Annotated in this window: 53 protein-coding genes; 24 read left to right on the forward strand and 29 right to left on the reverse strand. The window is 62.3% G+C overall.

Annotated elements, in window-relative coordinates; genetic code table 11:
* Positions 1–147 precede the first annotated feature (147 nt).
* Positions 148–462, reverse strand: coding sequence for a DUF4148 domain-containing protein (locus P0D80_RS32500; protein WP_408177750.1), 315 nt, complete (start codon positions 460–462; stop codon positions 148–150).
* A gap of 250 nt (positions 463–712) precedes the next feature.
* Positions 713–832, reverse strand: coding sequence for a LuxR C-terminal-related transcriptional regulator (locus P0D80_RS32505; protein ID WP_408177896.1), 120 nt, complete (start codon positions 830–832; stop codon positions 713–715).
* Between P0D80_RS32505 and P0D80_RS32510 the strand changes: the two genes are divergently transcribed.
* From P0D80_RS32510 to P0D80_RS32520, 3 genes are all read left to right on the forward strand, one after another.
* Positions 801–1073, forward strand: coding sequence for a hypothetical protein (locus tag P0D80_RS32510; RefSeq protein WP_408290155.1), 273 nt, complete (start codon positions 801–803; stop codon positions 1071–1073). The two genes, P0D80_RS32505 and P0D80_RS32510, sit on opposite strands and share 32 nt — an antisense overlap.
* 38 nt (positions 1074–1111) lie before the next feature.
* Positions 1112–1825 carry a hypothetical protein gene (locus P0D80_RS32515; protein ID WP_408177895.1) on the forward strand — a complete coding sequence of 238 codons (714 nt, stop codon included), beginning with the start codon at positions 1112–1114 and terminating at the stop codon, positions 1823–1825.
* A gap of 155 nt (positions 1826–1980) precedes the next feature.
* Entirely contained in the window at positions 1981–3879 is a 1899-nt protein-coding gene (locus P0D80_RS32520) for a sensor domain-containing diguanylate cyclase (RefSeq protein ID WP_408290053.1), read from the forward strand.
* A gap of 88 nt (positions 3880–3967) precedes the next feature.
* On the opposite strand, the gene P0D80_RS32525 is transcribed toward P0D80_RS32520, so the two are convergent.
* The 4 genes from P0D80_RS32525 to P0D80_RS32540 all read right to left on the reverse strand — a co-directional run bounded on the left by P0D80_RS32525 (position 3968) and on the right by P0D80_RS32540 (position 8760).
* Entirely contained in the window at positions 3968–5404 is a 1437-nt protein-coding gene (locus P0D80_RS32525) for an MEDS domain-containing protein (RefSeq protein ID WP_408290055.1), read from the reverse strand.
* A gap of 335 nt (positions 5405–5739) precedes the next feature.
* Positions 5740–6600 (reverse strand): class I SAM-dependent methyltransferase, encoded by an 861-nt coding sequence (locus tag P0D80_RS32530; protein ID WP_408177747.1) that lies wholly within the window; start codon positions 6598–6600, stop codon positions 5740–5742.
* Between the two features lie 305 nt (positions 6601–6905).
* Entirely contained in the window at positions 6906–7370 is a 465-nt protein-coding gene (locus tag P0D80_RS32535) for an ester cyclase (protein ID WP_342960057.1), read from the reverse strand.
* Positions 7371–7449: 79 nt separating this feature from the next.
* Entirely contained in the window at positions 7450–8760 is a 1311-nt protein-coding gene (locus P0D80_RS32540) for a LysR substrate-binding domain-containing protein (RefSeq protein ID WP_408290058.1), read from the reverse strand.
* A 459-nt stretch (positions 8761–9219) separates the two neighbouring features.
* On the opposite strand from P0D80_RS32540, the gene P0D80_RS32545 reads away from it, so the two are divergent.
* Together P0D80_RS32545 and P0D80_RS32550 are read left to right on the forward strand one after the other, a co-directional pair.
* Positions 9220–10275 (forward strand): Dyp-type peroxidase, encoded by a 1056-nt coding sequence (locus tag P0D80_RS32545; RefSeq protein WP_408290151.1) that lies wholly within the window; start codon positions 9220–9222, stop codon positions 10273–10275.
* Entirely contained in the window at positions 10268–11071 is an 804-nt protein-coding gene (locus tag P0D80_RS32550; protein WP_132381679.1) for a family 1 encapsulin nanocompartment shell protein, read from the forward strand. Before P0D80_RS32545 ends, P0D80_RS32550 begins: the two co-directional genes overlap by 8 nt.
* Positions 11072–11089: 18 nt before the next feature.
* Here P0D80_RS32550 and P0D80_RS32555 read toward each other — a convergent pair whose 3' ends face one another.
* Entirely contained in the window at positions 11090–12079 is a 990-nt protein-coding gene (locus P0D80_RS32555) for a LysR family transcriptional regulator (RefSeq protein ID WP_408290153.1), read from the reverse strand.
* 346 nt (positions 12080–12425) lie between these two features.
* On the opposite strand from P0D80_RS32555, the gene P0D80_RS32560 reads away from it, so the two are divergent.
* Entirely contained in the window at positions 12426–13853 is a 1428-nt protein-coding gene (locus P0D80_RS32560) for an aminotransferase-like domain-containing protein (protein ID WP_408290061.1), read from the forward strand.
* Positions 13854–13881: 28 nt separating this feature from the next.
* Here the strand turns inward: P0D80_RS32560 and cydB are convergent, their stop codons facing one another.
* From cydB to P0D80_RS32590, 6 genes are all read right to left on the reverse strand, one after another.
* On the reverse strand, positions 13882–14889 hold the full coding sequence (gene cydB, locus P0D80_RS32565) for a cytochrome d ubiquinol oxidase subunit II (RefSeq protein WP_408290063.1): 1008 nt from the start codon (positions 14887–14889) through the stop codon (positions 13882–13884).
* Positions 14890–14893: 4 nt separating this feature from the next.
* A complete protein-coding gene (locus tag P0D80_RS32570) occupies positions 14894–16282 on the reverse strand; it encodes a cytochrome ubiquinol oxidase subunit I (protein WP_408290065.1) in 1389 nt (462 codons plus the stop codon).
* Positions 16283–16387: 105 nt separating this feature from the next.
* Complete coding sequence (locus tag P0D80_RS32575) at positions 16388–18667, reverse strand: FdhF/YdeP family oxidoreductase (RefSeq protein WP_408177742.1); 2280 nt, start codon at positions 18665–18667, stop codon at positions 16388–16390.
* A 157-nt stretch (positions 18668–18824) separates the two neighbouring features.
* A complete protein-coding gene (locus tag P0D80_RS32580) occupies positions 18825–21599 on the reverse strand; it encodes an ATP-dependent Clp protease ATP-binding subunit (protein ID WP_408177741.1) in 2775 nt (924 codons plus the stop codon).
* Between the two features lie 392 nt (positions 21600–21991).
* A complete protein-coding gene (locus tag P0D80_RS32585) occupies positions 21992–22372 on the reverse strand; it encodes a TraR/DksA family transcriptional regulator (RefSeq protein ID WP_408290068.1) in 381 nt (126 codons plus the stop codon).
* Positions 22373–22420: 48 nt separating this feature from the next.
* The gene (locus tag P0D80_RS32590) at positions 22421–22618 is read right to left on the reverse strand and encodes a hypothetical protein (RefSeq protein ID WP_106313048.1); all 198 of its coding nucleotides are present in this window, start codon (positions 22616–22618) and stop codon (positions 22421–22423) included.
* Positions 22619–22695: 77 nt separating this feature from the next.
* On the opposite strand from P0D80_RS32590, the gene P0D80_RS32595 reads away from it, so the two are divergent.
* Positions 22696–23352: a DUF1345 domain-containing protein gene (locus P0D80_RS32595; protein ID WP_132381665.1), complete on the forward strand. Its 657-nt coding sequence runs from the start codon at positions 22696–22698 to the stop codon at positions 23350–23352.
* A 48-nt stretch (positions 23353–23400) separates the two neighbouring features.
* Here the strand turns inward: P0D80_RS32595 and P0D80_RS32600 are convergent, their stop codons facing one another.
* Positions 23401–23649, reverse strand: a complete 249-nt coding sequence (locus tag P0D80_RS32600; RefSeq protein ID WP_132381663.1) for a hypothetical protein — start codon at positions 23647–23649, stop codon at positions 23401–23403.
* 247 nt (positions 23650–23896) lie between these two features.
* Here P0D80_RS32600 and P0D80_RS32605 point away from each other — a divergent pair, with 247 nt between their 5' ends.
* Positions 23897–24214 (forward strand): DUF6566 family protein, encoded by a 318-nt coding sequence (locus tag P0D80_RS32605; RefSeq protein ID WP_132381662.1) that lies wholly within the window; start codon positions 23897–23899, stop codon positions 24212–24214.
* Between the two features lie 60 nt (positions 24215–24274).
* On the opposite strand, the gene P0D80_RS32610 is transcribed toward P0D80_RS32605, so the two are convergent.
* Positions 24275–24634, reverse strand: coding sequence for a host attachment protein (locus P0D80_RS32610; RefSeq protein ID WP_408290071.1), 360 nt, complete (start codon positions 24632–24634; stop codon positions 24275–24277).
* Positions 24635–24808: 174 nt separating this feature from the next.
* Positions 24809–25765: a LysR family transcriptional regulator gene (locus tag P0D80_RS32615; protein WP_408290073.1), complete on the reverse strand. Its 957-nt coding sequence runs from the start codon at positions 25763–25765 to the stop codon at positions 24809–24811.
* A gap of 92 nt (positions 25766–25857) precedes the next feature.
* On the opposite strand from P0D80_RS32615, the gene P0D80_RS32620 reads away from it, so the two are divergent.
* A complete protein-coding gene (locus P0D80_RS32620) occupies positions 25858–27084 on the forward strand; it encodes an MFS transporter (protein ID WP_408290075.1) in 1227 nt (408 codons plus the stop codon).
* 22 nt (positions 27085–27106) lie between these two features.
* Here the strand turns inward: P0D80_RS32620 and P0D80_RS32625 are convergent, their stop codons facing one another.
* Positions 27107–27625, reverse strand: coding sequence for a cupin domain-containing protein (locus tag P0D80_RS32625; RefSeq protein ID WP_408290077.1), 519 nt, complete (start codon positions 27623–27625; stop codon positions 27107–27109).
* Between the two features lie 101 nt (positions 27626–27726).
* Between P0D80_RS32625 and P0D80_RS32630 the strand changes: the two genes are divergently transcribed.
* The gene (locus P0D80_RS32630) at positions 27727–28596 is read left to right on the forward strand and encodes a LysR family transcriptional regulator (protein ID WP_408290079.1); all 870 of its coding nucleotides are present in this window, start codon (positions 27727–27729) and stop codon (positions 28594–28596) included.
* A gap of 54 nt (positions 28597–28650) precedes the next feature.
* Here the strand turns inward: P0D80_RS32630 and P0D80_RS32635 are convergent, their stop codons facing one another.
* Together P0D80_RS32635 and P0D80_RS32640 are read right to left on the reverse strand one after the other, a co-directional pair.
* Positions 28651–29637, reverse strand: a complete 987-nt coding sequence (locus P0D80_RS32635; protein WP_408290081.1) for a zinc-dependent alcohol dehydrogenase family protein — start codon at positions 29635–29637, stop codon at positions 28651–28653.
* A gap of 211 nt (positions 29638–29848) precedes the next feature.
* Complete coding sequence (locus P0D80_RS32640; RefSeq protein ID WP_408290083.1) at positions 29849–30784, reverse strand: LysR family transcriptional regulator; 936 nt, start codon at positions 30782–30784, stop codon at positions 29849–29851.
* Positions 30785–30915: 131 nt separating this feature from the next.
* Here P0D80_RS32640 and P0D80_RS32645 point away from each other — a divergent pair, with 131 nt between their 5' ends.
* Both P0D80_RS32645 and P0D80_RS32650 read left to right on the forward strand, forming a co-directional pair.
* A complete protein-coding gene (locus P0D80_RS32645; RefSeq protein WP_408290085.1) occupies positions 30916–32466 on the forward strand; it encodes an acetolactate synthase large subunit in 1551 nt (516 codons plus the stop codon).
* Positions 32467–32670: 204 nt separating this feature from the next.
* The gene (locus P0D80_RS32650; RefSeq protein WP_408290087.1) at positions 32671–33018 is read left to right on the forward strand and encodes a DUF4148 domain-containing protein; all 348 of its coding nucleotides are present in this window, start codon (positions 32671–32673) and stop codon (positions 33016–33018) included.
* A 153-nt stretch (positions 33019–33171) separates the two neighbouring features.
* Here P0D80_RS32650 and P0D80_RS32655 read toward each other — a convergent pair whose 3' ends face one another.
* A complete protein-coding gene (locus tag P0D80_RS32655) occupies positions 33172–33864 on the reverse strand; it encodes a GntR family transcriptional regulator (RefSeq protein ID WP_408290089.1) in 693 nt (230 codons plus the stop codon).
* Positions 33865–34082: 218 nt separating this feature from the next.
* On the opposite strand from P0D80_RS32655, the gene P0D80_RS32660 reads away from it, so the two are divergent.
* From P0D80_RS32660 to P0D80_RS32690, 7 genes are all read left to right on the forward strand, one after another.
* Complete coding sequence (locus tag P0D80_RS32660) at positions 34083–35498, forward strand: MFS transporter (RefSeq protein ID WP_408290091.1); 1416 nt, start codon at positions 34083–34085, stop codon at positions 35496–35498.
* On the forward strand, positions 35495–36850 hold the full coding sequence (locus P0D80_RS32665; protein ID WP_408290093.1) for an MmgE/PrpD family protein: 1356 nt from the start codon (positions 35495–35497) through the stop codon (positions 36848–36850). The genes P0D80_RS32660 and P0D80_RS32665 overlap by 4 nt, the downstream gene beginning before the upstream one ends.
* Positions 36843–37580: an MmgE/PrpD family protein gene (locus P0D80_RS32670; RefSeq protein ID WP_408290095.1), complete on the forward strand. Its 738-nt coding sequence runs from the start codon at positions 36843–36845 to the stop codon at positions 37578–37580. Before P0D80_RS32665 ends, P0D80_RS32670 begins: the two co-directional genes overlap by 8 nt.
* A gap of 99 nt (positions 37581–37679) precedes the next feature.
* On the forward strand, positions 37680–38225 hold the full coding sequence (locus P0D80_RS32675) for a GlcG/HbpS family heme-binding protein (RefSeq protein WP_408290097.1): 546 nt from the start codon (positions 37680–37682) through the stop codon (positions 38223–38225).
* A gap of 99 nt (positions 38226–38324) precedes the next feature.
* Positions 38325–39095, forward strand: coding sequence for a gluconate 2-dehydrogenase subunit 3 family protein (locus tag P0D80_RS32680; RefSeq protein ID WP_408290099.1), 771 nt, complete (start codon positions 38325–38327; stop codon positions 39093–39095).
* 64 nt (positions 39096–39159) lie between these two features.
* Positions 39160–40944 (forward strand): GMC family oxidoreductase, encoded by a 1785-nt coding sequence (locus P0D80_RS32685; RefSeq protein WP_408177725.1) that lies wholly within the window; start codon positions 39160–39162, stop codon positions 40942–40944.
* A 9-nt stretch (positions 40945–40953) separates the two neighbouring features.
* The gene (locus P0D80_RS32690; RefSeq protein WP_408290102.1) at positions 40954–42300 is read left to right on the forward strand and encodes a c-type cytochrome; all 1347 of its coding nucleotides are present in this window, start codon (positions 40954–40956) and stop codon (positions 42298–42300) included.
* Between the two features lie 106 nt (positions 42301–42406).
* Here P0D80_RS32690 and P0D80_RS32695 read toward each other — a convergent pair whose 3' ends face one another.
* The 5 genes from P0D80_RS32695 to P0D80_RS32715 form a co-directional block, all read right to left on the reverse strand.
* Complete coding sequence (locus tag P0D80_RS32695) at positions 42407–43576, reverse strand: porin (protein WP_408290104.1); 1170 nt, start codon at positions 43574–43576, stop codon at positions 42407–42409.
* A gap of 183 nt (positions 43577–43759) precedes the next feature.
* Positions 43760–44512 (reverse strand): SDR family NAD(P)-dependent oxidoreductase, encoded by a 753-nt coding sequence (locus P0D80_RS32700; RefSeq protein ID WP_408290106.1) that lies wholly within the window; start codon positions 44510–44512, stop codon positions 43760–43762.
* Positions 44509–45810 carry an MFS transporter gene (locus P0D80_RS32705; protein ID WP_408177722.1) on the reverse strand — a complete coding sequence of 434 codons (1302 nt, stop codon included), beginning with the start codon at positions 45808–45810 and terminating at the stop codon, positions 44509–44511. The genes P0D80_RS32700 and P0D80_RS32705 overlap by 4 nt, the downstream gene beginning before the upstream one ends.
* Positions 45811–45927: 117 nt before the next feature.
* The gene (locus P0D80_RS32710) at positions 45928–47211 is read right to left on the reverse strand and encodes an MFS transporter (RefSeq protein WP_408290109.1); all 1284 of its coding nucleotides are present in this window, start codon (positions 47209–47211) and stop codon (positions 45928–45930) included.
* A 131-nt stretch (positions 47212–47342) separates the two neighbouring features.
* Entirely contained in the window at positions 47343–48704 is a 1362-nt protein-coding gene (locus P0D80_RS32715) for an MmgE/PrpD family protein (RefSeq protein ID WP_408290111.1), read from the reverse strand.
* A 194-nt stretch (positions 48705–48898) separates the two neighbouring features.
* On the opposite strand from P0D80_RS32715, the gene P0D80_RS32720 reads away from it, so the two are divergent.
* Positions 48899–49648 carry an FCD domain-containing protein gene (locus tag P0D80_RS32720; protein ID WP_408177719.1) on the forward strand — a complete coding sequence of 250 codons (750 nt, stop codon included), beginning with the start codon at positions 48899–48901 and terminating at the stop codon, positions 49646–49648.
* Positions 49649–49732: 84 nt separating this feature from the next.
* Entirely contained in the window at positions 49733–51118 is a 1386-nt protein-coding gene (locus P0D80_RS32725) for an MmgE/PrpD family protein (protein ID WP_408177718.1), read from the forward strand.
* A 143-nt stretch (positions 51119–51261) separates the two neighbouring features.
* On the opposite strand, the gene P0D80_RS32730 is transcribed toward P0D80_RS32725, so the two are convergent.
* Positions 51262–52002 (reverse strand): GntR family transcriptional regulator, encoded by a 741-nt coding sequence (locus P0D80_RS32730; protein WP_408290114.1) that lies wholly within the window; start codon positions 52000–52002, stop codon positions 51262–51264.
* 333 nt (positions 52003–52335) lie between these two features.
* Between P0D80_RS32730 and P0D80_RS32735 the strand changes: the two genes are divergently transcribed.
* Both P0D80_RS32735 and P0D80_RS32740 read left to right on the forward strand, forming a co-directional pair.
* On the forward strand, positions 52336–52767 hold the full coding sequence (locus P0D80_RS32735) for a VOC family protein (protein ID WP_132381618.1): 432 nt from the start codon (positions 52336–52338) through the stop codon (positions 52765–52767).
* 144 nt (positions 52768–52911) lie between these two features.
* Entirely contained in the window at positions 52912–54225 is a 1314-nt protein-coding gene (locus P0D80_RS32740; RefSeq protein WP_408177716.1) for an MFS transporter, read from the forward strand.
* Between the two features lie 82 nt (positions 54226–54307).
* On the opposite strand, the gene P0D80_RS32745 is transcribed toward P0D80_RS32740, so the two are convergent.
* The 3 genes from P0D80_RS32745 to P0D80_RS32755 all read right to left on the reverse strand — a co-directional run bounded on the left by P0D80_RS32745 (position 54308) and on the right by P0D80_RS32755 (position 57224).
* Positions 54308–54646 (reverse strand): DUF190 domain-containing protein, encoded by a 339-nt coding sequence (locus P0D80_RS32745; protein ID WP_408290117.1) that lies wholly within the window; start codon positions 54644–54646, stop codon positions 54308–54310.
* 239 nt (positions 54647–54885) lie between these two features.
* The gene (locus tag P0D80_RS32750) at positions 54886–56097 is read right to left on the reverse strand and encodes a mechanosensitive ion channel family protein (RefSeq protein ID WP_408290119.1); all 1212 of its coding nucleotides are present in this window, start codon (positions 56095–56097) and stop codon (positions 54886–54888) included.
* Between the two features lie 167 nt (positions 56098–56264).
* Positions 56265–57224 (reverse strand): GlxA family transcriptional regulator, encoded by a 960-nt coding sequence (locus P0D80_RS32755; protein ID WP_132381610.1) that lies wholly within the window; start codon positions 57222–57224, stop codon positions 56265–56267.
* A gap of 110 nt (positions 57225–57334) precedes the next feature.
* Between P0D80_RS32755 and P0D80_RS32760 the strand changes: the two genes are divergently transcribed.
* Positions 57335–57640: a putative quinol monooxygenase gene (locus P0D80_RS32760; RefSeq protein ID WP_408177714.1), complete on the forward strand. Its 306-nt coding sequence runs from the start codon at positions 57335–57337 to the stop codon at positions 57638–57640.
* The last annotated feature ends 31 nt before the right edge of the window (positions 57641–57671 follow it).

The following is a 57671-nucleotide window of genomic DNA, read 5'->3' on the forward strand; positions in this document are numbered from 1 at the left end:
GGTGTTGATCTGGTCAGACATGGCTAATTCTCCTTATGTACGACAGCGCTGAGTTGAACGGTGCGCCCGCAGGACACACCGTATGCAGAGTCAAAACATCGCGAGGCGTGGCTGGCAAGAACCCGCGTCATCGAAGCTGACCTTCCGTTATGGCTTGGCGTAGATCGCGCCGAGACCGATCACGTCAGTGTCCGACGCACGCGAGCCCGATGCCGAGCTGCCAGCCGTCGCCGGGCCGTATGACGATGCCGACAGGCCATTTTGTGCGCTCACGCGAGCTTCGGCAGCCTGGATATTCCTGGGATACTGCGTTTCATCGCTCGCGGGGTTATAACCGGCCTTCTCCAACTGAGCGAGTTCCGCGCGGACCTCGGCCCGCGTAAGCGGCTGATTCGATTGCGCGAACGACAGGGCCGGCAGAGCGACAGCAGCAGCGACGATAAGCGATTGAATGACTTTCATGACTTTCACCTCGAGAAAATGTCTTCCACGCAAACGCCCGTTTGCGTTTTCGGTTAGCAAGGCCAGTTCGGCTGGCTTGGAACCATTAGACTCCGTGGACGTATCTGGCTTATGTCGGCAATGCCCGTTGGTGAAACGTTATGTACCCTGCCACGGCGCAGATACATTGCGATACAAAGAAGCAGGGCGACGCAAAGTCGCTCGCCTTCTTGAGATTGCCGAGCCGAATCGGGCCGGTTCAACTTGCCTCTCACTCTTCGCCCATGATGAGCAGAAAGAGTGTTGCCGGGGAGGAAATAGTCAGTTTCCAGTAGAGATTGCGCCGGTGAACCTTGGCAGTGGCGGGTGACACATCCAGTTGCCTGGCCATGTTGCGCCGCTCACTGCCTATCGACACCGACAGCGTCGGCGCGGCGATCACCAATCAGGTTTGTTGTTACCCGAACGCTAATGCCGCCGCGCGTGCTTATATGAAGCCGGCCATCCTCGACGATGAAGCGGTCTATCCTCGCGGTGAGAAGATGCAATCGCTCACTCCGTCATTGCCTTTGCCGACCGAAATCCTTCGCCTGCAAAACAGGGTGTGGACACAGCTCAAAGCGGGACGGTAACTTACAATGCTGCAGATGAGCCCTCATCCACAGCATCGATGCGAGACGTACTGACTTCCTATTTCTGGAGTGGCGACGCCATTCGCAGTCGAAACGTGAGTGACATCGTGCTGTCAGGCACGCTCGATGTGCCTGCGCCCCCGGCTCGAGTGCTCGCGGATTGGGACAGGGAGACGTCGTCGCGCATGGTCCTCGAACCCGGTGACGTCGAGGTCATGCCGTTGGCGCGAACGCAGGTGCGCTGGCCGGACTACCCACGCTGCGTGCGGGCAATATCCGAGTGGACGAGCGCGATCGGCCTGCCCGCAGTGCTTGCGGCCAGTGACATAGCCCTCATGGCCTGCCGCGGCGCAAGGTATCACCATGACGGCGCGCAATACGGCGGTGCGGCTTTTTGCAATCTGTTCCTCAGCGAGGACAAGGGGCTGGATGTGCATTTCCCCGGTACAGGTCATCGCATTCCTCTGACTCGCGGAACGGCGTTGATATTCGACACCGGCCAGCCGCATGGTGTGATCCGGCGCGGCAGCAGCGGCTTTAATGCGGCCGACTTCGCGCCGGATCAGGATTGCACGCAAATATTCCTGACGTGGGAGCTTCCGATCGAAGATGTTCACGTTGCGCGCGCGCTTAACGTTGTCTTCGACATCGCCCCTTCGACCCTGTTGCAAGCGGACGAAGAGCAGGTCTGCGTGAATGGTGAACCGGCCATCGTGTGCCCGGAGTCCGGTCGTTGGCGTCGGGTTGAATGATCGTCGGCGTTTGCGGCGGGTTGGTGTAACTGAGCCTTGCCTCCCACAGGCAACGGCCTCAAGATTGGCCTCCAGGCGGCCGTTAACATAGCGGTAGTTCGATATGCTGCCCGCGGTTGACGGTCCGCGACAGTCGTTGCACAACGAGAATGGTTATGACACGCCCGCGAACCGGGACACGGACGCCCGACATTGCCGTAACCGATGGGTCCGAAGCGCGGACATCACTGCCTCAAGCGCTCATCGTCGAACCGTTGTCCTCGCCGACGTATTGGCAAAAGGGCATGGCCTTGCTCGCCGCGCTGGTGGTGACCGCACTGGCGTTCCTTGCAAGCCGCGGCCTGCGGGCCATGACCGGGCAGGTTGCGCCGATGTGGCTGAGCAACGCCGTGCTGCTCGCTCAGATGATCGTCACCCGGCGGGAACAGCGGCGCTGGGTCTTGTGCGGCGGCACGCTAGGCGACTTCACCGCCAATCTGCTGATAGGACGCAGCCTGCACACGTCGGTCTCGTTCACGTCGGCAGATATGCTTCAGGTCGTGATCGCATTTGCGTTTGCTCCACGCGTGACGACGGTGGCCGAGTTTATCCGGCCCAAAGCGCTCCTCAAATTTCTCTTCGGCGGCGTGCTGCTTGCGTCGGTCGCGTCAGGTATGTGGGCCACGCTTTTGCTCGAGGGCAGAATCGGCCATTTACTTTTGCCCACGCTGGCGCCCTGGTTCATCTCGGATGGTTTGAGCCTCATCATCATCACGCCGGTCGCGATGGTGTTCTGGAGCGGCGAGCTTGCCCGGGTTCTACGTAGCGGCAATCGCTTCAAGACCTGCGCACTGGTGGCGTTGGTGGGCGTCGTGACGAGTTGCATATTCGGTTTGCAGATCAGCGCACCATTGTTGTACTGGGTACTTCCGCCCATTGTGCTGCTCGCGTTTCAGGCCGAAATTGCGGGCGTTCTACTTGGCTTACTCCTGTGTCTCGCGATCGCGCTCTGGTTCACGGCGCACGGTTCGGGGCCGCTCTGGGCTTATCCGTTCGAGAGCATGCAGCATCGCGTTTTCGCTTTGCAGCTGTTTTTCGTCGCCGCCCTCGGCGTGGCGCTGCCGATCAGCGCGATCCAGATGCAGCGCAATCGCATGATCGGGCTCCTGCGTGACGGCGAAAAACGCTTCCGCACGCTGGCGGAAAACGCCACGGATGTCGTGATGAGCATGCAACTCGACGGCAAGCTGACCTACGTGTCACCGCGTGCGTTCGAGGCGTGGGGTCGCGCGCCTGAACAGCTGATCGGCGTGCATTACGCGGATCTGGTCGATGCCGCCGACCGCAATACCTTGGTGGCGATGATCGAGCAGGTCGCGACCGGCCGAGGCGAAGCCTCGCAGATCAGCCGTTTCCCGCGCGACGGCGGCTTGCGCTGGATAGAAACTCATGTGCGTCCGGTGATCGATCCGTTGTCCGGCACATTGAACGGCCTCACCGCGATGGCGCGCGACGTAACGGAACAAAAAGCCATCGAACAGCGCCACGCCGATGAGCGCCGCGAACTGGAAGGCCTCGCGTTCCGCGACAGTCTCACGGGACTATTCAATCGCCGCTACTTCGATCGCGAACTCAAGCAACGCTGCCAGCAGGGTTCGCATACGGAGACTTATCTGGCTGTCGTGATGATCGACGTCGACAACTACAAGAGCTACAACGATCACTTCGGTCATCAGACAGGCGATGAATGCTTGCGCACCATCGCCCGCTCGATAGCGGCATCTTCAGCAAAGTACACCGACCTGGTCGCGCGCTATGGCGGCGAGGAATTCGCCTTGATTCTGGCGCACGCCGAACCGGATCGGGCACTCGCCGTGGCGGAGCAAATTCGCGAGGACGTGGAAAAGCTACGGCTTCCCCATCCGCCGAGCGTCTCGGGCGTCGTCACGATCAGCCTCGGCGTCTGCGCGCAGCGCAGTGACAAGTGTGGCGATGGCAGCACTGTGGTCGCTGCAGCGGACATGGCGCTGTATTCGGCGAAGCGGCTCGGCCGCAACCGCACGTGTGTGGCCTGACGACGCGACGCGTTCATCAATTGCGTGCGGATCAGGCAGGCGTTCGACGTTGAGATAGCGCGTGATTGCTATGCGGCAATGCCTTGCGTCACGGGTGCAACGCAAACCGCTTCGCACTCTTGTGCTTCGGGCGCGATCGTAATGACGGAGTGACCATGCTTGCCAGCGGCAAGCGCACCACGAATTCCGAGCCACGGCCGAGTCCCCCGGAAAACGCCTCGACGGTACCGCCATGGCTCGCGACGATATCGCGAACCACCGCCAACCCGAGTCCATGACCCTTGGCACCCAATGCGCAGCCCGCAAGTCCGCGCTCGTAAGGCTTGAAGATGGTCGCAAGCTCGCCCGGTGCGATGCCGATGCCTTCGTCGCTCACGCTGATATAACAGTAACGCCCGGCGCGGGACGCCGTCACCTTGATCGCATCCGCAGCCGCCGAATATTTGAGCGCATTGACCAGCAGATTGACGAACACCTGGGTCAGCTTGCCGAAGTCGCCTTGCACCCGCAACGGCGCGTCGCTCACCGTCAGTCGAATGGGCGCGTGATCCGGTGCGCCCGCTTCTGCTACCTGAACACAATGCGCGAGCAGATCACCGAGGTCGACCGGCGCGGGATGCACGACCGTTCTCTCGCGCGACGAACATGCTAAAGCGCCCGACGCCGGTTCAAGCGAACCGGCGAACTCCGCATCATCGGGCGCCATCAATTGCTGGGCCAACTGCCCAAGCAGGCTTGCTTGCCGGGAGAGCAGAAGCGCGTACCGCGTCAACTGTTCGTCATGGCCGTACTGGGCGTCCAACAGACGCGCGAGCAGGCCAAGTGGCGTGATCGCGTTGCGGATTTCGTGGCCTATCGTTGCGCCGATCGATGCTTCTTTCGTTTCATCGCTACGCTCGCCAAGGGTGACTACGTTCTCCGAACGCTGCATGGTCTGCGCACGCGAATGCCCGGAGGTCCCGACACGCGGCGGCTCGATCTTCGCATCGTGCAGGCGTTCGATTTCCCGCATCTGCGCAGTGCGAAGCTTTTGCACGCAGTACGTGCACAAACCGATGATCGGCCGCGCGGCAAGCTTCTCCTTCAGCGAGGCTTCGTAATCGAGCAGCGCGACCCAATCGGTGGTTTCGTTGCAGACGGCGTCGCCGGCCACTCGCAGTCCTTCGAAGCCTCGCCCCAGCGCGCCGTTGATCGCCTTCGACCATAAGCCCACGGTAGCGCCGCCGTTGAAGCCTGTTTTAGGCGAGGAGTAGATTTGTGTGCCGTCGAGAATCTGCAATTGGCCCGCGTCGATATAGTCAGCGAGTGCAGGCGCGGTTCGCGTGAGCATATAGCGGGCTTTGTCGGGTCCCAGCAACGCGGGCGCGACCCACACGCCCGCTTCGCGATTGGCGAGTCCGGCATGGAGGAAGTCCGCGGTGACGCTGAGCAATTCGCTCCGCGATTCGTAGAAGTGACACAGATGTGAGCCCCAAGAGAGGGCTCCAAGCGCGGGAAAACCGCTTTTGCGCGTTCCGGTGGTCATCGTTTCCCTGAAAGTGCGTGGGTCAAGAACCACAGTCGCGCTAGGTTTTAACAATGGCCCGCGCGCTCGAATATAAATGTCACGGCACCTCCCGCGTCGGTCCGGCGATCCTGAAGGACAGGAAGCGAAACTGCCGCGTTGTTGCTCGATATTTGGGATTCAGCAGGATTTAAAATTACGCGAGGGGAGATTTTGAATGAATAGATATTTTCCCTAGGCATGTTTTTTGACGCGAAAGTGCGTCTGGTCATATACGCGTCAATCTCGATTGGCATACGACTTGGGGACGTGTGGTCAGCCGCGCACTCATGTCGAGTCGCAAAATGCGAGCGCAGCTATGTGCTTGCCACAAGCAATTCCTCCGCATTGTTTGGCGGACGCAGACCGTCCGTCCTGCCCGCGAAGTAGCGCTGGGTAAGATCGGCCGCCGAAACGTGCCGTGCCTCTCTAAAGCCGGCTTCATGGGCCAGCGCCAGCATCTCCGGCGGAGTGAAGAAGCTGAGAAAAGGTGTGCCGCTTGCTCGCGCGCCCTTCTCCGCCATCTCGAGCCCGGGACGTACCTCGGGGTCCGCCAGTTCCAGCGGGAGCAGGAACGTCATGGCGAGCGTCGACCCTGAGGCGAGCGTCGCAACCTGGCGCAGCGCGGCCGCGTTCGCGTCCCTGGTCAGATACATACTGACACCCGTGGAGACCACGATTGCCGGCTTGCTTTCATCGAAGCCGGCAATCATCAACTCGTCCCGCCAGTTCCGGCCCGCCTCGAAATCGACCGGCACGAAGCGCAGCCAGTCCGGGACGCCGAAGCCGAGTTCGATCAGGCGCTGACGCTTCCACGCTTGAGGACCTGGCTGATCGATCTCGAACACCTTGAGGCGCGAGGCGATCTCCGGCCTGCGCTGTGCGAAGCTGTCGAGGCCGGCACCGAGAATGACATACTGACTCAGCCCTCTCCCGGCCTGTTCCACGACCAGGTCTTCGATGAAGCGAGCCCGTGCCACGATCGAAGCGCGAAAGGGCCGCGTGAACTGCGGGTCCATGTCGCCGCGGGCACGCCAGTCCTCATCCGGAGCCAGCAGCTCGAGGCCGATTTCGTCTTCCAGTACATGCGGCGGCGGGTCGGCCTCGACATGCAACGCACGCCACAAGGCGACGCGCGCCGCTGTGCTGTCTGGCGCCACATCTCGCATGTCGTTCATGACTTTCAATCCCGTTTGTTCGTTCTCGGCCCCGATTCGCCATCGCGCAGAAGCACCTGCCGCGCTCCTGTCGCCCACAACAGGCTATGATGGAGAAGTGGGTATGACGAGCCGATGACGAGGGACAGCGTGTCACAGACAAGCCCTGATCGCAAGACGACGTTTAGCAAACGCCTCTTATGGTTCGTTGGATTGTGGCTGCTCGGCGTCGCCGGGGCAGTGTTGCTCGCGTTGCCGTTTCGTCTTCTGATCGCCGCGGCAATGCATTATCAGCACTGAGACGCTGCCGATACACGGTGCCTGCATCAAGGTCGTTCGAGCATTTTTGGCAACTGTCCAAGCTGTCGAAACAGCGATAGCCAGTCCTCGAGGTGCCAGGTTTTCTCGATCAAGTTCCCACGCATCTGATGGAAAGAATGAATCGCGAATTTCACGTGCTTGGAACTCGCGTCAATGCCGAGCAGTTTCCCTGTTTGCGTGCCGCTGATCTCCGCGCGAACACCAATCCGGTCTCCATGCACCAGCAAGTCGAGTATTTCGACTTTCATGTCCGGAAGCGCTGTCGCAATGTCATGGAACACCTGCACCATTTGACCGGGTCCGTGAGTGGCGCCGCGGGGCTCCGGAATGTACTGCCAGTCGGGGGTGACGACCTTCGCCAACAACTCGACGCTTTTCTGCTCGAACGCTCGATAGAAACCTTCAACCGCTTCACGAGCCGCCACTTCGTCGGTACCTGAGGTCATGATCCGTTGCTCCTGAAGATGCAAGTCACCATGTTAGACCGAATCATCTCCGGCAGCTTCAGGCATTCGCGTGACAAGCAAGTATCCCGGCGCGCCCCGTTCATTATCGGCCGAGTGGTTTGCGAAAAACACTTCCGCCATAGCCGAGCACGATATTGTCGACTTCAAACGGTGACGCTTCCTGCGCCTCGAGGATGAACGCTACGCTGCCGGCGGTGAGCTTGCTCGCTATCGATGCGACCAGTTCATTATCGAGCGTCTCCTTGATCGCATGCCCAGCGAGGCCGCCGCTCGCCCCGACAGTGAAGCCCACTATCGCGCCGGCCGGTCCACCGAGCATGCCGATCAGGCCACCAGTCAGCGCGCCGATCACGGTCCCCCAAAACGGCCGCGTGTACTTGTCGAGCACGTTCAGTTGACCTATGGCGTCTTTTTGCACCAACACGCCGCTCTCGATCTTGAAACCGAGGTCTTTTTCCTCGAAGTTCCTGAAATCCCGCCCCGCTCTTTCGGCTACGTCAACGCGGTCGAAAACCGCGACGATCAACTGTTGTGCCATTTGATAGCTCCTCAGATCGCAAACGTTATCTGTCAAAGATAGCGACTTTCGAAAAGCGCGCCACTTTTTTGTTTTCGATTCCTGGCATCGATCGAAATGGGAGGGGGTTGCCGCGCGCGCTCCCCGGAGAAGTTCCGGCACGCACTTCAGCAGCAGCGCCACGATTAGCCGTACCGGCGTCGGCACCTCACGTTGTGTTTGAGTCAACAGATTCAGCTCGAAAGGCGGCACGTCAAAATCCGGCAACAGACGAACCAGCCGGCCGGCCACGCGCGCGTCGACGCACGCCGGCTCTTCCAGCACGCCAATGCCCGCACCCGCGACGATCATTTCATACATGGGCCGCCAATGACTGCTCTTCACCGCGGTATGGATCGGAGCACTCTCCACGGCACTCCCCAGCCTCCTGAGCGGCAACTGGTCCGTGCCGAACATGCCCCGGACTCGAATGAACGGATGTTTTGCCAGGTCGGACGGCTCGCTGATCGGACCATGCTGATCCACATAGCCCGGTGCGGCAACGAGAACACGCCCAACCTGCCCGAGTCGGCGGATAATGAACGCCCCTTCTCCGACTTGCCCGAGACGAAAGGAAATATCCGCGCCGTCCGCCCCAGGATCGGCGATCCTGTCGTTCAGCACGAGTTCCAGATCCAGTTGCGGATAGGTTGCACACACAAGCGCCAATGCCCTCGGCACGACCGTCTCGCCGAAGCAGTGAGGCGCCGCGATGCGAACCACGCGAGGCCGCTGGTATACGTCGGCTTTTCTCTTCGGCTTGGACTCGCTCATGCTGTCGCTCCAATCCGTAGCATGCAATCGACCCGTATCCGACGTCGCTCGGTGGCCGCTCATTGCATCTATATCTATTTGCAATGCGAACGAATTACCCCCGTCCTTTTGCCAATCCGATAGACAGGCTCGATGGATTGCCTTCCTACCGGCGGATAGTAGCGATGTGACAGTGGAATGAAAAGCCGCTCGACCCGATATGAAGTATCGAAAGGAGCAGCGGGTGCTGGCGCCGGATCAACGTAGAATTTATCGCATGCCGAAGACGGCGCGCAGTTTCCACAAAGTACCCGCTCGGTATAACATCTGTGGGCGTGATGGACGTCAACCGTGTCACGCGTGTTGCGCCCTCCTGGTGACGAGGCAAGGCGGTACGCATGCCCGAGGTGGCGCGCAACAGCTAACGCGCTTCAATCATTCAAACGAAACTCGCGCCCGCCTCCGGCATGTGAAACGCGTAGGCGGAACGACATGGGTTCTACTGCTGTCGGAACCCGTAACGGTCTCTCAACACTCAAGCCGATGCCCAACGAAATCCCGGAACCGCAAGCAATTTGTAATGACGTCTCCCGCAGCGCGATCTTCATTGTCGCGACCGTCGCGAACGACCGCGATCAGGAGGCCAAGGTGCGCGAATGGTGCGGCGACATTGCCGCCCTCGTGCGCGCGGTCGGCAAGCGGGTGCCTTCCGGCAATCTGTCGTGCGTCTGCTCCTTCGGCTCGCACGCGTGGGACAGGCTGTTCGGCGCACCCCGGCCCGCCCTGCTGCACCCGTTCCGGGACATCGGCGAAGGCGAACGGCGCGCGCTGGGAACGCCGGGCGATTTCCTGCTGCACATCCGCGCCGATCACATGGATCTCTGCTTCGAGCTCGCCACGCAGTTGCTCGGCGCACTCGGCGACGCGGTCACCGTGGTCGATGAAGTTCACGGTTTCCGCTACTTCGACATGCGCGACATGGTGGGGTTCGTCGACGGCACCGAGAACCCGGCAGGCCGCGCCGCCGACGAATACACGCTCATCACCGAGGATCCGGGATTCGAAGGCGGCAGCTATGTGCTGGTGCAGAAGTACCTGCACGACATGGACGGCTGGAACGCGCTCTCCGTCGAGACGCAGGAGCGCATCATCGGTCGCAAGAAACTGTCCGACGTCGAGCTCGACGCAGCGGTCAAACCGTCGTCGTCGCACAGCTCGCTGACCACGATCACCGAGAACGGCAAGGAAGTGAAGATCTTGCGCGACAACATGCCATTCGGCCGCCTCGGCGCGGGCGAGTTCGGCACCTACTTCATCGGCTATGCACGTTCCCCCGCGCCGATCGAGCAGATGCTGGAGAACATGTTCATCGGGCGGCCGCCGGGCAATTACGACCGGCTGCTCGACTATAGCCGCGCCGTCACGGGCGGCCTCTTCTTCGTGCCGTCGGCCACCTTGCTTGAGGAGCTCGCGGACCGCGATCCGCCGAGCGTCACGGCCGCCATCGAATCACAGCCTGAACCCTCTTCGCCCGCCGAGCCGCGCCACGACGGCTCGCTGAATATTGGCTCTCTCAAGGGAATCTCCCAACATGAATAACCTGCATCGCGAGCTTGCCCCCATCTCCAGTGCCGCCTGGTCGCAGATCGAAAACGAAGTGGCCCGCACGTTCAAACGCAGTGTTGCCGGCCGTCGCGTGGTCGACGTCAAGGGTCCCGGCGGAACCGAATTGTCAGGCGTCGGCACGGGGCATCAGATCGCGATTACCGCGCCCCAACAGGGCGTCGCGGCGAAGCTGGCGGAGGTCAAGAGTCTCGTTCAGTTCACCGTGCCGTTCGAGTTGCAGCGCGATGCGATCGACAGCGTGTTACGCGGCGCGAACGACGCCGACTGGCAGCCCGCGAAAGACGCAGCGAAAGAGCTCGCCTATGCCGAAGATCGCGCGATCTTCGACGGATATCAGGCTGCGGGGATCGGCGGGATTCGCGAAGGCTCGTCGAATCAGCCGCTCGCGCTGCCCGCCGACGTCGGCGACTATCCGGACGCGATCAGCAATGCGCTGGAAGAATTGCGGCTTGCCGGCGTGGACGGTCCGTATTCCGTGCTGCTCGGCGCCGACGCCTACACAGCGCTCAGCGAGGCGCGCGATCAGGGCTATCCGGTGATCGAGCACATCAAGCGGATCGTGAACGGCGACATCATCTGGGCACCGGCGCTGACGGGCGGCAGCGTGCTCTCCACGCGAGGCGGCGACTTCGAGTTGCACCTCGGTGAAGATCTCTCGATCGGCTATCTCAGCCATACCGACACGGTAGTGCGCCTCTATCTGCGCGAGACGCTGACGTTCCTGATGTTGACGAGCGAAGCGTCGGTGTCGTTGACGCTCGCTGAATAAGCGCGGGTCGTTGCGGGCTCAGGCTCGTAACGACTGTTTCAGCAGCGCGGAGTCGGCGTTGTCGGCCAGTACTTCAAGACCAGGGGCCAATTTTCCGCACTCGACGTGCACTCTCTCGAGGATTTCCGGCGTGCACTGTTTCAACATCGTCACAATCAGGCGTACCCGCGGCGGCACCGGACGTTGCGCCTGAATCAGCACATTGACGTCGAAAGGCAGCGCGTCGAATTGCGGCAGCAGACGAACCAGCCGTCCCTCCGCGAGCGCCTCGACGCACGCCGGCTCTTCCAGCACGCCAATGCCCGCACCGGCGACGATCATTTCATACATGGGCCGCCAATGACTGGTCTTCACCGCGGTACGGATGGGGGCACTCTCGACGACGCTCGCCTGATGTCTGAGCGGCAACTGGTCCGTGCCGAACATGCCCTGCACGCGAATGAACGGATGTTTTACTAGGTCGGAGGGCTCGGTGATCGGACCATGCTCGCTCAGATAGGCCGGCGCTGCAACGAGCACACGCCCGACCTGCCCGAGTTGGCGGGCAATGAACGCCCCTTCTCCGAGTTGTCCGAGACGAAAGGAAATATCCACGCCCTCCGTCACGAGATCGACGATCCTGTCGTTCAGCACCAGTTCCAGATCCAGTTGCGGATAGGCCGCCCGTACGAGCGTCAACGCTTCCGGCACGACCGTCTCGCCGAAGCAGTGAGGCGCCGCGATGCGAACCGTGCCTCTGAGCGCCTGCTCGTCGTTCGACACGTCCGCGACCGCCTGCTCGACGGCCCAGAGAATCCTCTTGCTACGCTCATAGAAGGTGACACCTTCGGGCGTGCAATTGAACGCACGTGCACTACGCAGCAAGAGCCGGCAGCCGAGATACGCCTCAAGCCGCTCGATGCGTTCGCTCGCGGCGGGCTGCCCGATATTCAGATCCCTGGCCGCGCCGGAAATGCTCTCGCGCTCCACCACTCTCACGTAAATGCGCATGGCTTCGAGCAGATTCATCATCCCCCGCCTCCCTTTGCGCCGGTCCTGCGTGACGCCAACGGCGAAGCGTCGGAACGCTGATGGCGTGCGTGGCGGTTTCCCTTCAGATTGACGTCTTGCATGTATTGGCTCCAGTCTTCACGCATCGACAGACCCCTGTTTCAGGGCCTCGCGAACATGCGTTCGATGGAGAACAGAGTAAAGCTGGGCGGTCGACCGCAGAGTGCACAAATCGGCCCGGCTGGCATCAGTACAGTTCTGCTAGGATTTGCGCACCGGACGGCGGCACGTCCGCGCGAGCGCGTGTCAGCCAGCGGAGTGGCCGGTGCAACTTGCCGCTGCGAAACGCCAGGGAAATCGTCCGATGAATCTCTATGAGAAGCTTGCAGACGACATCGAAAAGCTGATCCGGCAAGGCGTCTACAGCCACGGTGAACGCCTGCCGTCGGTGCGGCAGACCAGTCAGCAGCATCGGATCAGCGTAACCACGGTCATCCGCGCCTACTTATTGCTTGAAAGCCAGGGGCTGCTCACGAGCCGGCCGCAATCGGGCTATTTCGTCAATTTCCGCGGCGACGGAGGCGAGCGGAAGACACTCGAACTGCGCCCATCGAAACCGATTCCAATTTCGTCGCCGGTCGACGTCAGCCGGCTGGTGCTTTCCACGCTGCGCTCGATCGGTGTCGACGACGCGGTGCCGCTCGGCTCGCCCTACCCTGATGCGAGCCTGTTTCCCTTCGAGAAGCTCAATCGCTACGCTTACGATGCGGGGCGAGGCAAGACACGGTGGGGCGTGACCGACGCGCTGCCGCCGGGCAATGCGGCACTGGTGCGCCAGATTGCGCGTCGCTACCTCGAAAACGGTATGGCCGTCGATCCCAACGAGATCATCGTCACGGTCGGCGCAACCGAGGCGATCAATCTGTGCCTGCAGGCCGTCGCCAAGCCAGGCGATACGATCGCAGTCGAGTCACCCACGTTCTACGCGATGCTGCACGCGATCGAACGGATGGGCATGAAGGCGATCGAGGTGTCCACACATCCCGAACACGGTATCGACATCGAAGCGCTTGCGGCGATCGTGGAATCGCACACGGTCACCGCCTGCATGGTCATGCCCAATTTCCAGAACCCGCTGGAGTTTCTGATGCCCGACGAGCGCAAGCGCGAGCTCGTCGACTACTTGACGAAGCGGGACATACCGGTCATCGAGAACGGTGTCTACAACGAGTTGCACTTCGATAGCACGTATCCGAGCACGTTGAAGTCCTACGACACGAAGGGATTGGTGCTTCACTGCGCGTCATTTTCGAAGACCCTCACGGCAGCGTACCGGATTGGTTGGGCGATGCCGGGCCGCTATCGCGATCAGGTCGAGAAGCTCAAGTTTCTGAACACGTTGACCACACCGGCCATTCCGCAACTGGCGATCGCGGAATTTCTGGAGCGCGATGGTTACGAGCATCATCTGCGGCGGCTTCGGAAAATGTATGCGCAGCAGGCGAAGCTGATGAAGGCGACCGTGTCGCGTTTCTTCCCTGAAGGTACGCGCATGTCCAATCCCGCGGGCGGCTACGTGCTGTGGATCGAATTGCCGCCCAAGGTCGACGCGATGCGGCTTTATAAGCTGGCGCTCGAACAGGGCATCACGATCGGACCGGGCTATATGTTCTCGATCTCGGAGACGACCTACCGGAATTTCATCCGCCTGAATTACAGCAGCCCCTGGTCGAGCGAGATCGAACAGGCCGTGATTACCGTCGGCAAGCTTGTTGTCCTGTGCGGCCGCTAACCGCCGTGCCCGTGCAACCTTTCTACCCTCAGTGATAGCCGGCATCCCCTTCCCGCACCTTGCCGCGAAACACACGGTACTGCATGGCGTTGTAGACGAGAATGACCGGCAGCACGATCACCGTGCCGACCAGCGTAAAGAGCTGGCTCGAATGACTCGACGATGCTTCCCAGATCGTCAGCGAAGGCGGCACGATGTTCGGCCAGATACTGATGAGCAAGCCGCTATATCCGAGAAAGCACAGCCCAAGGGTGAGCAGGAACGGCAGCGCTTCATGCTGAAGGCGAAGCGACCGAAAAATACCCCACACACACGCGACAACAAGAATCGGCACCGGCATGAACCAGCCGAGATAGCCGCTCCCGAACCAGCGATGCTCGACCGCCGGCAATCCGATCACGGTCCAGAGACTCACCACGAAGATTATCCCCAGCAGCACGATCACCAGCGGCCGCATGACCTCGCGAATCTTGCGCTGCAGTTCGCCTTCCGTCTTCAGGATGAGCCAGCCGCAGCCGAGCGTCGCATACGTAAAGAGCACCCCGATTCCGCAGAACAGGCTGAACGGTGACAGCCAGTCGAACGGGTCGCCGGCGAAACGGTCATCAACGATCTTGATGCCTTGCAGCAGCGACCCCAGCACGATGCCCTGGCAGAGCCCCGCGAGCGCGGATCCGGCAATGAAGGCAAGATCCCACGCATGCTGGGTCCGCGTGGCCTTCGCGCGCAATTCGAAAGCCGCCCCGCGGAAGATCAGGCCGACGACCATCAGGATCAGCGGCAGATAGTTCGCCGGCAGCAGCGTCGAATAGACGACCGGAAACGCGCCGTATAGCCCCGCGCCGCCGAGCACGAGGAATGTCTCGTTGCCGTCCCAGACCGGCGCGATGGTATTCAGCATCACTTGCCGATCGGCTTTTTCCTCGAAGAACGGAAACAGCAGGCCGATACCGAGATCGAAGCCATCCAGCATCACATAGATGAAAACGCCGAGTCCGATGATCGCAGCCCACACAACCGGAAGATCGATTTGCATGGCGTCACTCCCCTTCCAGTGCGTCCAGCGGACGATTGCGCAACACCGGGTGCTTGACCGACTGGCGGGCGTCGACATGTTCCTCTGGTCCGCGCTTCATCATCTTGAGCATGTAGTAGACCCCCATACCGAATACCAGGAAGTACACCAGCACAAAGATCAGCAGTGAAACGCCCGCTTGCTGGGCACTGACCGGCGAGAGTGAGTCTTCAGTGCGCAGCACACCGTACACCGTCCAGGGCTGGCGGCCGACCTCCGTCGTGACCCAGCCGGCCAACAGCGCGACGATTCCCGACGGGCCCATGCACAGCACGAAAACCTGATACCACCGCGTCTCGTAGAGACGGCCTTTCAACCTGAGCAGCAACCCTAGCAACGCGGTCAACAGCATCAACATGCCGAGGCCCGCCATGATCCGGAAGGTCCAGAAGATGATTGGCGAATACGGCCGGTCTCTGGCGGGAAACTCCTTGAGCCCGCGGATTTCTCCGTCCCAGCTATGGGTCAGTATGAGGCTGCCCAAATGCGGTATTTGCACCGCGTAGCGCGTGACTTCCGCTGTCATGTCGGGCAGACCGACCAGATTGAGCGCCGTGCCGCCTTTCTCGGTTTCCCACAGGCCCTCTATGGCCGCGATCTTGGCGGGCTGATATTCGCGGGTGTTGAGGCCGTGCGCATCGCCGACGAAAATCTGGATCGGCGTCAGCAAAAGCAGAATCCACAGCGCCATCGAAAAACTGCGCTTGATGGGGCCGTCGCGCCGGCCATGCAGCAGATGCCACGCCCCGCACGCGGCGACGATGAAGCCCGCGACAATAAACGCGGCGATGGTCATATGCGCGAGCCGGTACGGGAATGATGGATTGAAAATCACCTTCATCCAGTCGACCGGCACGATCCGGCCGTTCTCCATGGCGAATCCTTGCGGCGTCTGCATGAAGCTATTCGAGGCGAGAATCCAGAACGTGGAGATCAACGTGCCGACCGCCACCATCAGCGTGGCGAAAAAGTGCGCGCGTGGACTCACCCGCTGCCAGCCGAACAGCATGACGCCGAGAAAGCCGGCTTCGAGAAAGAATGCCGTCAATACTTCATAAGTCAGGAGCGGCCCCGTGACGTTGCCGGCAATGGTGGAAAATCCGCTCCAGTTGGTGCCGAACTCGTAGGCCATCACCACGCCCGACACCACGCCCATGCCGAAGCCGACCGCGAAGATCTTCGACCAGAACAGGAACATGTCCTTGTAGACCACGTCGCCGGTCAGCAGCCAGCGCCACTCCAGCACGGCGAGGAAACTGGCCATTCCTATACTGATCGCGGGGAAAATAATGTGAAATGAAACCGTGAACGCAAACTGCAACCTGGCGAGGTGGAAGGCGTCGAAGATTTCCATGATTGATCAGCGGCTCCAGGTGATAGCGGCATTTGCTGGTCCCCCCGTGTGTCGATCGACTGGACGCGCACGCCCAGTCGATCGACCCGTCAAACTCGCCGGCATTCAGGCTTGCGCCGCGCGCGAAACATGAACAGGAACCGACTTGTACGACGGCGTGCCGCTTTCCTTGTCGATGAAGTCGAGCGGCACCAGCACGTTTGCTTCCGGATAATACGCCGCCACCGATCCTTGTGCGATGCCATAAACAATTGCCGTGATGTTCTTCAGGCAAAGCTTCCTGCCCGATGAAATAGTTTCGATATCGACCAGATCGCCATGTTCGAGTCCGCGCGCCGCGAGATCGGCTTCATTCATGAACACCACGTCGCGCCTGCCGAACACGCCCCGGTAACGATCGTCGAGGGCATAGATCGTGGTGTTGTACTGGTCGTGACTGCGGATCGTGATGAGGCGCAGCACATTTTCAGCGCCGTATACGTCGGCGTCTTCCTTCACTCCGCCGTAGACCGAGAACATCGCTTTTCCGGACGGCGTGTGCCACACGCGTTCGGTTGGAGGAAGCGGCAGACGGAATCCGCCCGGCGTTCTGATTCGCGCATTGAATGCTTCAAAACCCGGCACGGTCTGTTCGATCAGATCGCGAACCTTGTCGTAATCGGCAACCAGTTCCTGCCAGGCGACCTTGCTGTGGGGCAACGTCGCCCGCGCAATACCCGCGATGATCGCCGGCTCGGACAATAGGAATTCGGAGGCGGGCTTGAGTTTTCCGGACGAAGCATGGACCATCGACATGGAATCTTCGACCGTGATGGATTGGCGGCCGCTTGCCTGGATATCGAGTTCCGTGCGGCCCAGGCACGGCAGCACATAGCTTTCCTTCGCCACTAACAGATGCGAACGATTGAGCTTGGTCCCGAGGTGAACGCTTAGATCGAGTTTAGCCATGGCTGCAAAAGACTGCTCCGAATCGGGCAGCGCGACCGCGAAGTTTCCGCCCAGGCAAAGCAGCGCCTTGGCCGAGCCGTCGATCATCGCCTGCATCGCCTGAACGGCATCGTGTCCGTGTGCCTCGGGCGGTTTGAAACCGAGCACATCCTCGATCTGTTTCAGGAAAGTGCTGGAGGGCTTTTCGGTTATGCCTACGGTCCGGTTTCCTTGCACGTTCGAATGTCCGCGCAAAGGACAGATGCCCGCGCCGGGTTTGCCAAAGTTTCCGCGCAATAGCAACAGATCGGCGATCAGGCGGACGTTGGCCGTGCCTTTATTGTGCTGGGTCACGCCCATTCCGTAAGTGACGATGGTCGCATTCGATTTGGCGTAGGCAATCGCAACCTGTTCGAGATCGGACCGGCTCAGTCCGCTTGCCGTTTCAATATCGTCCCACGCCGTAACTTCCAGATCAGCGGCGAACGCGTCGAAATTTTCCGTGTGCGCGGCGATGAATTCATGGTCCAGAACGTTGCCTTCCTCGGCCTCCATCGCCAGCAGCGCCTTCATGATGCCCTTGAGCGCGGCGGCGTCACCGCCGGCGTCGACCTGAAAATACGTCGAGGCGATTCGGGTCGAGCCGTACGTGGCCATTTCAAGCAAGTTCTGCGGGTCCGCAAATCGTTCGAGTGCGCGCTCGCGCAGCGGATTGAAGACGATGATGGGCACATTGCGCCGCGAGGCTTCATGCAACGTGCCCATCATCCGTGGATGATTGGTGCCGGGATTGTGGCCGATCGAGATGATGAGTTCGGTCTCGTCGAAGTCTTCCAGCGACACCGTGCCTTTGCCGATCCCGATCGACTGCGGCAATCCCACGCTGGTGGGCTCGTGGCACATGTTGGAGCAATCCGGGAAATTGTTGGTCCCGTACTCTCGTGCGAACAACTGGAAAAGGTAGGCGGCCTCGTTCGACGCCCTGCCCGACGTGTAGAACTCGGCCTGATCGGGAGAGGACAGCCCTTGAAGCACTTGCCCGATACGAGCGAAGGCGTCACCCCATTCGACGGCGCGAAACTTGTCCGTGTCGCGATCGTAGACAAGCGGATGCGTGAGCCGGCCAAGATCTTCGAGTTCGAAATCGGATCGTTGCAGCAGCGACGACACCGTGTTGTTCTGGAAAAACTCCGGCCCCACGCGCTTGGTCGTGGCTTCCCATGTGACCGCTTTGGCGCCGTTCTCACAGAACTGGAAGGTGGACTTATGCTCCTTGTCCGGCCAGGCGCAGCCCGGACAATCGAAACCGTCGGGCTGATTGGTCCGCATCAGCGTAATCGGCGCTTCGATGCTCTCCATCTGTTGCCTGATGGCTTGAGCTGTCGCCCGCAGCGCGCCCCAACCTCCAGCGGGTCCGTCATACGGCCGGATTCCCGGCACTTCGCGTCGCGTGGTCATATGAGACTCCGTGAACCGTCCCGGGAGTCCGGGAACGGTCCTGTCGAGGGTTACGCCATCGTGTTGCGCTCAACCGTTCATATCCGCCAGGCCGAGCGCCGCCGCACTGCCGCCAGGAGCGCAGTGATCTTGCCTGCTCGCTCCTCACGCCATGCCGTCAGGAGCGGGCTCCTTCCGTGGACTCGGTGCTGCTGACTTCGTCGGACGATTTTTTCTTTCCGCGGCTATTGGCGCGTTTCGCCTTGGGCGGCGGCGCCTCGCTGCGAGTGAACTTCACTTCGCCGCTGTCCTTGTCGTAGCTGACCTCGACACTGTCGCCCGACTTCAGGTCGCTGTTGAGAATCTCCTTGGCAAGTCGCGTTTCCAGTTCCTGACGGATCTGGCGTTTCAACTCGCGGGCGCCGAATTCCGGCCGATAGCCGGCGTCGGCCAGGTGATCGACAATCGACTCGTCCATCTTGAGCGTGATGTCTTGCGCCGCCGCGGTGCGCGTGACCCGTTCGAGCTGGATCTGCACGATCGAGCGGATATTCTCGCGAGAGAGTCCGTCGAAAATGATCACTTCGTCGATCCGGTTGAGGAATTCCGGACGGAAGTGACCTTTCAGCACGCCCATCAATTCTTCGCGCATCGCCTTGTCGGCGAGGCGTTCTCCCTCGGGTTTCTCGAGGTTGTCCATGATGATGTGCGCACCGAGATTGCTCGTCGCGATGATGATCGTGTTGCTGAAGTCCACGACGCGGCCCTTCCCGTCGGTCAGGCGGCCATCGTCGAACACCTGGAGCAGCACGTTGCTCACGTCCGCGTGCGCCTTCTCGATCTCGTCGAGCAGAATCACGCTATACGGCCGGCGCCGGACACGCTCGGTCAACTGGCCACCCTCGTCGTATCCGACATAGCCCGGCGGCGCCCCGATCAAGCGCGCCACCGCGTGACGTTCCATATACTCGGACATGTCGATACGGATGACGGCCTGTTCATCGCCGAACACCGTTTCCGCCAGCGCTTTCGCGAGTTCGGTCTTGCCGACGCCGGTCGGTCCGAGGAACAGGAAGGTCGCGATCGGCCGGTTCGCCTGCCCGAGTCCCGCACGCGACAGGCGCACGGCATCGCTTACGGCCACCACCGCGTCGTCCTGGCCGACCACGCGTTCGCGCAGCTTGTTCTCCATGTCCAGCAGTTTCTGGCGTTCTTCCTGTGTCAGCTCCGTGACCGGAATGCCTGTCAGACGCGACACCACTTCGGCGATCGCCGCCACCGTCACTTCGAGCGTTTCCGAACCGGTCTTGCGCTGCCATGCCTCCATCTGCTCGTCGAGTTTCGTCTGCTTTTCGCCGATACGTTCCTCGAACTTCTTCGCCTCGTCATAGCGCTTGCGCGAGGACGCATAGTCCTGCTCGCGCTTGAGCTGGGCGATTTCGGCTTCCAGTTCCTGGATGTCCGCCGGACGCGAGGTCGCGCCGATGCGCACGCGCGCGGCGGCCTGGTCGATCAGGTCGATGGCCTTGTCGGGCAAAAAGCGCGACGTGATATAACGGTCCGACATTTCGGCGGCGGCGACGAACGCATCGTCCGCAAAGGTCACCTGATGATGCGCTTCGAGCTTGTCGCGCAGACCACGCAGAATGACGATGGTCTGCTCGACGGTCGGCTCGGGCACCAGCACCGGCTGAAAGCGCCGCTCGAGCGCGGCATCCTTTTCAATGTACTTCTGGTATTCGTTGAGCGTCGTCGCGCCGATCAGACTGAGTTCGCCACGGGCCAGCGCCGGCTTGAGCACATTGGCGATGTCGAGGCCGCCTTCTCCGCCGCCCTGGCCGGCGCCGACAATCATATGCAATTCGTCGATGAACAGAACCAGTTCGTCCTTCTTCGCTGTCACTTCGTCGATCAGCGTTTTTGCGCGTTCTTCGAACTCGCCGCGATACTTCGCGCCCGCCACCATCGAATTGATGTTGACCTCGACGAGCCGCTTGCCGCGCAGATTTTCGGGGACGTCGTCGTTGACGATACGCTGCGCCAGGCCTTCGACGATCGCGGTCTTGCCGACCCCGGGCTCGCCGATCAACACCGGATTGTTCTTCCTGCGCCGCGCCAGCACCTCGATCGTACTTTCGATTTCCTGCGCGCGACCCAGCACGGGGTCGAGCTTGCCCTGCCGCGCGAGGGCCGTGAGGTCGCGGCCGAACTTGTCGAGCGTGGGCGTGCCAGTCGGCGCGTCGACGCGGCCGTCCTCGGCGCCTTTGCCGACCACTTTCACCACCTTCTGCCGCAGCGCTTCCGGCGTCACGCCGTACTTCTTCAGCAAGGTGCCCGCGATACTGTCCGGCACCGCCGCAAGCCCGATGAGCAAGTGCTCCGGGCCGACATACGAATGCCCCAGATCCCGCGATGCCTGGAACGCGTTCTGGAACACTTTCTTCATGCGAGGCGAGATGGTCATCTTCTCGATCGGCGCATCGGGATTCGCGGTGCCCTTCTGGGCATGCTGATCGATATAGCCTTTGATGTCCTGCGGCGACAACTTGAGCTCCTTGAGCAGCGCCGCACACACGTCCGTGTCCGCCAGCACGTAAAGCAGGTGCTCGGTGTCGAGTTCGGTGCGTTGAAGCTCATGGGCTTTTTCCGCCGCACGCTGCAACAATTCGAGTGTCTGTTCGCTGAAGGCGTCGGTTGCGTCGACCGATTCGCGCGGCAGCTCCGCGGCGAACTCCTCGTCATCTTCCTCGCCCGCGCCGCCAAGACCCCCGAAGAAGCGGGACAGACCGCCTCCTCCGAGCAGCGAGTCGAACGGGTTCGCCATGCTCTGATGCCGCATTAATTGCCGGTAATCGTAGTCGCAGATCGATAAAGTTTTCCGCTCGCCGTTCTGCACAACGGTCACACGGGCAACAGCGGGACGGGCGTTACAGATTTCGCAAAGGGCGGGCATCGTAAATTCACCTTTATCAGTTAAGGCATCCGATGTTGTTAGAGGTTATGGGACGCGTTCATGTGAGGGGCGAATGCTCGAAACCTGTCGCCAGCCTTTCGATTTGTTGTGCGCCAGGGACCGATGCTTCGCGGGTCGATGTTCAAAATGCCGGCGTCTCTTTCGGACAGAAAGAGACGCACGAGCGGCTTCCGGCAACCGGCATGCGCTCGCGTGTTCTCGCTGCGCGCCTGATCACCACATGATTGGCATAACGAACCTAAAAACCGCCTTTGAATTCTATGAGTGGATCGTTAGTAAGGGAACATTGGTTTTTCCGATGATAGGCATCGGCCGACATGCCCGACGCTATCAGGCTGCGAGACGACGCGCTTGAACGTGCGTGAATGTCTCTACCTGCCGGTCTCTCGTCGGCTCTGCTCCGCAACGGTAAGGATAGCCTCAGGCATGACTTCGAGCCGCTCTTTGGGAATCGGCTGGCCGCTTTCATCGGAGAGACCGTAGGTGCCTTCGTCGATCTTGCGCAGCGCGCGCTGGATATCCGCAACGCGCTGGTCGTTCACGTCATGCAGCGACTGGTTGATCTCATTCTGTGCCATTCCCTGCGCTTCGTCCTCATACTCCTCGGCCTCGTCGCCATGCTCCTCCTGAGCCGTTCTCTCGTCCGCGATCGTATCTTCCTCTCCGCCCAGCAGCTCCCGACGCAGCGCCTCCAGGCGCTTCTTCTGCTGCGCGATGAACTCGTCACTCAGGTCACCCTGTTGCTCCGGCATGGTCTTCTCCCTCAGCTTGATTCGCTCTACTCGCCGTAGAGCCGGGCGTCACGCACCCAGTTCCTGAAACACGTGGCCGTTGGCCTCGAGTCCTTTCAGGAGTTCGGGTGTCAGTTCGCTTTGCCAGACATGCCCCTCGAATTGCCAGTCGCTCTTGTCGGCGAGATCGGGCAGGCCCGCGCCATTGCGCACATAAAGCCCGAGTGTCGGCTTCTTCAGGTTAATGTAGAAATCGAATTCCTGCATTTTCGCCCCCTCATGCAAGTTAAGGTCTCAATGACTAGAATCACCAGAACAGATATCCGCGGCACTCCGTTCATTCAATGAGTCTATATCCCCAGGTGCTTCGCAACCGGCCGCACATGATGATCGGTCTGCTCGCCGGTTTGAGCGCCTGTGTGCTCGCGCCAGCCTCGCTACGGATCACGGCGCGGCTGCTGCTCGGTTGGGACATCGCGATCTGGGCGTACCTCGTCATGATCTGGTTCCACATGGCCTTCGCCAGCGAGAGCGACGTGCGAACCCACGCCCGGCGCGAGGACCAGAATGCGGTCACCGTGCTGACGGTGATATGCGCGGCGACCGTTGCCAGCATTCTCGCAATCGTGCTGGAACTCGGCACCACCAAAGATCTGACCTTCGAATCGAAGGTGCTGCATTCGCTGCTGACAGGACTGACCTTGTTCGGCGCCTGGTTTCTGATCCCTACCATCTTCACGATGCACTACGCGCGGCTCTACTATGGCTCCGATCCGAATGCGCCCGCGCTCGCCTTTCCCGACAGCACGCTCGAACCGGACTACTGGGATTTTCTGTACTTCTCGTTCACGATCGCGGTTGCGTCGCAGACCGCGGACATCAGCCTGCGTGGGCGCAGCGCGCGGCGCGGCGTGCTTGCGCAATCGATCCTGTCTTTCTATTTCAACGTTGCCGTGCTGGGTTTGTGCGTGAATATCGCCGCGAGCATGCTGGGCAACTGACCCGGATCGGATCGGGCCCTCATGCGCCGCCGGTGTTCCGGAAAAGCGTCAACTATCGTCGACGTTGTCCGCGTAATGGTCGACTGCCACCTTGCATTCGTCGACCACGACCTGAAGGAAAGCGGGATCGTTTCTCTCCACCCATCGCTCCACGTGAAGGAAACGCTGCGTGCCGAGATCGGCGACGCGCTCAGCGTCCGAGGTCGTGACATCGACAGTGACGATCCCGCGGCTCCCTTGCAGTGGAGAGATCGTTGCCGAAAACAGGAATCGTCGATACGAGAATTCTTGTGCCATAACACCTCCTTACGAAAGATGAGTTGAGCCCACGATTTCTTCATACGAGTACGCGTCTTCGCGCGCGGCACGCCACACGGAATTCTAGGAGCAAGTCACGACCCGGCGCACGCGGGTGTCTCCAATGCTAACTATCGGCGAAATACGATGGGCTTGCGCCATTCAGGCGCAATTTTCTTTGTGTCGGAATGCTGAGATTACGGCATGATGACGCTGAGCAGAGGCCCGCTCGCTAAAGGAGAGAACGATGCCAGCATCCACTGTTTTTTACGGCGAGTTTGAGATGGTCGTGCGCCCCGAGACGAACAAGTTCGGCGCATGGATTGCGAGCGTGAGCCTGAAGAATAACGCGGGAAAAGTCGTCGATATCCGCCCGATGACCGTTCAACCCGAATGGCTGACCGAAGAAGAAGCGATTAGAGACGCGGTCGAATGGGGCCGCCGGTTCATCGATCGTGAGTTCGAAACGCCGCAACCGCACTCCTGGGTGAGCGCCCGGTCTCGCGCGGAGGTCTGGTTCCGTGATGCGGAAGAAAAATCGCACGGGCCGGAAATCAGCTCCTAAACGTTACAAGGCCGAGCCTGCAAAATCCTTGCGGGCTCGATGCAATTCTCCCTCAGCCGATCACTGCTTGCGCAGACGCGCCTCGATTTCCTGGGTACTGAGCGCCAGCAGATCCTCGCTGATCTGCTCGAATATCAGTCGACGCGTGACCTCGCTCAGATTCGAACGCACCATGCCGAGGAATTTCGCCTCGATGGCGAGGCGCAGCCGATTGTAGAGTTGATGGAGCCGCCCCTCTTCCAGATAGTCGGACACGCGCTTTGCAAACTTCTCCCGATCCTTTTCGGTCAAGACCGTACCGATGTATTCATCGTTGACGAGAACTTCGACCTCCTGCAAGTCGAGCGTAAGCCCAGGCATCTTGAAGACACGCGCGCGACCTCCGTCAGCCACGACAAGCCAGGTAACTTCGACCATCATGCACCTCTAGGCAGGTATTTTTCAGCACCTATGCGACGCTCGGTCGCCGACCGTGCCGGCGACACTCACTCAAGATAGCAGTTCGGACCGGATACGCCCAAGGTCAATTCATCGATTCATCGTATCGGTCTGAAGTTCACCATTCCCCCGGCTTCTGTACAACAGCTTCGAGCGCTACGAGCGCTTGCTTTTTTCCGGAGTCCTGAGCCGTTTCGCATCGGCAGCAGGCAGCATATTCGCCGCGAGGAAATCGACAAAGACCCTCAGCTTGGGCGACACGTACGGACTCGACGGCCACACCGCGCGGAACACGCCGCTGTGTTCGACATACTCATCCAGTACCGTCACGAGGCTGCCGTCGGCAAGTTGTCGGCCGATCGCAAAGTTCGGCACGCAGGTCACGCCGAGCCCTTCTTCGGCGAGCGCGATCAGCGGCTCGACCGTGCTCGCCGAAGCCGTCACGGGCAACGCCACGTCATTGCCGGAGGCGGGCGTCACCAAAGGCCAGCGCTGCAACTTGCCGCTGGTCGGATAGCGGTGATGCAGGCAGGCGTGGTTCAACAGATCCTCGGGCTTCGCAGGCGTGCCGGCGCGAGCGAAGTAAGACGGCGCGCCGACAAGTTGTAGCCGGTAAGCGCCGAGCGTACGCGCGATCAGCCGCGAGTCGCTCGCGTCGCCGGTGCGCACGACGACATCGAACCCATCGTTGACGACATCGACCAGGTGATCGCTGAAGTCCAGATCCAGTTCGATCTCGGGATAGGCGCGCATGAAACCGCTCAGGGTCGGCATCATCAGCATGCCGACCATCGGCAGGCTCACGCGAAGCCGGCCCTTGGGCGCGCCTTTGGATTGCGCGAAGCCGGATTCGATCGCGTCGATTTCGGAAAAGATGCGGCGACAGCTCTCGAGGAATTGCTGGCCTTCCTGCGTCAGCGTGATGCTGCGCGTGCTGCGGTGGAAAAGGCGCACGCCGAGCCGCTTCTCGAGCCGGGCCACCGCTTTGCCGACCGCGGACGAGGACAGGCCGAGCTGCTGGCCGGCATCCGTGAAACTGCGGAGCTCAGCTGCGCGGGAAAAGACTTTCAGTGCGTTGAGACTGTCCACGCGCGTCCCCACGATTGCGGACATTGGTGTCCGATAAGTCGGGAACTCTAGCATATTGATGGCCGCGAACGCCGCCTCCAGAATCATGCAACGTCACTTTCGCCTCGAGGCATTGCATGAAATCCGCACACGTTACTTCCGCTCTCCCCGCTCCGGTCTACTGGCTCGCGCTCGGCGCTTTCGCGATCGGCACCGAAGGCTTCATGATTTCGCCTCTCTTGCCCGGACTCGCCGCCGACCTCTCGGTGAAGATCGAAACCGCGGGCCAGCTGGTGACCGTTTTCGCTCTGGCCTACGGCCTCAGTTCGCCGGTATTGACGGCGCTAAGCGGCAGCCTGAATCGCCGCACCTTGTTGCTCGCCAGCATGATCGCCTTCGCGCTCTCCAACGTGCTCGCCATGGTCGCGCCGAACTTCTGGGCGCTGATGGGCGCGCGCGTGCTGTTGGCGCTGTCCGCCGGTCTGTATGTGCCGGGCGCGAATGCGCTGGCGAGCGTGATCGTGCCGCCCGAACGCCGTGGCCGAGCAATCGCGTTGGTGAACGGCGGCATCACGATCGCCATCGCGCTGGGCGTGCCCCTCGGCGCGGTCGTCGGCCATGCGCTCGGCTGGCGCATGACGTTTGCCGGCGTCGCCGGCCTGGCGACGCTCGCCGCGGCCGGGCTGGTCATCGGCCTGCCGCGCGACATTGGAGCGGGCATCCCGATCGCGACGCTGCGCGAGCGCATCGCGGTGGCGCGCAATCCGCTCGTGCTGGCAACGCTGCTGACCACCACGCTCTGGGCCACCGGCGCCTACACGGTCTACACGTATCTCTCGCCGTTTCTCGCCAGCGTCACCGGTTTGGCGGGTGCGCAGATCGGCATGGTGATGTTCATGTGGGGTCTCGCGGCCGCGGCCGGCGTCGTGACCGGCGGCAACGCCAGCGACCGGTTCGGGCCATTGGCCGTGATCGTGCCGACAATCGCGTTGTCGGGCCTCGCCTTCGCTACGCTGTCGATCAGCGCACGCTTGCTGCCACCCACCGCTGCACTCATACCCGTGCTCGTGGCCATCGCGTTGTGGGGCGTCGCGCACTGGGCGTTCTATCCGGCGCAGCAGGCGCGGCTCATCGACATCGCCGGCCTGAAGGTCGCGTCGATCGTGCTGTCGCTCAATGCTTCCTTCATGTACATCGGCTTCTCGATGGGCGCCGCGCTCGGCGCGCTGACCCTGGCTCACGGCGGCGTGGCCGGCCTCGGATGGGTCGCGGCGGCTTGCGAACTGGCTGCTGTGCTGCTGACGCTGGCGATCGTCGGACGGCCTGCCGTGGTGAGCGCGCCTTGCCAGGCGGAGCGCGGATAGGCTCCAATCATCGCCCGTGCCATCAGTCAGCACGCGCTGTCCGATGCGGCGGCGCATCGCACTGAACCGTAGTCGCATCCTTCTTTTCAACCGTGAGATTGACGGAGCGCGCGCCGACCGGCCGCGTTCGATGGCGCGTGCCCGCAGGCACGGTCAGTAATTGGCCGGCTTGCAGGTCAATCGACCCGTCTTCGAAGTCGATGGTAAGAACGCCTTCGACGACGAAAAATGTTTCGTCCGAATCCGGATGAAAGTGCCAGAAAAATGGCGCGTCCATCACGCTCAAATGGACGTCGTGGTCATTCACGCTCGTCAGCACCTTGTTTGAATATCCTTCAGGCGTGTCGCCGGCGACCGCGCCAATATCGATCATCTGGATCATGTCGTCTCCGTTTAACGTTGCAGGCAGGATTGAGCTGTTAGTACGCCGAGCAGGTTCAGCGTAGCCCGGTATCACGTGGTCGCTAAGGCAGAAATTTTCGTCAGTATGTGAGCGAGATTCGCCGGTGGCCGCACGCTTGCCGATGTACTTGCCCGTCAAGCAAAGACCATTCCGAAGATGACACGGTCGTCGGCATCGTCCACCGCCAAAGCTCGAAGTTCGGTACGATAAGCCCGCCTGTCGCACGAGCACATCCTGCTATGAACGAAATGACCATGGACTGGGGCGATGTCCGCGTGTTTCTCGCGATTGCCCGTTGCGGCACACTCGGCGCAGCCGCGCGCCAACTGGGACAGACCCAGCCCACTATGGGCCGCCGGTTGCGTGCGCTCGAAAACGCGGTCGGCCAGGTGCTGTTCCAGCGCACCGCCGAAGGCTTCGTACTGACCGACGAAGGCAACGCGGTGCTGAGTTTCGCGGAGCGAATGGAGGAAGAAGCGCTCGCGTTCACACGTTCGCTCGCAGGGACCACGCAGCAGTTGACGGGGTCGCTGCGCGTGTCGTCATCCGACTGGTTCGGCATTCATGTGCTGACGCCGGTGTTCGCCGGGTTTCTCTCACGGCATCCGCAACTGTCGATCGAACTGATCACCGATTCGCGACGCTACAGCCTCTCGCGCCGTGAAGCAGACCTCGTGTTTCGCATCACGCCGTTCGACGAACCCGACGTGATCCAGCGAAAGATCATGGATTTGAACTACGCGCTGTACGGACACGTCGATCTGGTTGCGCCGCAGGCCGGCGATGGCGCGGGGCAAGCGCTCATCACAATGGACAGCGCCTTCGAGGCCTTGCCCGATGTGACGTGGATCCGCCGCATGCTGCCGAATGCGCGGGTCGCTTACGCCAGCAACAATCGTGGCGTCCAGGCGCGCATGTGCGCCGAGGGCGGCGGCTTCGCGGTCCTGCCGTGCGCGCTCGGCGACAACACGCCGGGCCTGCGGCGTATCGACCTCGGCGAAACACCGCCGGGGCGCGAGGTTTGGCTCGGCTACCATCGCGACCTTCGGCGGCTTGGGCGGTTGCGGGCGCTGATCGACGTTGTCGTCGACAGACTCGCCCACGCTTGACAGGCATCCGGTCACCGCTGAATCGTTCGCGCTCGCCGACCGGCGCGGCCAGCGTCATTCGATATCGACGACGATCTTGCCGCGCGCGCTGCGATCGATGATTGCGTCGTAACCTTGCTCAGCCGAGCGCAGATCGAAGCGGCGCGGATCGAGCCGTGGCGTCAAATGACCCGCTTCTGCGAGACGGGTCGCCTCGCCAAGCATCTCGCCGTGGTGCGCCCGATTCTCGCCGGTCAGCAACGCATGCAGGGTGAAAACGCCGGAGTAGGTCGCCTCGCGAAACGACAGCGGCGCGAGTGCATGCGTACCCCAGCCGAGCGCGCTGACGACATGGCCGAAATGCTTGACCGCCGCGAACGAGGCATCGAGCGTCGCGCCGCCCACCGTGTCGGCGACCAGATCGAAACCCGCGCCGCCCGTATGCTGCGCGACGTATTGTTCGACGTTCTGCGCGGCGTAATCGATCGGGGTGGCGCCGAGGCGCGTGAGCGCGTCGTGATCGCGCGAACTCGCCGTGGCGAACACGCGCGCCCCGAGCGCTCGCGCGAGTTGCACCGACACATGACCCACGCCACCCGCACCGCCCTGCACGAGCACGGTCTGCCCAGCCTGAAGCTTCGCGCGATCCACGATCCCCATGTAGGCGGTGATGAACACCAGCGGCAGCGCGGCGGCTTCGCGCATCGACAGATTCGAGGGCTTCAGTGCGAGCAGATTCGCGTCGACGGCGGCATATTGCGCGAGCGAACCCTGGATGCCACCCACGCCGCCCGTCATGCCGTAGACCTCGTCGCCTGCTTTGAAGCGGATCACGCCCGCGCCCACCGCCTCGACCACGCCGGCCATGTCGATGCCGAGCACCAGCGGCAGCGGATGTTTTGCATGGGCCGCGCCGCCTGCCCGGATTTTCGTGTCGAGCGGATTCAGACCGGCCGCCGCGATGCGCACCAGCACCTGGCCGGGCAACGGCTCGGGGCGTGCCAAGGTGGTGAGTTCGAGCGGTCCGTTGTACTGGGAGAGAACGAGGGCTTGCATAGTCATGATGAACGCTCCTTGCAAATACCGGTAAGGGGAAAAAGCAGATGAAGCGAATGATGGTCCATGCAAATCAGTCTGAAAACTTACAAATATGCACGCGTGTCATGCATTAACGCATGACATGATTTTTCCAGGCGCGCGACCGGCCGGGCCGCGGTTGAATGGGTCACACGGCATGGCGGGCCATGCTGGTGGCGGCCGGCAACCTTCCGCGTCACTGAAACATTGAGGCATCGTCGATCAGCGCGGGCGTCACTCGGGCCTTGAGCAGATCGAGCCACGCCTTGGTTTTGGCATCGAGAAAGTGTCTGGAGGGATACAACGCGGAGACCGTGACATCAGGCGACCGCCACGACGGAAGAACGCGAACCAGGCGCCCTTCGCAAATCGAATCCTTGGCGGTGAACCACGGCAACAATGCTATGCCGCTAGCTTGCTCCGCGGTCTTCAGAAGAACGTCGGGGTTGTCCGCGATGATGGGGCCGACGGCTTGCGCCTGATAGGACCGCTTGCCCGAGATCAGTTCCCACTCCGAGGCGACGGAAGGATTGATCAGCCGAATGCAGGCATGGTTGGCCAGGTCGCGCGGATGCCGGGGCGCACCGTGCTGTTCCATGTAGGCAGGCGCCGCGCACATCACACCGAACACCGTACCCAGCGACAGCGCCACCAATCCCGAATCGGACAGCTGCCGCGACAGGTAGATGCCCACGTCGATTCCCTCCGCAAGCAGCGCCGGCGCGTACTGCGAAGTCGCGTACTCGATGCTCACTTTGGGAAACGCTGCGCAAAATTCGGCGATCAGCGGGACCACATAGTAATTCCCGAAGCTACCCATGCATTGAACCCTGAGCCGCCCCGCCGGCTCGATCGTCGCCCCTGATGCGTATGCCTCCGCCACATTCACGCGCTCGAGGATATCCCGGCACTGGACCACATACGTCTCGCCGGCGCTGGTGAGAGCAATCCGGCGGGTCGTTCTCTGCAGCAGCTTGGTGCGCAGGCGCTCCTCCAGTCCGGATACGAGCCGCGAGATTTGCGCGGTCGTGAGGTCCATCTGCTCGGCGGCGGATGTGAAGGTTCCGGCATCCACCACCCTCACAAACGCCGTCATCGCGTGAAGCAGTCCGTAATCCAGATTCTTACGCATGATGTAACTAAGTTTCCAATTGGACTCGATTGTTACTCACAGTAGGACTGTCGAGAATGATCGTCAAGCCGGCACTGCGTCCGAATCCATCAGACAGCGGCGCCCCTTTTCGACATCTTTGGAGCAACACCATGAACGGTGCAGAAAGTCTGCTGAAGTCGCTGGTTGCCAGCGACGTGGAAGTCTGTTTTGGAAACCCGGGCACATCGGAAATGCATTTCGTCGCAGCGCTCGATGCGGTGAAAGAAATGCGACCCGTGTTGGGGCTTCAGGAAAACGTCGTCACGGGCGCCGCCGACGGCTACGCACGCATGGCCGGCAAGCCGGCCGCCACGCTCCTGCATCTGGGACCGGGTCTGGCAAACGGTCTGAGCAATCTCCACAACGCGCGCCGCGCCTCCAGTCCGATCGTGAATATCGTCGGCGACCACGCGTCGTCGCACGCAAGGTACGACGCGCCGCTCGCGTCGGACATCGCCGGCTTTGCACGTCCGGTGTCGGACTGGGTGCATTCGTCCACGAGCGCCCGTTCCGTCGGCGCGGATGCGGCACGCGCCGTCCGTGCCGCGCGGGAGGCGCCGGGGAAGATCGCAACGCTGATTCTCCCGGCCGACACCGCCTGGGATCCCGCCGTTGAAGTTGCAGCTCCGCTGCCGCTTCAGCCGCGCACACACGCAGCCGGTTCGACTATCGATCGCGTAGCCAGCAAACTGCAGGCAGGGTTAAAAGCAGTGCTCCTGGTTAGAGGCGACGCGCTTCTCGGCGAAGGTCTGGTCGCAGCGGGCAAAATCGCGGCGAAGACCGGCGCGCGGCTGGTGTCCGATACGTTTGCCCCTCGTTTGGAACGCGGCGCGGGTCGCGTGCAGGTCGAGCGGCTTCCCTACTTCGGCGAGCACGCCGCCGAATTCCTGGCCGGGACAGAGCTGCTGATTCTAGTCGGCGCACGTCCACCGGTCAGTTTCTTCGCGTATCCCGACAAACCCAGCTGGTTAACGCCCGACGGTTGCGAGATCGCCGTGCTAAGCCATCCGCACGAAGACGGCGCAGCCGCACTGGCCGCGCTCATGGATGCCGTGGATGCACGAGGCGCCGAGGGCCGCGTCGCCACGCGGCAAGCGATCCCGTTGTCGCTCGACGGCGCACTCGACGCGAAAAGCATTGCGCAGATCGTGGCCATGCACCTGCCCACGAACGCGATCGTGGCCGATGAGGGCGTTTCGTCGACCCTGCCTTACTACGACCTCCTGAACAACGCAGCACCGCATGATTTTCTGAACCTGACCGGCGGTGCGATCGGCAGCATGATGCCGGTGTCGACCGGCGCGGCTATTGCGCGTCCGGACCGCAAGGTTGTGACGCTGGTCGGCGACGGCAGCGCGATGTACACCGTCCAGTCGCTCTGGACTCAGGCGCGCGAGAACCTCGACATCGTGACCGTCGTGTTTGCCAATCGCGGTTACAAGGTGCTGAACAACGAACTGGTCCGCGTGGGCGCGTCTTCGAATGGACCGAACTCGGGCGCCATGCTCGATCTGAGCACACCGACGTTGGACTGGGTTTCGATTGGGCAAGGCCTGGGGGTCGACGCCGTGCGCGCGAATTCCCGTCGGGCATTCGAGCAGGCGTTCGTCTCGGCGATAGCGCAGCGTGGCCCACGCCTGATCGAGGCGGTGCTCGAGTAAGCGCCCGCAACCCGGACCGGGGGCAGGCTCTACATGTCAATTTCGTAATGAACCGGTGGGGATCGCGTCATTTGCAAAAGCGCAATATGGCTTCCAGACGCTCAGAGAAGAAAGACCCGCGCAATACCAGTAGCGTCGAAGTAGCTGCTGCTATTCAGCGAATTTCCATCAGTCACCCATTGTATTTATTTCGGAGTCTAGATCATGAAGAAAGCTCTTGCTTGCCTCGCCCTCGCTGCCGCCGCCTTGTCCGCTCCGGTGCTCAGCTTCGCGCAATCCAACGGTCCGGTGACACGTGCCGAGGTCCGCAACGATCTCGTGCAGGTGGAACGGGCCGGCTATAACCCGGCGCGATCCGACGACGCGAACTATCCGGCCGACATCCAGGCCGCCGAAGCGAAGGTCGCAGCGCAATCCGGTGAGCAGCAGGCGACCCAGGGCTACGGCGGTGTGCCGGCGAACAGCACGTCGTCGGGTGGTCCGGCGCACACGGCGATGCAATCGACCTGTGTCGGTCCGGCCAGCTTCTGCACGCCGTACTTCGGCAAATGAATGACATGCTGTGCAGGTCCCGTGCTTGTCGCTAAAGGCACGGGACCGAACTTCATCCTGAAGGTCCCCCCAGGCAGCAGAACCAGTCTTCACCGTCGACAACGTCTGGCTGAATGAACCCCGGCTTGCCTTGAGACGCACAGAAGACGCGCGTCAACCCTTACCGAAATCCGTGTCCCACACCTGCTCGATTGCCTGTAGCGCGGTCAACACGATCGACCGGTTGAGCGCCGCCGCCAGCGTGCCGTCGCGCTCGGCATACGCCTCGCACAGCCGTTGGTGGTCGGCGCACGAGCGCTGCATCCGTCCGGGCAACGACGTGCTGAGATGCCGCAGCCGGTTGGTGCGCATCCGCATCGAATCGAGCACTTCCTTGAAGATGCCGTTGCGGCTCACCCGCAGTTCCTCATCGCGAAACGCCACATTGGCCCAGAAATAGCCGTCGACGTCGGCGCGCGCGGCCGCGTCGGCGAGGCGCGCGTGTGCGCGCCACAACGACTCGATGTCCTCGGCCGTGGCGTGCTCGACGATCGCGAGCGACACCTGCCCATATAGCAACACGCGCAGTTGATAGATCTCGCGCACTTCCGTGAGGCTCATCGACGACACGCGCGGGCGCCGCCGCGGCGACCAGTCGACCAGCCGTTCGCGGTTCAGCACGAACAGCGCTTCGCGCACCGGCGTGCGGCTGACGTTGAAGCGCTTCGCGAGATCGACGGAATTCAGGTCGTCGCCCGGTTGCAGCCGGCCTTCGATGATGCCGCGCGCCACCCAGTCGACGATCTCCCCGACCGGCGATGCGTCGCCCTGCTCCTCTTCGTCGCGTGTGTCGACAGTTTCGTCCATCCCTTTATTCCTCGATATCTCTTGGCGTGCCGCCCGGCTGCGTGGACGGATTCTAGCAAACCGACGCCCGGCCAGCCCGGTACGACACCCTGCCCGATTTCCACAAGTGTGCACAGTTTATCGAATATCTCTTGAAATTCACCCGAGATTCACCATACACTTGGCGAAAGTGTCGACACTACCAATATAGGACATCAGTCCATCAGGAGACAGACGCGATGTACATGGAAAAGGAAATCGCCGGAACGACCGGCGTCGAAGCCAGCGTTTCCGCGCGGCTCGACCGCCTGCCGCCGACGCGTTATTTCAGCGGCCTCGTCGCGCGCATCGCGATCGGCGGCTGGTTCGAGTTTTATGAAATGTTCATGGCGGCCTATATCTCACTGGGACTCATCGGCAGTGGTCTGTACCGCGCCACCACGGCGGGCCTGTTCGATGTCAACGGCTTCGCCAGCTTTCTCGGCTCGTTTTTCGCCGGGATGTTCGTCGGCACGGTGGCGCTCGGCGGCTTCACCGACCGCTTCGGACGACGCGCCGTGTTCACCTGCGCGATGCTGATCTATTCGGTCGCGACCTTCGCCGCCGCGTTCCAGCATTCGCCGGAATCCATGGATCTCTGGCGCTTCGTCGCGGGCCTCGGAATCGGCGTGCAGCTCATTACTGTCGACACTTATATTTCCGAGCTGACGCCGAATCACACGCGCGGACGCTACAGCGCGTTCAGCATCCTCGTGATCCTGACGTCCGTGCCGACCGTCGCGGTGCTGTCGTTTCTGCTCGTGCCGCACACCATTCTCGGTCTCGAAGGCTGGCGCTGGGTGATGATCATCGGCTCGGCGGGCGCCGTGCTGATCTGGTTCATGCGGCGCGGGTTGCCGGAATCGCCGCGCTGGCTCGAAAGCAAAGGCCGTGTCGACGAGGCGCGCGCCATCGTCGATGCGATCGAGGCCCGCGTGGTCGCCGAAACCGGCCGCGCGTTGCAGGCACCCGTGCAACACACGCCGGAACCGCCGGCCGGCGAGCACAGCGGTTCATGGTCGGAAATGTGGAAAGGCCGCTACTTCAGCCGCACGGTGATGCTGTCGTTCTTTAACTTCTTCCAGACCTTCGGCGTGTACGGATTCGGTGCGTGGGTGCCGGTGCTGCTCTACACGAAGGGCATCACGATCACGCATTCGCTGCTCTACACAATGGTGATCGCGTTCGCGACGCCGCTTGGCGCGCTCGGCGCGATGGCGTGCGCCGAGCGCGTCCAGCGCAAGTGGCAACTGGTCGGCTGCGCGATCGTCGTCGCGGTGGCGGGCGTGCTGTTCGGCATGGTGCGCGAACCGGTGCTGATCCTGCTGTTCGGCAGCGCCGTGACCATTGCGAACAACTGGCTGATCGGCATCTTTCACACCTATCAGGCCGAGCTGTATCCGACCCGGATTCGCGCCCGCGCCGTGGGTTTCGTTTTTAGCTGGAGCCGTCTGAGTTCGATCTTCGTCGGTTTCTGGGTGGCGGCATTGCTGAAGCATTCGGGCGTGCCCGCCGTGTTCGTGCTGATTTCGTCAGCCATGTTTGTGATCGTCGTGATGGTCGGGCTGCTAGGGCCGAAGACCAACGGCATTCGTCTGGAGGAGTTGTCTCAATGAGTTCCATCGCCGCCGCATTCGCGCACGGCCTTTTCGCACTGGCGCAGCGTCCGCTGCCGGTCCCGGTCGCAGAGGAAGCCAGGCGTTCTTTGATCAATGTGATCGGCACTTCGATCGGCGCATCGCGGCATCCTGGTGTCGACGCGATCCTCGCCGCCGCCCATGAGTTAGGCGTGGCGCAAATCGCGCCGGTGCCGGGCCGCAGCGAAAAAGTCGATCTGCATTTTTCCGCGCTCGCGACCGGCTTTGCCGGCCATCTCGACGATTTCGACGACACCCATCTCGCGACCGTCATTCACCCGGCCGCTTCGGTGCTCGCCGTGCTGACGGCGCTTGCGCCCGACACGCGGCCCACCGGCGCCGCCGCGCTGACGGCCTTCACGCTCGGCTGCGAAGCGCAGTTGCGGGTCGGCGTCTCGATCTCGCCGGAACACTACGACCGCGGCTGGCACATCACCGGCACGTGCGGCGTGATCGGCTGCGCGGTGACGGCCGCGCTGCTGCTCGGTCTCGACGAAGCCGGGTTGACGCAAGCGGTGTCGATCGCCGCCTCGATGTTCGTCGGCCAGCGCGAAGCGTTCGGCACGATGACCAAGCCCTATCACCCCGGCAAGGCGGCTGCGAACGGCATTGCGGCCGCGCGTCTCGCGCAGCACGGCCAGCGCGCCGCCGCCGATATTTTCGAAGCCGCCGGCGGCTACTCGCATTCGATGTCGACCAAGGTCGATTTCGAGCTGATGAACGGCGCGTTCGGCGAGCGCTGGGAACTGCTTTTCAACACGTACAAGCCGTACCCGTGCGGCATCGTCGCGCATCCGGCGATCGACGCGGGACTCGCGCTCGCGCCGCAAATCGACGACGTGCAGTCGATCGAATCGATCACGCTGCGCTGCCATCCGCTCGTGCCCGAACTGATGGGCAACCCGCAGCCGAAGGACGGCCTGCAGGCGCGCTTCAGCGCGATTCACGGCGTGGCGGCCGCACTGTGCGACGGTCAGGTCGGCCTCGCGCAATACGAAGACGCACGCGTGGTACAGGACGACGTGACGGCGGTGCGCGCGCTGACGAAGCTTGCGCCCGACGCCTCGGTCAATCGCGACGAAGTCTTTATCGCGGCGACGCTGAAGGACGGCACGGTCGTCGAACATCACGTCGAACACGCGCGCGGCAGCCTCGCGCGTCCGCTGACCGACGACGAGCTGATGAACAAGGTCCGTCTGCTGGTGGATCCGCTGCTCGGCGACGGCACCGCCGCGCAACTCGCTTCCGCCGTGGCGACACTCGACAGCGCCGCCAATCTCGACGCGCTCTTCGCACTGTGCGCTCCCGCCGGAGAATTGAATCATGCATAACGCCGCTCAACATTCCGTCGTGTCCGACGCGCTCGTCGGCTTCGCCATCGCCGCGCTGCCCGCTTCGGCCGACGCCGCACTCGACGCCGCGCGCGACGCTCTCACCCACGCGCGCCTGATCACCGATCCGGCGACGCGTTCCACCGAGCAGATCAGCGCCCTGCTGCAATCGCAAGGCAGCGCGGCGACCGACTCGCGCACCCGCGCATGGATTCTCGGCACGTCGCTGGCGACGCAAGCCGCCGCGTCGCCGGCGATGCCGGTGCTCGCCGCCGTGATCGTAGCCGGGGACACGCTCGGCTCATCAGAGAGCGACGCGATCGCCGCCGCCGCGATCGGTATCGAAGCCGCCGCGCGCATTCTCAGCGCGGTCGATAGCGCTGAATTCCGTGTGCGCTGGAACGTGGCGTCCTCGGTGGGCTTGCTGGGCGCGGTGCTGGCGGTCTCGCGCCTGCTGCGTCTCGACGAAGTGCATACACGTCATGCGCTCGGCGTCGCCGCAACCCAGGCCGCGGGACTCGCGCACAACGCGGACCACGCGATGGAAGCGATCGAAATCGGCAAGGCCGCAGCGGACGCGCTCGAAGCCGCGATGATCGCGAAGCATGGCTTCACGAGTGCGGCTGCGTCGATCGACGGACGGCGCGGCTTCGCTGCGCTGATGGCGTATCGCTTCGACACCGCCGCCATCACGGAAGCGCTGGGTACGCGCTGGACTTCGGTCGACTGAACGTGATGCGCTTCGCCCGATGTGTTTGACGCATCGGGCGAAGCTGTCACCGACCGCCAATGCTCGACGCCTTTTATCGGCCACACAGGGGAATCCAATATGACCAGCAAGCGAATCATCCAAGCCTCGTTGTCCGCGCTGTTCTCGCTGTGCGCGGCACTGAGCGGCACGAACGCCATCGCGCAGACGCCCGCGTCGCAACCGTCGGCCGGCGGCCTGCCGGCGCACTCGCCGTTCGATATTCCATACGGCATGCCGATCAGCCTGCAATACGCCAACCAGGCGCTCGAAGCCGCCGAAGCTGAAGCCGCGCGGCACGGCTGGCCCGAAGCCATTGCCGTGACCGATCCGAGCGGAGAACTCGTCGCATTCGCCAAGATGGACAACACGCAGAACGCGTCGCCGAAAATCGCGCTGCGCAAAGCCGCGACCGCCGCGCGCTTTCGTCGCGATACGCGCACGTTCTATAACGCCTTCGAAACCGGCCACACCTATTCCGCGACGCTCGATCCTTCGTTGGCCGCTTCTCCCGGCGGCTATCCGCTCGTGATGGGCGGCAAGATCGTCGGCGCGATCGGATGCAGCGGCGGCAGCGGCGACCAGGATGCGGATATCTGCAAGGCGGGCGCGGACGCGTTGAAGTAAAGACGGGGGGCGCCGTTTCGCGGCGCTTACGCTGGTCGACCATCTTGCTCTCAAGCCAGATCGATCAGGATGCCTCTTTAATGCACGGAGAAATTCATCATGGACGATAAACCCGCCGCCGCGTCAGCAGTGCCTCCCAAAGCATCATCGCGGCGCCGGTTCCTGATCAAAAGCGTCGCGGTGTTGCCGGTGGCGGGCGGCCTTGCTGCGTGTGATCGGCCCGGCGGCGTGACGGCATCGGCATCGGCGTCAACGTCAGCCACCGCTGGAACCGACGGTTCTAGCGCGAAACCGTACCAGCCGAAGTTCTTCAAGCCCGACGAGTGGAGCGTGCTGCAAGCCGCGATCGACCGCCTGATTCCCGCCGATGCCGAAGGTCCGGGCGCGCTCGAACTCGACGTCGCGGCGTTCATCGACCGGCAGATGGAAGGCGCGTTCGGTCATGCGGCAGCGTGGTATATGCATGGCCCGTTTCATCCCGATGCCACGCCGCTCGCCGGCTATCAAAGTCCCATGACCCCTCGCGACCTGTACCGTACCGGCATCGCGGCGCTCGACGCCTATTGCAAGGCGCACTTCGGCGGCAAGCCGTTTGTGCAATTGACGACCGTGCAACAGGACGCGTTGCTGCATGGCATGGATAGCCGCAAGGTCAAATTCGAGCAAACCTCGGCCGGTCATTTCATCGCGTTGCTGTGGCAGAACACCAAAGAAGGCTATTTCTCCGATCCGATTCATGGCGGCAACAAGCACGCCGCGAGCTGGACCATGATCGGTTTTCCCGGCGCGCGCGCCGACTATCTCGACTGGGTCGCGCAACCCGGCAAAGTGTATCCGCTCGGAACCGTGACGATCGAAGGCAAGGCATAGCCGCCACCTTCGTCCAGCAACGCGCATAGCAGCATTAGATAAAACACACGCCAGGAGGAGACACATGGCGAACATCAGTAAACCCAAAGTGGACGCGGTGGTCGTCGGCATGGGCTGGTCGGGTTCGATCATGGCGATCGAACTGGCGGACGCCGGCCTCACCGTGGTCGGCCTGGAACGCGGCGAAAACCGCGATACGTATCCCGACTTCGCGTATCCGAAGGTCGCCGACGAACTGACCTACGTGCAGCGCTTCAAGCTGATGCAAAGCCTCGCGCACGAGACCGTCACGATCCGCCGCCAGGCGCAGGAAGTCGCGTTGCCGCTGCGCCAGTACGGCGCCTTTCTGTTCGGCGACGGCGTCGGCGGCTCGGGCGTGCACTGGAACGGCTTCACCTATCGTGCAACCGATGCCGAACTGAAACTGCGCAGCCACTACGAACAGCGCTACGGCAAGAGCTTCATACCCAACGACATGACGATTCAGGACTGGCCCGTCAGCGCCGCCGAGCTCGAGCCGTTCTACGACCGCTTCGAATATGTCGCCGGCACTTCGGGCAGGGCGGGTAACGTCAACGGTCAGCCGATCAGTGGCGGCAATCCATTCGAAGCATCGCGTTCACGCGATTACGCATTGCCGCCCTTGCCCACTGCGTATCCGTCGATGCTGTTCGAGCAGGCCGCGCGCGAAGTGGGCTTCCACCCGTATCCGACGCCTGCGTCGATTGCTTCCAAGGCGTACACGAACCCGTATGGCATGCAGCTAGGCCCGTGCAACTTCTGCGGCTATTGCGAACTGTTCGGCTGCTACATGTTTTCCAAAGCATCGCCGCAGACCTGCATTCTCCCGGCGCTTGCGAGAAAGCCTAACTTCGAATTGCGCGACCGCTCGGCGGTCGTCAAGGTCAATCTCGATGCGACCGGCAAGCGCGCGACGGGCGTCACCTATATCGACGCTCAAGGCCGTACCGTCGAGCAGCCCGCGGATATCGTCGCGCTGTGCGCGTACCAGATGCACAACGTGCGTCTGCTGTTGCTGTCGGGGATCGGCAAGCCATACGATCCCGCCACCGGCGAAGGCACTGTCGGCAAGAACTACGCGTATCAGAAGAACAGCAAGATTCAGGTCTTCTTCGACAAGGACGTGGCGATCAATCCGTTCATCGGTTCGGGAGCGGGCGGCGTCGTCTACGACGATTTCAATGCCGACAACTTCGATCACGGTCCGCTGAACTTCGTCGGTGGCGCGATTACCTTTGCGACCGTGACGGGCGGCCGCCCGATCGCGCAGGCACTAGTGCCGCCCGGCACGCCGAAGTGGGGCTCGGGGTGGAAGAAGGCCGTGAAAGACCACTATCTGCATTCGTTCGCCATCTCCACGCAAGGCTCGGTGATGTCGTACCGCGACAACTATCTCGATCTCGATCCGACTTACAAGGATGCGTACGGCCTGCCGCTATTGCGCATGACGTTCGACTGGAAAGACAACGAAGGCCGCATGACGCAGTTCGTCAGCCACAAAGCCGCCGATGTCGCGCGCGCGATGAATCCGAAACCGCAATCGGTTGCGATCAACGCGGGCAAGCCGGGCGATCACTTCGACGTCGGGCCGTATCAGAGCACGCATACGACCGGTGGGGCGATCGCGGGCGACCGGCCGGACAACAGCGTGGTGAATAAATACCTTCAGTCGTGGGACGTTCCGAATGTGTTCGTGACCGGCGCCTGTTCGTTTCCGCAAAATCTCGGCATCAATCCAACCGGCACCATCGGCGCCATGACGTACTACGCGGCGAAGGCAATACGCGAGACGTATCTGAAGAATCCCGGCCCTCTGGTTCAGGCGTGAGCGACCGTCATGAAAATCACTTTCGATCGCTTGAGGCAGTATCTGATTCCCGTGTTTGCGCTGATGTGCAGTGGCGCGCCCGGCAGCGGTGCGAACGCGCAAACTTTGAATGCCACGCCCACGCCAGTAACCGTCGACGCGCAGCTAGCCAAAGGCGCTTATCTCGCGAAAGTCGGAGATTGTGCGGCGTGCCACACGGCGAACAAGGCGCAACCGTTCGCGGGCGGGCTGCCGCTCGCGACGCCCTTCGGCACACTCTATTCGACCAACATCACACCGGACGCATCGACTGGCATCGGCGGCTATAGCTATGACGACTTCGCCAAGGCGTTGCGCCAAGGCATAGCTAAAGACGGTCATCGTCTGTATCCGGCAATGCCGTATCCGTCGTACGCGAAGATCGACGATAGCGATATGCATGCGCTCTATCGCTACTTCACGCAAGGCGTCAAGCCCGTCGGGCAGCCGAATCGCGCATCCGAACTGCGCTTTCCATTCAACGTTCGCACGCTGATGACAGTGTGGGATCGTTTGTATGCGCATGACCCACTGCCTTATCAAACCGATCCGCACCAGAGCGTCGAATGGAATCGTGGCGCGTATCTGGTGCAAGGGCTCGCGCACTGCGGCGCATGTCACACGCCGCACGGCATGCTCGGGCAGGAGAGCGTACTCGACGACAAGGACAATACCGCGTTCCTGTCCGGCAATACGCTGGCTGGCTGGTATGCGCCGAACCTGCGTGGCCATATGGCGCAAACATCGGCCAGCGATAAGGTATGGAGCAAGGCCGATCTTGTCGCCTATCTACGCAGTGGGCGTATGCACGACGGCGCGGCATTCGGCCCAATGACGGAAGTCATCAACGACAGCACGCAATATCTGCACGACGAAGATTTAAACGCCATTGCAACTTATCTGACGTCGCCGTCATTGCAAACGGGCGCGACGCCGCCGGCCGCGCAGCAAAGCGGTCGCGCGGATCAGACGGCTGTCGCGCTCAGAGCCGGTCGCATCGATTCGACCGGCGCGCATCTCTATCTGGACAATTGCGCGGCCTGTCACCGCACGGATGGCACCGGCGCGATGCCGGCCTTCCCCAGCCTCAGGGGCAATGCATCGGTGCTGAGCGGCGATCCGGCATCGCTGATTCATATCGTATTGAGCGGCTCGCATATGCCGTCCACCGCAGCCGCGCCGACGCCGCTTGCCATGCCCGACTTCGGCTGGCGTTTGACCGATCAACAGATCGCGGATCTGTTGAGCTTCGTGCGAAGCAGCTGGGGAAATCGCGCAGTTGCTGTCACTGCTGGTGAAGTTGCCAAGGTTCGCGGCGTCGCGATCAGCGCGAAATAACCTGGCAGCGTTGACGTGAAGTGTTAGCGCGCGAAGCTTGAATGCATGAATGAAGCCCAGGGCATCGCTCGACGCCCTGGGCTTTGCGCATGTAAAACGAGCGCTCTTAGAACTTGTGATGAATCGCGACGCGCGCCACGGCCTGATGATTATTCGACGAATCGCCGAGACTGCCGATATCCGCAACCGCCGCAGCGCCAGTGGAGCTCGTGCCGCTCGCGGTCTGGAAGGTGCCGAGGAGATAGACATCGGTACGCTTGGAGAGCACGTAGTCGAGCAGCAACGAGAACTGGTTGTACTTTTGGTCGCCGATGTCGCCCTTCACCGCGTTGCCCTTCGTATAGTTGTACTCGCCCGACAAGAACAGCGCCGGCGTGACGCGATAGAGCGCGTTCAACTCGTAGCTGTTGAACGTCGCGGTCGCGCCACCGAATGCGCCAATGTTCATGTACTTGGTATTCGAATACACTGCGCCGATTTTGGCCGGGCCGAAATCATACGAGCCGCCCGTGGTGATGATTTGCAGCGAGTTGGCGGGCTTCGTGCCGAGATAGCCCGAGTTCAGCGAGTTGAACGTCGTGGCGCTAGCGTTGCTGTTTAGAATCGAGCCCAGCGCGGATGGATTCTTGAACAGTTCATACGCGACCGCAATCCCGAACGGGCCGTGTCCATAATTCGCACCGAGGCTGTACCCGCTCGACTGCGAAATCTCGCCCGCTACGCCGCCCAGACTCACCGTGCCGCCGAACGTCAGGCCGTTGAAATTGGGGCTCGCGTATTTGATCGTGTTGTTCGCGCGGAACGTGTGGTTGACGTTGTCGAGGTCGCCCGGATGTTCCGTCGTCGATCCGCCGTACGCCGCGGCATAGCCGTAGTTGCCGACGTAGTCGTTGATGCTGTCGTACTGACGGCCCAACGTCACGGAGCCGAACGAACTGCTGGCGAGGCCCACGTAGGCTTGCCGGCCGAATGCGGTGCCGCCTTGTCCGAACGCGCCCGTGCTGACGTTGATGCCCGACTCCAGCACGAAGATCGCCCTCAGGCCGCCGCCCAGATCTTCGGCGCCGCGGATGCCCCAGCGGCTGCCCTGCGTGCCCGCGTTGGAATCGACCGAAAATTGCCGGCCGCCCACGTTCTTGCCGTTCACCACGTTCTTCGCGTTTGTGTTGATCAACACGCCTTCATCGACAATGCCGTACAGCGTGACCGAGCTCTGCGCGTGAACGGTTCCAGCAAAGGTTCCCAATATCGATAATGCAAAAAGCGACTTTCTCATTCTGTCATCTCCGCCAAGTCATAATTTATTTGTGCCTTGAAAACATTTCACTCTGTAATACTAACTAATTTGACGTCTTCACCGCATAAGCAATCCTCCTGCGAAACCCGCAATAGCGAGTCCGACTTGAAACTGTTCGACAGCGGCGCGCAGATGTTGTCTGCCGCGCCGCCGCGGCTACGATCAGCCTAGAAAAGCGCCGCCGTTCGCATGAATCGCCTGGCCCGTGAGATAACGTGCTGTCGGGCCGCACAGAAACTGCACGAGGCTTGCGACCTCGTCGGGCTGGCCGCGCCGGCCAAGCAAGGTAGTGCGCTCAGCGTGATGCGCGGGTTCGGTATTGCCCGCCGCGCCGCCGCGCACGGTCGCGATCAAGCCGGGCACCACGCAATTGACGGTGATGCCGTCCGGACCCAGATCGTGCGCCAGCGCGCGCGTCAAACCGACGAGGCCCGCTTTCGCGGCGATCACGTGCGCGCGCCCCGCCGAGCCCCCATGCGCGGACATGCCGCCGATATTGACGATCGCGCCGGCCTTCGATTGCCGCAAATAGGGCAACGCCGCGTGCGCGCACAGATACGCGCCGTCGAGAATCACCGACATCACCTCGCGCCAACGTGCGTAATCCAGCTCCGCGAACGGCACTTCGCGACGCACCGCGGCGTTGTTGACGAGAATGTCGATCTGCCCGAAATGGTGAATCGCCGCTTCCATCAGACTTTGCGCACCCGCCGGTTCGCTGACGTCGGCCAGATGCGCGGCCGCGCGGCCGCCTGCGGCCTCGATCGCGCGCACGACTTCGGCGACCTCGGCGGCGGAACTGCGCGCGTTGACGAGCACCGCATTGCCCGCTGCAGCGAGTTGCAGTGCGATCTCGCGGCCGATATTGCGCGCCGCCCCGGTGACGACCGCGACGCCGTTGACTTCTCCTTTCATGAATGCACTCCCAGTGATTTCGTTGATAGCGTGGGTTGCGCGGTGGCTTGCAGCGGCCGGTCGGGACGAATCCAGAACGACAACGCAATGCCGACCAGCAACAGCGCAATGGACATCACGAACGGCAGTCGATAGCTGCCCGTCATGTCGGTAATGAGGCCGAACGCGACCGGCGACACCACCGCCGCAAGACCGGCCGCCGTGCTGATGAAGCCGCTAGCGACGCCCGCAAAGGCCGGCGCGACATCCATCGGCACGGCCCAGATCGGGCCTTCGGTCGATTCAAGGCAGAACAGTGCCGCGGCCAGACACAGCGCGATCAAGGTCCGGTCCCGCACGAACAGCACGCACGAGAGAAACAGCAGCGAGCCCGCGAAACCGATGATGATCACGTTGCGCCGCGCCGTATTCAGATTGCCGGTGCGTCGATAAATCGCGTCGGTCAGCAGGCCGCCCGCCGTATCGCCGACCACTCCGGCGAGAAACACGCCCGACGTAAACAGCGCCGTGCTCTTCAGGTCGATGCCGTACACGCCGACGAAGAAACTCGGCAGCCAGCTCAGATACAGCCACAGCGTCCATGCGTGGCAGAAGAACACCAGCGTGACCGGCATGATGCGCCGGATCAGCGGCCACCACGGCACCGCCGTGCGATGGCGCGGGCCGGCATACGGCGGCAACGTATCGACTTCGGCGGCGGTGATCGACGGATGCGTGCGCGGATCGTCGCGGAAATACAGCGCCCATACGACCACCCAGATCGCGCTGACGCAGCCCAGCGCGACAAACGCGCCTCGCCAGCCGAGCAGCGGAATCATCAGCACGAGCAACGGCGGCGTGACGGTGGCCGCGAGGCGCGCGGCCGAGTGCGTGAAGCCCTGTGCGAAGCCACGTTTTACCAGCGGAACCCAGTTGGCCATCGCGCGCGTGGCGTTCGGAATCGTGCCGGCTTCGCCGAGGCCGACCAGTGCGCGCGAGAGCACCAGCGTCGCGAGGCCGCCGGTCACACCGGTCGCGAGCGTGCCGAGCGTCCATAGGATGCCCGAGAACGCCAGCATCCGGCGAGGTCCGATCTTGTCGCCCAGATAGCCGTTGATGACCTGGAAGATCGCATAGCAATAGCCGAACGCCGAGAGTGCAATGCCGAGCTGCGTGTTCGACAGATGCATCTCCGACTTCAGCAGCGGCGCCGCGATGGAAAGATTGACCCGGTCGACGTATTCGATGAAATACATCGCGCAGATGAGCATGAACACTCTGCCTGTGGTGCCGGTAAACATGCCTGCTTTCGCTTTCATCTTGAACCGCCCTGCCCGTGACCGCGACTGTGACCGTGATGCATGGTTTGCTCCTTCAGTTTCGATTGCCGCCGACGCCCTGCGGCGCGCGACGCACATCATTCGGAATACGTTTGATCATCTCTGCAGTGCCCGATGCGCGGTTTCCGGCGCCCACTTCACGCAGAACAGACCGACTAGATAGATCAGCGAGACTGCCGTGATCGCGAGCGGATAGGAACCGAACATCGCCGCGAGCGCGCCGACAATCGACGGCCCCGCCGCCCCGAGCACGCGGCCGAAGCTGAAGGCGAATCCGGAACCGAGCGCGCGCTGCATCGTCGGAAACATTTCGGGCAGCCAGATCGTGAACAGCGAAAACACGCCGCTCGTGAAGAAGCCGAGCAGCGGCAGCGTGATCAGGAAAAGCGGCAGACTTTTCAGCAACACCACAATGCCGAAGTACGACGTGACATTGCAGATCAGCGCACCGGAGAAGAACACGCTGGCGACCGATTTGCGGCGCGGAATCCAGCGCACGATCCACGGCATCGCGACGCATCCCGCGAGCGTGCCGACGCTCAGGATCAGGCCGCTCAGCGAGCCGAGATACTGCGCATCGGCAACGGATGCGCCGCCCGCGCGCTGCCAGGTAATCACGAGCGTCGGAATCCAGAACGTGGACGACCACAGCCCGAAGATCAGGCACGTCATCATCAATGCTGCGGACCAGGTGGTGCGCGCCATGCCGGGAGCGAACAGATCACGCACGCGTGCACGCGGACCCTGTGCGCGTCGCTGCTCTTGCCAGCGGCGCGACTCCGGCACGCCGAGGCGCAGCCAGATCGTCAGCAACGCGGGTGCGCTGCCGATCAGAAACAGAACGCGCCAGCCGCCCAGCGGCAGAATCACCAGCGCGGCGGCGGACGCCAGCAGAAAGCCGATCGGCGTGCCGGTATGCAGCCATCCAGACAGACGCTCGCGCAAATGCTCCGGCACCGACTCCTGCAACAACGGCGCTCCCGCGGCCCACTCGCCGCCGACGCCGAAGCCCGTCAGAAAACGGAAGATCGCAAACGACACGATGCCCGGCGCGAGCCCGCAGGCGCCGGTAAAGATCGAATAGATGAGAATGGTCGCGCACATGGTCGGCACGCGGCCGAAGCGATCCGCGCACCAGCCCCAGAACATCGAGCAGGCCCAGCCGAGCATGAAGAGGCTGAACATCAACCCGCCGAGCCGCGCGATATGCGCGTGATCGGCCACGAAGCCGCTTTTCGGCAGCAACTCGGTCAAGGCGGGCACGATCACGTAGATGTAGATGGCGTTGTCGAAGCCGTCCAGCATCCAGCCCGCCCATGTGGCGATAAAGACGCGATACGGACGCGCTACTGCGACTGCCACACCGACGGAACTCGACATCTCGTCTCCTGAATCCACGGTCCGCCGCGTTCTTGGGTATCGCGGCTTGTGTTATGTCGACAATGTTATCGATGACGCGCGCCCCTGCTTGCACGAGGCGCACCTCATCGGTACTGCACGTGAGCGCCGTTTTACGACGTCTTCTCGACCGGACGCGCCAGCTCCGCCAGCGTTGCGATGTTGTCCAGCGATTCCATCTGCCATCCCGCTTCCAGCAGCTTCGCGGCGTGCGCGCCGCCCAGAATCGGTTCGACCAGATCGGTGAACTTGGCGGCCAGCTCGGCATTGCTCATCGGCCGATCGATGCTGCCGATTGCGTGCTCCACATGTTTCTCGAGCCGCTCGCCATTGGTCAGCGTGACCGTGATGTGAACGGCGTCGGCCGGCATCGCGGGATCGATCTCGGCGGTGACCTTGTCGCGCAGCCGCACCGTCGCGGCGTCATGAACGGCCGCGTCGCTGTACTGATACTCGCCCGCGCGACCGTCGATGATCGCCACCGCCGCGGAGTGATAGACGCTGAACTTGCCGTCGAGCCCGGTCTGCGGTGTGCGTTTGCCGGTCAGTTCGAGCACCAGCGGATGCACCTTCAACTGCACCGACGCAATCGCGTCCGCCTTCAGCCCATGTTCGTTGCGCAACTGGATACAGCCGTCGATCGCCGGATGGATCACGATGCCGCACGCAAACGGCTTATACGAGTTCAGCAGACTTTCATGACGTTCGCCGAGCCCGTCCGTGATTTCCGCGTAGTTGCGATGCGTGCTCGTCACGTTCGCCCAGCCGCGTTTCGCTTCGATGCCCTGCTGCGAACTCGTGTAGCCGCGCGCCGCCAGCAACGCCGACACGAGGCCGTTCTGCGCCGCGCGTCCCGGATGGAAGCTCTTGGTCATCGTGCCGAACATCTCACGCAGGCCGACCGGCTGCGTTGCAGCGAGACCGAGCGCCCAGATCATCTGCTGTTCGTCGAGCCCGAGCAGCTTGCCCGCCGCGACGGCCGCGCCGAACACACCCGCCGTGCCGGTGATGTGCCAGCCGATGTCGTAGTGGTTCGGGTAGACCGCATTGCCGATCCGGCATTCGGTTTCGATGCCGAGCGTCAGTGCGAGAATGAACTCCTTGCCGCTGACCGGCCGATACTCGGCCAGCGCAAGAATCGCCGACGCCACCGGGCCCGCCGGATGGATCACGGTCTTCAGATGCGTGTCGTCGAAGTCGAACACGTGCGAGCTGATGCCGTTGAAGAGCGCGGCGCTCAGCACGTCGACCTTCTCCGTGCGGCCGAGCACCGTCGCCTGCGCCGGGCCGCCGAACGGTGCGAGCGCCGCCATCGCGATCTCGACCGCTTCATGCCGCGACGCGCCGACCGCACAGCCCATCCAGTTGACGAAAGTACGCACCGCATGGTCGCGCACGGCTTGCGGCAGGCTGTCGGCACGCGCGTTGACGAGGTAGCGCGCGAGAGTTTGGGTGACGCGATCGGCTTGGGTCATCGGATCGTAAAGGGTAGTCAGGCCATGAAAAGGGAATCGCCAGGGTACGAGATCGCATTGTACATATTGTCGACAATACGCAAATCATGGCAAATTCTAGTTGCGCGCGTGCGTTGTGGATAGTATGTTGTCGACAATCTTCAAGACGCAATGTGCGTTGTACACTGCCAGCTTTCCTCAACACAGGTCTGTCTATGCCCCGCCCCACCACTTCGCTCGAGTTGCTTCGCTCCGTCACGCTGTCCGGTCTCGTGCAAGAGGAAATTCTCCGTCGCATCAAGACGGGTGAGCTCGAGGCCGGCATGAAACTCAATGAGATGGACCTCGCCGACCATCTGAAGATCAGCCGCAGTCCGGTGCGCGAAGCGTTTCGCGCTCTCGAGGAAGCGGGTCTCGTGTGGCTCGAAAAGAATCGCGGCGTCTACATCCGCGAGATTTCCGACGACGAAGCCGCCGAACTCTATGAAGTGCGCGCCGGCCTCGACGAGATGGCCGGTCGCCGGCTCGCATCGAAGATCACCGATACGCAGTTGCAGGAACTGCACGCAATGCTCGATCAGCTCGAAGCCAGTTCGATCCACGGCGAGCTGAACAATTACTTCACGCTGAATATCGCCTTTCACGACCGGCTGGTCGAACTGTCGGGCAACGCGACGATGCTCGGTCTGTACAGGCAAACGATCAACCGTATGCACCTGCTGCGCCGGCGCGGTTTTTCGATTGCGGGCAGCTCGCAGGCGTCGCACACCGAACATCGCCTGATTCTCGACGCGCTCGCGAGCCGCGATCCCGAAGCCGTCGCGACGGCGATGCGCCAGCACGTGCAGGCGGGATTCCAGCGCGCGATCGCCGCGCATAGCGCGGAAGACGCAGCGCCCGCAGCCGCGGCAGGTGACGCCGCCGGCAAGACGGCGCGAGCCACCGTCGCCGAAGGTCCGCACTAAGCCTCAGCGCGCGCCCGAAACGCCCGGCACGCGCGCGACACGGCGGCGCACGCATTTCATTACCGACTTGGAGTGGTCACCCGTATGAGCGTTGAAAAACCAGAAGGACACGGAATCGTTGGCGAAAAACTCGGCGCCTGGATTGCGGACGTGCACGCGTCGGCACTGCCTGCACAGACTGTCGAAATCGCCCGTCTGTTGCTGCTCGATGTGACGGGTCTGTGCATCGCCGGGCGCGACGAATCGTATATCCGCGCGACGCTGCAAGCCACCGATGCAGGCGGCGCCTGCACAGCGCTCGGCCACGCAGGCAGCTTCAGTGCATTCGACGCGGCGCTGATCAACGGCACCGCCGCGCACGGCGAAGATTACGACGATACCTTCGAGGGCGGTCCGGTGCACTCGGGCGCGGTGGTCGTGCCCGCGGTGCTGGCAGCGTGCGAACGTGAAGGTCTTGGTGGCGAAGCGTTGCTGCGTGGCATCGCGGTCGGCACGGAATTGATGTGCCGGTTGAGTCTCGTCGCGCCGCGCGCTATTCATACGGCAGGCTTTCATCCGACAGCCGTGATCGGTGCACTTGCGGCAGCGGGCGGCGTCGCAAGTGCGTTACGCCTGAATCCGCAGCAGGCCACCTCGGCGCTCGGTATCGCGGGCAGCATGGCGGCGGGGATCATCGAGTATCTGGCCGAAGGCACCTCGACCAAGCGGATGCACGCCGGATGGGCCGCGCAGTCGGGCATTCGCGCGGCGCTGATGGCGCGCGGCGGCTTCGACGGCCCGCGTACGGTACTCGAAGGCAAGCACGGTTTCTTCAAGGCGTTCGCGCCGTCTCGCGCGCCGGATTTCTCGCCGGTGCTCGATACGCTCGGCAAGTCGTGGATCATGGAGACGATAGCCTTCAAGCCCTATGCGTGCGGCACGATGACCCAGCCGTATATCGATTGTGCGATCGCCCTCGCGGAGCGCGGCGTGCAGGCGGATCAGATTCGCGACATCGTGTGTGAAGTGGGCGAAGGCACGGTGCATCGGCTGTGGGAAGACCTCGCGGTCAAGCATCGGCCGCCGACTGCTTACGCCGCCAAGTTCAGCACACCGTTCTGCATGGCCGTGGGTTTCTTCGATCGCAAGGCGGGCTTCAGCCAGTTCACCGAAGCGCGCATTCACGATCCGGCGGTGCTCGCGCTGGCCGGCAAGATCCGCTATGTGATCGATCCGGACAACGAGTACCCGAGCAATTTCACCGGCCATCTGCGCGCGACGCTCAACGACGGCACCTTTCAGGAAGTGCGCCAGCCGCATATGCGCGGCGGCGCGCGTGAACCGCTGTCGCGCGCCGAACTCGCGGCCAAATTCACCGACAACGCGCAGCACGGCGGCTGGAGCATCGCACTCGCCGACGAGGCGCGCGTGTGGTGCGAGACGGTATTCAATGAGCCGGCGCTCGGCGCGATCGCGCAGTTCCGGCAATAGACTGATCGATGCGAACGACGTCCTGATTTATGGGCGTCGTTCGTTGATGACGTGCAGCGTTTTTCAGGCGCGCGGCGGACGCCGTTGCCGCTTCCGAGCAGTCGCTCAGGCGCACCGCCCTCCCCGCCGTCGATGCACACCGCTCAATCCTGCAAGCCGCGCACGTTCCGATACGAACAACGGCTCGAATCGACATAGCGCACGCGAAATTCGACCGGCTGGTCCTTGAACGTGTAAGCCGTGCGCTCGATACGCAACACCGGCGCACCGACTTCGATATTCAGCGCGCGCGCCACCTCTTCGTCGGCGGTCGCGCCGCCCAGATCTTCCACCACGCGCACGACCGAAATCCCGAAGTGCTCCTGGTAAAAGCCATAGATGGAACCGCGCCGTGCTTCGAAAATCCCGGGTTCGAGATCCGGGAACACGTCGAGCGGAAACCACAAACGATCCAGCATGACAGGCACGTCGTCATGCAACCGAAGATTGTCGGCGGTGGCAAGCCGTGCGCCGCGAGCGAGCTTGAGCGTCGCGGCAAGCGCCGGGCTCGCGCGCTCCTTGCCGAAGCGCAGCAGGCGCGCGGTGACCTTCATTAATTCGCCGTCTGTATCGACGAAGCTGAAGTAGTGGTCGAACGCATGTTCGTCGGCGAACTTCGCGACGATCGTGCCACGCCCTGCCCGGCGAATCAGCAGACGCTCGGCCACCAGTTCTTCGACCGCGCGGCGGATCGTGCCGATGCCGACGCCGAATTCCTCGGCCAGTTGCGGCTCCGTCGGGATCTTGTCGCCAGCCGTCCATTGGCCGGTACGAAGGCGCTCGAGAATACGGGCGCGGACGATTTCATAGAGCGGTTGCTCTCCCGGAGTACGAAGTCCTGGCATTCAGGTCAGTGTCAGAGTGAAGAAAAGGAATCGGAAAAAGCCGCTCGATGCGCGATGAGATGGCCGCGAGACGCACACATTTCATGCGCTGCCTCCGGTCCGATTCGCGGCCTGCACGGCGAATTCCGGAAGGATACAGGATCGACACCCGCGTGCGTGACTGTGATCGGGGCCATGCCGCTACCGAGCGCGATAACCGGAGACAATCGGCATCGACCCGAACCTATCCATTAATTCGAATCATTCGAATGATTCGATTGACTGAGCCGGCATGTCGTCTTAGACTGATCTTCATCGCGCAACCACGCGCGCTTACATCAGAGGAGATGACCCATGCCGAATTTCATCAAGCACATTGCATTCAAGGTTGAAGACGTCGAGAAGGAACGCGCGTTCTATGAGAACGTGTTCGGCTACAAGCACGTGAACACGGTGCGTCGCAAGGGCAAGAACGGCGATCACATTTCGCATCACCTGACCGACGGTTACATGGACCTGACGCTGATTCACTATGAGAAGTCGGACTCCGATGAAGCAGATTTCGCCGGCCCGGCGCCGTGCATTCACCACATCGGCATGGAAGTGGAAGACCTCGACGCATTCATCGCGCAGATCAAGGAAAACGGCGGCGAAATCCTGACGGCGCCGGGTCATCTGCCGGTCAAGTTCCGTTCGCCGAACGGTCCGGTCGCCGAAGTCGTGCCGATGCAACGCTGGGAAAAGCAGACGCTCGCCGCCGGCGTACACGGCGAAGTACTCGAATAAGTAGGTTCAAGTTCGCGTTTCAGTTCGCATCACACCAATTCATAGCGAACTGTTCGACGTACGGCGACGTGGGGCGATGCCCGCGACGCCGCGACACGAGACGCAACGGCACGTGCCGTTGCGTGGTCGCAAGGAGGAGACACGATGGAATCGATCCGCCGCCGCAACCGCTTTTCCGCGACGACAGGCGTACTGATTGTCCTGTGCATCATGTCGTTCCTGATGTATGTGGACCGCACCAATATTTCGACTGCGGCTCTCGCGATCCGTCGCGATCTGCATCTGAGCAACTCGCAGCTTGGCATCGTGTTCTCCGCCTTTGCGCTGACCTACGCGCTCGCGATGATTCCAGGCGGCTTTATCGGCGACCGTCTCGGCGCCCGCAAGATGCTCGCGGTGTGCGGCGTGCTGTGGGGACTCGGCACGCTTCTGACCGGCTTCGCCAGCGGGCTGGGGACGTTGCTGCTCGCGCGCTTCGTCGTCGGGTTGGGTGAAAGCCCGATCGTGCCGGCATCGGCCCGTGCGCTGACTGCGTGGATGGAACCCGAGCGGCGCGGCTTTTCACAAGGCATCACGCATGCCTGTGCCCGGCTGGGCAACGCCTCGACGCCGATTCTCGTCGCCGGCCTGATCACCGCGTTTTCGTGGCACATCGCGTTTATCGTACTCGGTGCGGCGAGTCTGGCGTGGGTCGTACTGTGGGTCTGGTACTACCGCGACAATCCCGCCGATCATCCGGGTATCACGCCCCAGGACATTGCGCGACTCCCCGCGAAACTCGGCAAGACACGCGTGCCGATGCGCTGGCCGCCGCTGCTGCGCGCGCTGTGGCCGGCCACCGTCGTGAGCTTCTGTCACGGCTGGATTCTTTGGTTCTTTCTGAACTGGATGCCGTCGTTTTTTGCGCAGGCGTATCACCTGAATATCCGGCATTCGGCCATCTTCAGCTCGGGGATTTTCTTGAGCGGTGTGGTCGGCACCACGCTCGGTGGTTCGCTCAGCGATCTGATGCTCAAGAAGACCGGCAACATTCGCCGCTCACGTCAAACGCTGATTACCGTTGGTTTTCTCGCGCCGATCGTGTTCTTCGTGCCGATGTTCCTGCACACGTCGTCGACGCTCGCCGCCCTCTCGCTGGCTGCCGCGCTGTTTCTATCTGAACTGGTGACCGCGCCGCTGTGGGCCGTCGCAATGGATCTCGCGCCCAATCACGCGGCGACCTCGAGCAGCATCATGAACACGGGGCTCGGCATTGCGGCATCGGTATCGCCGCCGCTCGTCGGCTGGCTGGTCGATACGATGCATTCATGGCAGCCGGTGTTTGCACTGTCGATGTTCTTTCTCGTGCTCGGACCGATTGCCGCGCACTGGATTCGCCCCGACCGCCCGTATCTCGGCGAGCCGGAAGCAAAGACGAACGAAGCCGGCGGCTTTGCGGCGCCGATGGACGCTTATTGAACGCGCCGCCCGGCGATGCACGTCGGGTCGGCAACGAGTTGGGCGCGTCGAACTTCGCGGAGTTCGCGCACGCAGTCGTATGCTAAGACTTCGCAGTGCTCCCGTTGTCGTTCCCGATGACCCCGAACTCGACAGGCGTCTTGACGTAGAACAGATGCACACCATCGGCGCGTAGCCGGTCGAATAATCGATCGGCTTCGTCGCTCGTCATCGCCATCACGACTGACAAAGGCTGGTCCGCCAACTCGAAGAAGTGCGCCGAGTGAATGCGGTGATGCTGGCCGACGCCTTCGCAGCCCGGTATCACGGTCGCACCGCGCAGACCGAGTTCCCCCGCAAGATGGACGAGCCAATCGGCCAGCGGCTTGCCGTGATGGCGGCGATCCTGTTGGGTGAAGAAGGTGACCTGATAGCCGTTCATGTCGGTGTCTCCTGTCCGCGCCGGATCGCTGTTGATTATTCTTGTCAGTGGAGAAGCGCGGCAATACCTGCGTCGCCCGTTCGGCGCAGTCGTTGGCATCATCAGCCAAGGTATGGAACAAGTGTAGATGCCGGGCTGAACTAGTGCCAGCCCGAGGCGGCTTTCCTCAAGCCGACATTCCCGTGGCCCAGCCGCCGGCTGGAACGCCCCGAGATGCAATGCCCGCGATTGCACCGCCGCTAAGGTTGCCGCGCTGACTGGCATTGCTGCTGCCAGCAGCGCAAGCCGAACAGCGGCACGAGCCCATAAGCATGGTCCAGCATGTCCGACTGCAGGTTTTCGTACGGCTCCCAGTTGGTTTCGTCGACGTAGAGAAAGATCTCCAGCGCGACGACGGGCTGACTTGATTGCACCTGGCGAATCACGACAGGCATGTCGCGGCGGACGGCCGGATGGTCGCGAAAATGCGCGGTCAGATAGAGACGGTACAGGCCGAGGTTCGTGCGCCGTGCGTCGTCGGGCGCAAATGCCGCGAGCGGCGGGTCGATATCGCTGTGCAGCCGGGCGAGCAGCGCTTCGTCGGGAAAGCGGACCGTGTCGGCGTCGAAATGAATCGAATGCTTGACGCGCCTGCCGCCCGACTCCGTCATGCCACGCCAGTTCTTCACGCCGTTTGTCAGGAGGACGTAGCTCGGCAGCATGACGATCGAGTTGTCGAAGTTCTGCACCTTGATCGTGTTCAGCGCGATGTCGATCACCGTGCCGTCGGCGACGTAGCCGGGCACCTCGATCCAGTCGCCCACTCGCAGCATGTCGTAGGCGGCGAGCTGGATGCTCGCCACGAAGCCGAGCAGCGAATCGCGGAAGATGATGATGAGCAGCGCCGTCATCGCGCTGAGGCCGGTGAGGAAGTAGGCGGGCGAACGCTCCAGCAACACGGAAATCACAGCGATCAGCGCGATCACGTAGAGCACGATGGTGGCGATCTGCAGGAAACTTTTGATCGGCCGCTCGCTCGAGGATGGGAAGTGGCTGTAGCGCTCGCTGACACTGTCGAGGAACGCGAGCGCGGCGCGCAGCAACGTGTACACCATGTAGCAGGCCGCCAGCACCGACAGCGGATGCCCGAGCGCCGCGATCATCGGGAACGTGATGCCGGAAAGCAGCGGGCCGGCCGCGTAGACGATCGCGGCGGGCACGAGCGGCGCGAGCCGGTGGAAGACCTTGTGACGCTCGGCGGCTCGCAGCCACTTGTGCCGCTCCTGGCGCGCGAGGCGGCCGACAATCATCAGCATGATCGAGCGCGTCAGGTAGTAGCAGAGCGCGCTCGCCAGCAGAATCGCGAGCAGCAGCGCTATGACGAGCAGTACTGCGACGAATTCGCTGTCGGTATAGACGTGGAAGTGGTGCCAGTCCGGTCCGCCTTCGATACGCAGCATCTTGTCGAACATAGACTCTCCCATTGCCGGCGAACCTGTTTCGCCGGGCAGATCTGGTCTGGCTGTTTGATCGGCGCGCTGTGACGGCGAGCGTGGCGCACGATGCTGCCGGCGTCGCTACTGTGCGAACTCGGCCGGACCGGACGGCGGGCGCATCGCACGACGGCTATTGTGACTCATCAAGATCCCCGCAACTCACGCACTCCCTTACCCAACCGCCGCCGCAGCAACGTTCGCAAAGTGTGACCGTCCGCATACCCGACTTGTTCAGCAATGCGATCGACCGTGAGCTTGGTCGTCTTGAGCAATTGAACGGCACGCTCGATCCGCAGATCCTGTATGTACTCGACGGGCGTTTTACCGAGCACCGCATTCAGACGTCGCGTCAACGTCCGCGTGCTGGTCGCCAATGCATCGGCGACGGCGTCGAGCGAGATTGCCGTGTCGAGACGCTCACGCACCCAACGGTCGAAACGCTCGACGAGCGGGTCCGAATGGGAAAGGTGATCGGAGATCGCATACGCCGACTGCGACAGCCGCGAATCGAAGACGAGGTAACGGGCTACGAGCGCCGCAAGCTCAGGACTGTTGTTGCGGATCAACCAGAGCGCAAGGTCGACGTGGCTCAGGGCCGCCCCTGCCGTCAGCGCGCCGCCGCTGGAAACGACGATCCGATGTGCATCCAGATGCACGTGCGGATAACGCTGCCGGAATAATGGTGAGAGCCACCAGGTGGTCGTGGCTTCGCCACCGTCGAGCAAGCCGCTTTCAGCCAGCACGAACGTGCCCGTACAGGCGGCCGCAACCCGGGCGCCGCCGCTGCGCCATGCACGCAAGGCACTCGACGCATCGATCACATCATCGCGGCCGAGCAAAGGCACAAGCGCATCGGCTGTTATGCGGTTGAGCGCCGGCAAGACGACCCAATCCGGCGCAGGAGCGTCGGACATATCGCAAACGGGTACCTGCATCCCGAGCGCGGTACGCACCTCGGGCCGCAGCCCCACCACGGTAATGTCGAAGCCCGGCGTGGTCATCCCTGTCGCTTGCGCAAGGCCGTTGGCCATCGTCAGGCTATCGAGCACAGTGGTGAGACCTGTGTCGAACACGCCCTCGAGCGCGAGGACAAAAATTCGCATGGCAGAATTGGTACCAAAATTGTCGATTGAGACAGTATTCCCCTGCGCACTCTGTTTGTACAGTGTCACTCACCGCATGAACCCATCACGCGGACACTGGAGAAACGAAGATGATCAAGCACGCTTTTTTTGTCCGACTTGAAGCCAAACCGGGAAAGGAGCAGGCGGTCGCAGACTTCCTTACCAGTGGCCTTGAAATGACCAATCGCGAGGCGACCACGCCGATCTGGTTCGCCCTCAAGTTCTCGCCGACGACGTTCGGCGTCTTCGACGCCTTTGCGAGTGAAGAGGATCGTCAGGCACACCTGCTCGGTAGCATGGCCAACGCCCTGATGGCGCGCGCCGACGAGATGCTGGCAAGCCCTCCTTCCATCGAACCGATCGACGTTCTGGCCATGAAAAATCAACTGCCCTGACCCGTTCGCGCCTCGGCAGCGCACAAACCCG

Origin of the sequence: Paraburkholderia sp. RL17-373-BIF-A (assembly GCF_046030175.1) — a bacterium.
Lineage (GTDB): Bacteria > Pseudomonadota > Gammaproteobacteria > Burkholderiales > Burkholderiaceae > Paraburkholderia.

Coding starts and splice junctions, on each gene's coding strand:
- P0D80_RS32760 (WP_408177714.1), top strand. CDS start 57,335: ATGATCAAGCACGCTTTTTTTGTCCGACTTGAAGCCAAACCGGGAAAG.
- P0D80_RS32595 (WP_132381665.1), top strand. CDS start 22,696: ATGAGTCTATATCCCCAGGTGCTTCGCAACCGGCCGCACATGATGATC.
- P0D80_RS32755 (WP_132381610.1), bottom strand. CDS start 57,224: ATGCGAATTTTTGTCCTCGCGCTCGAGGGCGTGTTCGACACAGGTCTC.
- P0D80_RS32675 (WP_408290097.1), top strand. CDS start 37,680: ATGACCAGCAAGCGAATCATCCAAGCCTCGTTGTCCGCGCTGTTCTCG.
- P0D80_RS32605 (WP_132381662.1), top strand. CDS start 23,897: ATGCCAGCATCCACTGTTTTTTACGGCGAGTTTGAGATGGTCGTGCGC.
- P0D80_RS32555 (WP_408290153.1), bottom strand. CDS start 12,079: ATGAATCTGCTCGAAGCCATGCGCATTTACGTGAGAGTGGTGGAGCGC.
- cydB (WP_408290063.1), bottom strand. CDS start 14,889: ATGCAAATCGATCTTCCGGTTGTGTGGGCTGCGATCATCGGACTCGGC.
- P0D80_RS32580 (WP_408177741.1), bottom strand. CDS start 21,599: ATGCCCGCCCTTTGCGAAATCTGTAACGCCCGTCCCGCTGTTGCCCGT.
- P0D80_RS32600 (WP_132381663.1), bottom strand. CDS start 23,649: ATGGCACAAGAATTCTCGTATCGACGATTCCTGTTTTCGGCAACGATC.
- P0D80_RS32740 (WP_408177716.1), top strand. CDS start 52,912: ATGGAATCGATCCGCCGCCGCAACCGCTTTTCCGCGACGACAGGCGTA.
- P0D80_RS32570 (WP_408290065.1), bottom strand. CDS start 16,282: ATGGAAATCTTCGACGCCTTCCACCTCGCCAGGTTGCAGTTTGCGTTC.
- P0D80_RS32705 (WP_408177722.1), bottom strand. CDS start 45,810: ATGAAAGCGAAAGCAGGCATGTTTACCGGCACCACAGGCAGAGTGTTC.
- P0D80_RS32515 (WP_408177895.1), top strand. CDS start 1,112: ATGCGAGACGTACTGACTTCCTATTTCTGGAGTGGCGACGCCATTCGC.
- P0D80_RS32660 (WP_408290091.1), top strand. CDS start 34,083: ATGTACATGGAAAAGGAAATCGCCGGAACGACCGGCGTCGAAGCCAGC.
- P0D80_RS32575 (WP_408177742.1), bottom strand. CDS start 18,667: ATGACCACGCGACGCGAAGTGCCGGGAATCCGGCCGTATGACGGACCC.
- P0D80_RS32505 (WP_408177896.1), bottom strand. CDS start 832: ATGGCCAGGCAACTGGATGTGTCACCCGCCACTGCCAAGGTTCACCGG.
- P0D80_RS32730 (WP_408290114.1), bottom strand. CDS start 52,002: ATGCCAGGACTTCGTACTCCGGGAGAGCAACCGCTCTATGAAATCGTC.
- P0D80_RS32695 (WP_408290104.1), bottom strand. CDS start 43,576: ATGAGAAAGTCGCTTTTTGCATTATCGATATTGGGAACCTTTGCTGGA.
- P0D80_RS32500 (WP_408177750.1), bottom strand. CDS start 462: ATGAAAGTCATTCAATCGCTTATCGTCGCTGCTGCTGTCGCTCTGCCG.
- P0D80_RS32610 (WP_408290071.1), bottom strand. CDS start 24,634: ATGATGGTCGAAGTTACCTGGCTTGTCGTGGCTGACGGAGGTCGCGCG.
- P0D80_RS32585 (WP_408290068.1), bottom strand. CDS start 22,372: ATGCCGGAGCAACAGGGTGACCTGAGTGACGAGTTCATCGCGCAGCAG.
- P0D80_RS32645 (WP_408290085.1), top strand. CDS start 30,916: ATGAACGGTGCAGAAAGTCTGCTGAAGTCGCTGGTTGCCAGCGACGTG.
- P0D80_RS32525 (WP_408290055.1), bottom strand. CDS start 5,404: ATGACCACCGGAACGCGCAAAAGCGGTTTTCCCGCGCTTGGAGCCCTC.
- P0D80_RS32700 (WP_408290106.1), bottom strand. CDS start 44,512: ATGAAAGGAGAAGTCAACGGCGTCGCGGTCGTCACCGGGGCGGCGCGC.
- P0D80_RS32670 (WP_408290095.1), top strand. CDS start 36,843: ATGCATAACGCCGCTCAACATTCCGTCGTGTCCGACGCGCTCGTCGGC.
- P0D80_RS32550 (WP_132381679.1), top strand. CDS start 10,268: ATGAATAACCTGCATCGCGAGCTTGCCCCCATCTCCAGTGCCGCCTGG.
- P0D80_RS32615 (WP_408290073.1), bottom strand. CDS start 25,765: ATGTCCGCAATCGTGGGGACGCGCGTGGACAGTCTCAACGCACTGAAA.
- P0D80_RS32540 (WP_408290058.1), bottom strand. CDS start 8,760: ATGAGCGGCCACCGAGCGACGTCGGATACGGGTCGATTGCATGCTACG.
- P0D80_RS32725 (WP_408177718.1), top strand. CDS start 49,733: ATGAGCGTTGAAAAACCAGAAGGACACGGAATCGTTGGCGAAAAACTC.
- P0D80_RS32685 (WP_408177725.1), top strand. CDS start 39,160: ATGGCGAACATCAGTAAACCCAAAGTGGACGCGGTGGTCGTCGGCATG.
- P0D80_RS32720 (WP_408177719.1), top strand. CDS start 48,899: ATGCCCCGCCCCACCACTTCGCTCGAGTTGCTTCGCTCCGTCACGCTG.
- P0D80_RS32620 (WP_408290075.1), top strand. CDS start 25,858: ATGAAATCCGCACACGTTACTTCCGCTCTCCCCGCTCCGGTCTACTGG.
- P0D80_RS32640 (WP_408290083.1), bottom strand. CDS start 30,784: ATGCGTAAGAATCTGGATTACGGACTGCTTCACGCGATGACGGCGTTT.
- P0D80_RS32745 (WP_408290117.1), bottom strand. CDS start 54,646: ATGAACGGCTATCAGGTCACCTTCTTCACCCAACAGGATCGCCGCCAT.
- P0D80_RS32715 (WP_408290111.1), bottom strand. CDS start 48,704: ATGACCCAAGCCGATCGCGTCACCCAAACTCTCGCGCGCTACCTCGTC.
- P0D80_RS32635 (WP_408290081.1), bottom strand. CDS start 29,637: ATGACTATGCAAGCCCTCGTTCTCTCCCAGTACAACGGACCGCTCGAA.
- P0D80_RS32665 (WP_408290093.1), top strand. CDS start 35,495: ATGAGTTCCATCGCCGCCGCATTCGCGCACGGCCTTTTCGCACTGGCG.
- P0D80_RS32545 (WP_408290151.1), top strand. CDS start 9,220: ATGCCCAACGAAATCCCGGAACCGCAAGCAATTTGTAATGACGTCTCC.
- P0D80_RS32710 (WP_408290109.1), bottom strand. CDS start 47,211: ATGTCGAGTTCCGTCGGTGTGGCAGTCGCAGTAGCGCGTCCGTATCGC.
- P0D80_RS32650 (WP_408290087.1), top strand. CDS start 32,671: ATGAAGAAAGCTCTTGCTTGCCTCGCCCTCGCTGCCGCCGCCTTGTCC.
- P0D80_RS32630 (WP_408290079.1), top strand. CDS start 27,727: ATGAACGAAATGACCATGGACTGGGGCGATGTCCGCGTGTTTCTCGCG.
- P0D80_RS32560 (WP_408290061.1), top strand. CDS start 12,426: ATGAATCTCTATGAGAAGCTTGCAGACGACATCGAAAAGCTGATCCGG.
- P0D80_RS32750 (WP_408290119.1), bottom strand. CDS start 56,097: ATGTTCGACAAGATGCTGCGTATCGAAGGCGGACCGGACTGGCACCAC.
- P0D80_RS32680 (WP_408290099.1), top strand. CDS start 38,325: ATGGACGATAAACCCGCCGCCGCGTCAGCAGTGCCTCCCAAAGCATCA.
- P0D80_RS32655 (WP_408290089.1), bottom strand. CDS start 33,864: ATGGACGAAACTGTCGACACACGCGACGAAGAGGAGCAGGGCGACGCA.
- P0D80_RS32690 (WP_408290102.1), top strand. CDS start 40,954: ATGAAAATCACTTTCGATCGCTTGAGGCAGTATCTGATTCCCGTGTTT.
- P0D80_RS32590 (WP_106313048.1), bottom strand. CDS start 22,618: ATGCAGGAATTCGATTTCTACATTAACCTGAAGAAGCCGACACTCGGG.
- P0D80_RS32520 (WP_408290053.1), top strand. CDS start 1,981: ATGACACGCCCGCGAACCGGGACACGGACGCCCGACATTGCCGTAACC.
- P0D80_RS32735 (WP_132381618.1), top strand. CDS start 52,336: ATGCCGAATTTCATCAAGCACATTGCATTCAAGGTTGAAGACGTCGAG.
- P0D80_RS32530 (WP_408177747.1), bottom strand. CDS start 6,600: ATGAACGACATGCGAGATGTGGCGCCAGACAGCACAGCGGCGCGCGTC.